The sequence below is a fragment of the Trichlorobacter thiogenes genome (assembly GCF_900167465.1).
GTDB classification, from domain to species: domain Bacteria; phylum Desulfobacterota; class Desulfuromonadia; order Geobacterales; family Pseudopelobacteraceae; genus Trichlorobacter; species Trichlorobacter thiogenes.
Map to the genome: position 1 here is coordinate 1 of NZ_FUWR01000011.1, position 57,671 is coordinate 57,671.

Annotated in this window: 52 protein-coding genes (1 of these 52 running past the window's edge); 25 read left to right on the forward strand and 27 right to left on the reverse strand. The window is 52.1% G+C overall.

Annotated elements, in window-relative coordinates:
• Positions 1-450: 450 nt before the first annotated feature.
• The 9 genes from fabG to B5D39_RS10315 all read left to right on the forward strand — a co-directional run bounded on the left by fabG (position 451) and on the right by B5D39_RS10315 (position 10,742).
• Entirely contained in the window at positions 451-1,197 is a 747-nt protein-coding gene (fabG, locus tag B5D39_RS10275; RefSeq protein ID WP_139366750.1) for a 3-oxoacyl-ACP reductase FabG, read from the forward strand.
• The gene (locus B5D39_RS10280; protein WP_078790383.1) at positions 1,194-2,423 is read left to right on the forward strand and encodes a beta-ketoacyl-[acyl-carrier-protein] synthase family protein; all 1,230 of its coding nucleotides are present in this window, start codon (positions 1,194-1,196) and stop codon (positions 2,421-2,423) included. The genes fabG and B5D39_RS10280 overlap by 4 nt, the downstream gene beginning before the upstream one ends.
• Complete coding sequence (locus B5D39_RS10285) at positions 2,423-3,469, forward strand: beta-ketoacyl synthase N-terminal-like domain-containing protein (RefSeq protein WP_078790384.1); 1,047 nt, start codon at positions 2,423-2,425, stop codon at positions 3,467-3,469. Before B5D39_RS10280 ends, B5D39_RS10285 begins: the two co-directional genes overlap by 1 nt.
• Positions 3,453-3,848, forward strand: coding sequence for a 3-hydroxyacyl-ACP dehydratase FabZ family protein (locus B5D39_RS10290; protein WP_244161386.1), 396 nt, complete (start codon positions 3,453-3,455; stop codon positions 3,846-3,848). Before B5D39_RS10285 ends, B5D39_RS10290 begins: the two co-directional genes overlap by 17 nt.
• A complete protein-coding gene (locus B5D39_RS10295) occupies positions 3,845-4,456 on the forward strand; it encodes a LolA family protein (protein ID WP_078790385.1) in 612 nt (203 codons plus the stop codon). Before B5D39_RS10290 ends, B5D39_RS10295 begins: the two co-directional genes overlap by 4 nt.
• A 2-nt stretch (positions 4,457-4,458) precedes the next feature.
• The gene (locus B5D39_RS10300) at positions 4,459-5,151 is read left to right on the forward strand and encodes a lipoprotein insertase outer membrane protein LolB (RefSeq protein ID WP_078790386.1); all 693 of its coding nucleotides are present in this window, start codon (positions 4,459-4,461) and stop codon (positions 5,149-5,151) included.
• Between the two features lie 3 nt (positions 5,152-5,154).
• Positions 5,155-7,674 carry an MMPL family transporter gene (locus B5D39_RS10305; RefSeq protein ID WP_078790387.1) on the forward strand — a complete coding sequence of 840 codons (2,520 nt, stop codon included), beginning with the start codon at positions 5,155-5,157 and terminating at the stop codon, positions 7,672-7,674.
• A gap of 3 nt (positions 7,675-7,677) precedes the next feature.
• Positions 7,678-7,944, forward strand: a complete 267-nt coding sequence (locus tag B5D39_RS10310) for a hypothetical protein (protein WP_078790388.1) — start codon at positions 7,678-7,680, stop codon at positions 7,942-7,944.
• 161 nt (positions 7,945-8,105) lie between these two features.
• On the forward strand, positions 8,106-10,742 hold the full coding sequence (locus tag B5D39_RS10315; protein ID WP_161947479.1) for an ATP-binding protein: 2,637 nt from the start codon (positions 8,106-8,108) through the stop codon (positions 10,740-10,742).
• A 74-nt stretch (positions 10,743-10,816) separates the two neighbouring features.
• Here the strand turns inward: B5D39_RS10315 and B5D39_RS10320 are convergent, their stop codons facing one another.
• The 20 genes from B5D39_RS10320 to B5D39_RS10415 form a co-directional block, all read right to left on the reverse strand.
• Positions 10,817-12,424 (reverse strand): CTP synthase, encoded by a 1,608-nt coding sequence (locus B5D39_RS10320; RefSeq protein WP_078790390.1) that lies wholly within the window; start codon positions 12,422-12,424, stop codon positions 10,817-10,819.
• Positions 12,425-12,462: 38 nt separating this feature from the next.
• Positions 12,463-13,221, reverse strand: coding sequence for a 3-deoxy-manno-octulosonate cytidylyltransferase (gene kdsB, locus B5D39_RS10325; RefSeq protein WP_078790391.1), 759 nt, complete (start codon positions 13,219-13,221; stop codon positions 12,463-12,465).
• Between the two features lie 117 nt (positions 13,222-13,338).
• The gene (locus tag B5D39_RS10330; RefSeq protein ID WP_279627309.1) at positions 13,339-14,592 is read right to left on the reverse strand and encodes an EAL and HDOD domain-containing protein; all 1,254 of its coding nucleotides are present in this window, start codon (positions 14,590-14,592) and stop codon (positions 13,339-13,341) included.
• Positions 14,593-14,622: 30 nt separating this feature from the next.
• Positions 14,623-15,687, reverse strand: coding sequence for a protein-glutamate methylesterase/protein-glutamine glutaminase (locus B5D39_RS10335; RefSeq protein WP_078790393.1), 1,065 nt, complete (start codon positions 15,685-15,687; stop codon positions 14,623-14,625).
• 4 nt (positions 15,688-15,691) lie between these two features.
• Positions 15,692-16,564 (reverse strand): CheR family methyltransferase, encoded by an 873-nt coding sequence (locus B5D39_RS10340; protein ID WP_078790394.1) that lies wholly within the window; start codon positions 16,562-16,564, stop codon positions 15,692-15,694.
• A gap of 5 nt (positions 16,565-16,569) precedes the next feature.
• The gene (locus tag B5D39_RS10345; protein WP_161947480.1) at positions 16,570-16,938 is read right to left on the reverse strand and encodes a response regulator; all 369 of its coding nucleotides are present in this window, start codon (positions 16,936-16,938) and stop codon (positions 16,570-16,572) included.
• A gap of 31 nt (positions 16,939-16,969) precedes the next feature.
• A complete protein-coding gene (locus B5D39_RS10350) occupies positions 16,970-19,441 on the reverse strand; it encodes a methyl-accepting chemotaxis protein (RefSeq protein ID WP_078790396.1) in 2,472 nt (823 codons plus the stop codon).
• Positions 19,442-19,462: 21 nt separating this feature from the next.
• On the reverse strand, positions 19,463-19,954 hold the full coding sequence (locus B5D39_RS10355) for a chemotaxis protein CheW (RefSeq protein WP_078790397.1): 492 nt from the start codon (positions 19,952-19,954) through the stop codon (positions 19,463-19,465).
• A gap of 131 nt (positions 19,955-20,085) precedes the next feature.
• Positions 20,086-22,821, reverse strand: a complete 2,736-nt coding sequence (locus B5D39_RS10360; protein WP_078790398.1) for a methyl-accepting chemotaxis protein — start codon at positions 22,819-22,821, stop codon at positions 20,086-20,088.
• 29 nt (positions 22,822-22,850) lie between these two features.
• The gene (locus tag B5D39_RS10365; protein ID WP_244161387.1) at positions 22,851-23,483 is read right to left on the reverse strand and encodes an MBL fold metallo-hydrolase; all 633 of its coding nucleotides are present in this window, start codon (positions 23,481-23,483) and stop codon (positions 22,851-22,853) included.
• Positions 23,455-24,063 (reverse strand): CheR family methyltransferase, encoded by a 609-nt coding sequence (locus tag B5D39_RS10370; protein WP_078790400.1) that lies wholly within the window; start codon positions 24,061-24,063, stop codon positions 23,455-23,457. The genes B5D39_RS10365 and B5D39_RS10370 overlap by 29 nt, the downstream gene beginning before the upstream one ends.
• Positions 24,063-26,198, reverse strand: a complete 2,136-nt coding sequence (locus B5D39_RS10375) for a chemotaxis protein CheA (RefSeq protein WP_078790483.1) — start codon at positions 26,196-26,198, stop codon at positions 24,063-24,065. Before B5D39_RS10375 ends, B5D39_RS10370 begins: the two co-directional genes overlap by 1 nt.
• 105 nt (positions 26,199-26,303) lie before the next feature.
• Positions 26,304-26,669 carry a response regulator gene (locus B5D39_RS10380; protein ID WP_078790401.1) on the reverse strand — a complete coding sequence of 122 codons (366 nt, stop codon included), beginning with the start codon at positions 26,667-26,669 and terminating at the stop codon, positions 26,304-26,306.
• Position 26,670: 1 nt separating this feature from the next.
• On the reverse strand, positions 26,671-27,030 hold the full coding sequence (locus B5D39_RS10385; protein WP_078790402.1) for an STAS domain-containing protein: 360 nt from the start codon (positions 27,028-27,030) through the stop codon (positions 26,671-26,673).
• Between the two features lie 15 nt (positions 27,031-27,045).
• The gene (locus B5D39_RS10390) at positions 27,046-28,839 is read right to left on the reverse strand and encodes a methyl-accepting chemotaxis protein (protein WP_078790403.1); all 1,794 of its coding nucleotides are present in this window, start codon (positions 28,837-28,839) and stop codon (positions 27,046-27,048) included.
• Positions 28,840-28,879: 40 nt separating this feature from the next.
• The gene (locus B5D39_RS10395; protein WP_078790404.1) at positions 28,880-29,278 is read right to left on the reverse strand and encodes a response regulator; all 399 of its coding nucleotides are present in this window, start codon (positions 29,276-29,278) and stop codon (positions 28,880-28,882) included.
• 12 nt (positions 29,279-29,290) lie between these two features.
• Positions 29,291-29,761 carry a cytochrome P460 family protein gene (locus tag B5D39_RS10400; protein ID WP_078790405.1) on the reverse strand — a complete coding sequence of 157 codons (471 nt, stop codon included), beginning with the start codon at positions 29,759-29,761 and terminating at the stop codon, positions 29,291-29,293.
• Positions 29,762-29,885: 124 nt separating this feature from the next.
• Positions 29,886-31,016, reverse strand: a complete 1,131-nt coding sequence (locus B5D39_RS10405; protein ID WP_078790406.1) for a sensor histidine kinase — start codon at positions 31,014-31,016, stop codon at positions 29,886-29,888.
• Positions 31,013-32,266: an ATP-binding response regulator gene (locus B5D39_RS10410; protein ID WP_078790407.1), complete on the reverse strand. Its 1,254-nt coding sequence runs from the start codon at positions 32,264-32,266 to the stop codon at positions 31,013-31,015. Before B5D39_RS10410 ends, B5D39_RS10405 begins: the two co-directional genes overlap by 4 nt.
• A gap of 201 nt (positions 32,267-32,467) precedes the next feature.
• The gene (locus tag B5D39_RS10415; RefSeq protein ID WP_244161388.1) at positions 32,468-34,180 is read right to left on the reverse strand and encodes a sigma-54 dependent transcriptional regulator; all 1,713 of its coding nucleotides are present in this window, start codon (positions 34,178-34,180) and stop codon (positions 32,468-32,470) included.
• 55 nt (positions 34,181-34,235) lie between these two features.
• Here B5D39_RS10415 and B5D39_RS10420 point away from each other — a divergent pair, with 55 nt between their 5' ends.
• From B5D39_RS10420 to B5D39_RS10445, 6 genes are read left to right on the forward strand one after another with little or no spacing between them, the layout of a single operon-like run.
• Positions 34,236-34,706, forward strand: coding sequence for a deoxycytidylate deaminase (locus tag B5D39_RS10420; RefSeq protein ID WP_078790409.1), 471 nt, complete (start codon positions 34,236-34,238; stop codon positions 34,704-34,706).
• Entirely contained in the window at positions 34,703-35,155 is a 453-nt protein-coding gene (nrdR, locus tag B5D39_RS10425) for a transcriptional regulator NrdR (RefSeq protein WP_078790410.1), read from the forward strand. Before B5D39_RS10420 ends, nrdR begins: the two co-directional genes overlap by 4 nt.
• Positions 35,156-35,163: 8 nt before the next feature.
• On the forward strand, positions 35,164-36,267 hold the full coding sequence (gene ribD / locus B5D39_RS10430) for a bifunctional diaminohydroxyphosphoribosylaminopyrimidine deaminase/5-amino-6-(5-phosphoribosylamino)uracil reductase RibD (RefSeq protein WP_078790411.1): 1,104 nt from the start codon (positions 35,164-35,166) through the stop codon (positions 36,265-36,267).
• Positions 36,252-36,893: a riboflavin synthase gene (locus B5D39_RS10435; protein WP_078790412.1), complete on the forward strand. Its 642-nt coding sequence runs from the start codon at positions 36,252-36,254 to the stop codon at positions 36,891-36,893. Before ribD ends, B5D39_RS10435 begins: the two co-directional genes overlap by 16 nt.
• A 17-nt stretch (positions 36,894-36,910) precedes the next feature.
• Complete coding sequence (locus tag B5D39_RS10440) at positions 36,911-38,116, forward strand: bifunctional 3,4-dihydroxy-2-butanone-4-phosphate synthase/GTP cyclohydrolase II (protein ID WP_078790413.1); 1,206 nt, start codon at positions 36,911-36,913, stop codon at positions 38,114-38,116.
• A complete protein-coding gene (locus B5D39_RS10445) occupies positions 38,116-38,643 on the forward strand; it encodes an epoxyqueuosine reductase QueH (RefSeq protein ID WP_078790414.1) in 528 nt (175 codons plus the stop codon). Before B5D39_RS10440 ends, B5D39_RS10445 begins: the two co-directional genes overlap by 1 nt.
• An 82-nt stretch (positions 38,644-38,725) precedes the next feature.
• On the opposite strand, the gene B5D39_RS10450 is transcribed toward B5D39_RS10445, so the two are convergent.
• Entirely contained in the window at positions 38,726-38,893 is a 168-nt protein-coding gene (locus B5D39_RS10450) for a DUF362 domain-containing protein (RefSeq protein WP_078790415.1), read from the reverse strand.
• Between the two features lie 256 nt (positions 38,894-39,149).
• Between B5D39_RS10450 and B5D39_RS10455 the strand changes: the two genes are divergently transcribed.
• The gene (locus B5D39_RS10455; RefSeq protein WP_078790416.1) at positions 39,150-40,415 is read left to right on the forward strand and encodes an acetate kinase; all 1,266 of its coding nucleotides are present in this window, start codon (positions 39,150-39,152) and stop codon (positions 40,413-40,415) included.
• Between the two features lie 53 nt (positions 40,416-40,468).
• Here the strand turns inward: B5D39_RS10455 and B5D39_RS10460 are convergent, their stop codons facing one another.
• The gene (locus tag B5D39_RS10460; RefSeq protein ID WP_078790417.1) at positions 40,469-41,266 is read right to left on the reverse strand and encodes a tetratricopeptide repeat protein; all 798 of its coding nucleotides are present in this window, start codon (positions 41,264-41,266) and stop codon (positions 40,469-40,471) included.
• A 131-nt stretch (positions 41,267-41,397) separates the two neighbouring features.
• Between B5D39_RS10460 and ptsP the strand changes: the two genes are divergently transcribed.
• Complete coding sequence (gene ptsP, locus B5D39_RS10465; RefSeq protein WP_078790418.1) at positions 41,398-43,743, forward strand: phosphoenolpyruvate--protein phosphotransferase; 2,346 nt, start codon at positions 41,398-41,400, stop codon at positions 43,741-43,743.
• Between the two features lie 101 nt (positions 43,744-43,844).
• Here the strand turns inward: ptsP and B5D39_RS10470 are convergent, their stop codons facing one another.
• Together B5D39_RS10470 and B5D39_RS10475 are read right to left on the reverse strand one after the other, a co-directional pair.
• Positions 43,845-44,639, reverse strand: coding sequence for a hypothetical protein (locus tag B5D39_RS10470; RefSeq protein WP_078790419.1), 795 nt, complete (start codon positions 44,637-44,639; stop codon positions 43,845-43,847).
• A 36-nt stretch (positions 44,640-44,675) separates the two neighbouring features.
• Entirely contained in the window at positions 44,676-45,641 is a 966-nt protein-coding gene (locus tag B5D39_RS10475) for a hypothetical protein (protein WP_078790420.1), read from the reverse strand.
• An 89-nt stretch (positions 45,642-45,730) separates the two neighbouring features.
• Between B5D39_RS10475 and B5D39_RS17035 the strand changes: the two genes are divergently transcribed.
• The 8 genes from B5D39_RS17035 to B5D39_RS10510 all read left to right on the forward strand — a co-directional run bounded on the left by B5D39_RS17035 (position 45,731) and on the right by B5D39_RS10510 (position 55,953).
• Complete coding sequence (locus B5D39_RS17035; RefSeq protein WP_161947481.1) at positions 45,731-45,973, forward strand: hypothetical protein; 243 nt, start codon at positions 45,731-45,733, stop codon at positions 45,971-45,973.
• The gene (locus B5D39_RS10480) at positions 45,963-48,269 is read left to right on the forward strand and encodes a DNA internalization-related competence protein ComEC/Rec2 (protein WP_244161389.1); all 2,307 of its coding nucleotides are present in this window, start codon (positions 45,963-45,965) and stop codon (positions 48,267-48,269) included. Before B5D39_RS17035 ends, B5D39_RS10480 begins: the two co-directional genes overlap by 11 nt.
• 63 nt (positions 48,270-48,332) lie before the next feature.
• The gene (locus tag B5D39_RS10485) at positions 48,333-49,742 is read left to right on the forward strand and encodes a GGDEF domain-containing response regulator (protein WP_244161390.1); all 1,410 of its coding nucleotides are present in this window, start codon (positions 48,333-48,335) and stop codon (positions 49,740-49,742) included.
• A gap of 10 nt (positions 49,743-49,752) precedes the next feature.
• On the forward strand, positions 49,753-51,003 hold the full coding sequence (hisS, locus tag B5D39_RS10490) for a histidine--tRNA ligase (protein WP_078790422.1): 1,251 nt from the start codon (positions 49,753-49,755) through the stop codon (positions 51,001-51,003).
• 5 nt (positions 51,004-51,008) lie between these two features.
• Positions 51,009-52,766: a c-type cytochrome gene (locus tag B5D39_RS10495; RefSeq protein ID WP_078790423.1), complete on the forward strand. Its 1,758-nt coding sequence runs from the start codon at positions 51,009-51,011 to the stop codon at positions 52,764-52,766.
• On the forward strand, positions 52,763-53,830 hold the full coding sequence (locus B5D39_RS10500) for a hypothetical protein (protein WP_078790424.1): 1,068 nt from the start codon (positions 52,763-52,765) through the stop codon (positions 53,828-53,830). Before B5D39_RS10495 ends, B5D39_RS10500 begins: the two co-directional genes overlap by 4 nt.
• Positions 53,831-53,973: 143 nt before the next feature.
• Positions 53,974-55,437, forward strand: coding sequence for a tetrathionate reductase family octaheme c-type cytochrome (locus B5D39_RS10505; protein ID WP_078790425.1), 1,464 nt, complete (start codon positions 53,974-53,976; stop codon positions 55,435-55,437).
• A 102-nt stretch (positions 55,438-55,539) separates the two neighbouring features.
• Entirely contained in the window at positions 55,540-55,953 is a 414-nt protein-coding gene (locus B5D39_RS10510; protein ID WP_078790426.1) for a YMGG-like glycine zipper-containing protein, read from the forward strand.
• Positions 55,954-55,967: 14 nt separating this feature from the next.
• Here B5D39_RS10510 and B5D39_RS10515 read toward each other — a convergent pair whose 3' ends face one another.
• The 3 genes in view from B5D39_RS10515 to B5D39_RS10525 are tightly spaced (at most 55 nt apart) and all read right to left on the reverse strand, a layout consistent with a single transcriptional unit that may run on beyond the window.
• The gene (locus B5D39_RS10515; protein ID WP_078790427.1) at positions 55,968-57,113 is read right to left on the reverse strand and encodes a PilZ-like domain-containing protein; all 1,146 of its coding nucleotides are present in this window, start codon (positions 57,111-57,113) and stop codon (positions 55,968-55,970) included.
• A gap of 16 nt (positions 57,114-57,129) precedes the next feature.
• Positions 57,130-57,330 carry a DUF1858 domain-containing protein gene (locus B5D39_RS10520; RefSeq protein ID WP_078790428.1) on the reverse strand — a complete coding sequence of 67 codons (201 nt, stop codon included), beginning with the start codon at positions 57,328-57,330 and terminating at the stop codon, positions 57,130-57,132.
• 55 nt (positions 57,331-57,385) lie between these two features.
• Positions 57,386-57,671 carry the 3' portion of a pyridoxal phosphate-dependent aminotransferase gene (locus tag B5D39_RS10525; protein ID WP_078790429.1) on the reverse strand. 914 nt of this gene lie beyond the right edge of the window, so only the last 286 of its 1,200 coding nucleotides appear in the window; the start codon falls outside the window, past its right edge — the gene reads right to left on this strand; it ends in the stop codon at positions 57,386-57,388.

Below are 57,671 nucleotides of genomic sequence, written 5' to 3' on the forward strand. Positions count from 1 at the left end.
AACCATCAGCATCATTGGTGAAACGTTTTACTTCTTCTGTTGGAATGACACCAACATCAAGAATAGCTTTAGAAACATCAATGCCGATAAACAGATTCTTTCCCATAGTCTTTCTCCTTTCCCGTTCTTGCAGAATGCGGGATCCAGATGGTCCCCAGTCAACTGTTCGGGCTATTGGGAGGAAGGGAATGACGCCTTACGCTCTGTGACGGGCTTGGTGTCCCAAAACACGATCAAGCTGTCATTCCCTGGCTACTTGAAAGAACATTAGATGCTACACGCTGAACATACAAGTTCACAGAGAACACAGAGAATTTCAAAAAAAAGTTTTTTGTGTGTCGCCCAAAGGGTAGCAGGTTGTTTGGTGTATCTGATTTTGTTTTTCTCTGAGAACTCTGTGTCCTCTGTGGCAACTGTTTTTCAGGTTTCTGATTGAGGTGTTTGTTCGCTATGGAACTGGAATTTAAGGATAAAGTTGTGGTGGTTACCGGCGGTACCCGTGGCATTGGCCGGGCAGTATCCCTGCGCTTTGCTGCTACAGGTGCCACGGTCTTTGCTGCCTACCTGAATAACGATGAAGCTGCAGATAAGCTGCGTCTGGATGCTGTAGATTTACCGGGCAGCATCACTACGATCAAGGCCGATGTCAGTACCAGCGCCGGGGCAACCGCCTTGATTGATGCGGCCACTGTAGCAGGCGGGTATCTGGATGTTCTGGTCAACAATGCCGGGATTATCCGCGATGGCTTTCTGGCCATGATGGCTGAGGATGACTGGGATGCGGTGCTGCGCACCAACCTGTCCCCCCTGTTTCACTGCAGCAAGTGGGGTATCCGCAAGATGCTGGCCCGCCGCAGCGGAGCCATCATCACTGTCTCCTCAATCTCCGGCATAGCCGGCGCTGCCGGGCAGACTAACTACGCCGCCTCTAAGGGTGCGGCCATCAGCTTTACCAAATCCCTTGCCCGTGAGCTGGGGCCGATGGGGATTCGGGTTAATGCCGTGGCAGCCGGGCTGATTGAGACCGATATGACCGCCGAGTTGAAGCAGGATCAGGTGGAGCGGATTGTGAAATCATCTGCACTGGGCCGGATCGGCCAACCGGAAGAGGTTGCCGAGGCAATTGCGTTTCTGGCCTCATCCAAAGCTGTCTACATCACCGGGCAGTGCCTGGTGGTTGATGGAGGCATTCTGTGAGCCCCAAGCGGATCGCCATCACCGGTCTGGGCACCATTAACGGTGCTGCCAAGACGATTCCTGCCTTTCAGGAGGCGATTCTGCAGGGCAAAAGCGGCATTGCACCCCTTGATCTGTTTGATGTGTCGCAGTTTCCAGCTCAAATCGGTTGCCAGGTCAAAGGATATAACCCTGCAGAGTATTTTACCCAACGTCAGACAACCCACCTCTCCCGTACTGATCAACTTGCCCTGATTGCTGCCCGCGAAGCTGTCACCATGAGCGCAATCACCGGCTGCTATGATCCCTACCAGATCGGTGTCTGTATTGGTGGCGGGGTTGGCGGCATGCTGCATGCTGAAGAGTGGCTGCAGGGTGAGTTGTCCAAGAAACCTGCCCGGCCCGGTCTGCTGCGGACTCTGCTGCCTGATAGCAGTACCACAGCCCTGGCCCATGCCTTTGGTTTTGCCGGCTATCAGGGCAGTATTACCACGGCCTGTTCCTCCTCCGGTACTGCCATTGGCTGGGCAGCGGACCTGATCCGCAGCGGTCGCCAGCAGGCCATGCTGTGCGGCGGGGCCGATGCGCTGGCCATGTTGACCTTTGCCGGTTTCAATGCCCTTAAGGTGGTTGATCCCAACCCCTGCGCCCCGTTTAGTGCCGGTCGTCAGGGTCTGTCTCTGGGAGAGGGGGCTGCCTTTCTGGTGTTAGAGGATGAACAGGCTGCCCGTGGTCGTGGAGCGCAGATCCTGGGCTATCTGTTGGGCTATGCCCTGGTGGGTGAGGCCCACCATATGACTGCGCCGGAGCCAGGCGGTGAATCCGCTGCCAGGGTCATGAACGCTGCCTTGTCTGCTGCTGGCGTTGAGCATGGTCAGGTCGGCTGGATCAATGCCCATGGCACCGGTACGCCGCTGAATGATGTGGGTGAATCCAATGCAGTCAAACTGCTCTTTGGCGAACGTGCTGGCAAGGTACCGCTGATCTCCACCAAGGCCATAACCGGCCACTGTCTGGGGGCTGCCGGTGCCATTGAGGCGGTGGCAACCGTGCTGGTCCTGAATGCCGGTATCATTCCGCAGACCCTGCATTTTAGAGGTGTTGACCCTGAGTGTGATCTTGATTACGGCCATGCTGGCAGCCGGGCCACTGATACCCGGATCGCCCTGTCCAACTCCTTTGCTTTTGGTGGCAATGTTACCTCAATTGTGCTGGGCTCTGCAGCTCTGCAGCAGGAGGTCTGCTGATGGATCGCTTTGAACCGGCCATTGCAATCACCGGCACTGCTGTCATATCTGCTGCAGGGATCGGTAGCAAACCTGCGCTTGAGGCGCTGAGCAGTGGCACCAGTTGTCTGAAGCCGATTCCTGATGATCTGGTTGCTGGTACAACCGGTCACTGCTGGGGCAGGGCTGATCAGTTCAAGGCAACCGACTTTATTCCGCCGCTCAAGGCTCGCAAGTTTGATCGTGCCAGTCAGTTTGCGGTTGCCGCTGTTGGTATGGCGTTGGCCGATGCCGGGATTGTCAAGGGTTCTTTCCAATCAGACCGGATCGGGATTGCCCTGGGTTCCGGCTTTGGTGGCATTGCCAATGCCTCTGAGTTTTTAAGCGGCTATTATCAGGCTGGTGTGCCAGGCCTGTCGCCGGTACTGTTTCCCAATACCGTTGCCAATGCTGCTGCCAGCAACGCCTCTATTGAATACGGTCTGCAAGGCCCCAACATCACCTTTATTCAACGTTTTTGCTCGGCAGAATCCGCCATCCTGGCAGCCTGCCGCTTTATAGAAGAAGGCCGGGCCGATATCATGCTGGCTGGCGGTGTGGATGAGCTGACCCCCCAGATGATTCGCGGCTTTGCTGTTACCGGGCAGTTGACCCGTTTTGCCTCTGGTTTTGGCGAGGGCTGCGGCATACTGGTGCTGGAACGGGCTGAACATGCCCGTGAACGCGGCGCTGCTATTGCTGCGCAGCTGACCGCAATCAGCACGGTTGGTTTTCTGCTGCCTGGTTCAGAACAACAGGGGATCAAGCACTTGCTGCAGGAACAAAAGCGTTGTGACCAACTGTTCTTCTCCGGTCCAGAACTAGCTGTTCAGCCATTGCTTGGCACGGTTGAGGCAACATCGATCCGCTATCCAAGCCGGATTATCGGTAGCTCTCTGGCCATGGGGGGTGCGGTGCTGGGGCTGTTGACCGCTTCATTGCAGCCTGGTGAGCAGGGGCTGCAGCTGGCTGCCTCGCCGGAAGGCCCCTACTATGCCATTTCAGTGATTGGTGGCGACCCTGCTTAATCCTGATCCCACCGCATATCTGCCCCACCGGTATCCCTTTATCATGCTGGATCGGGTGCTGGAACAACAACCGGGCAGCTTTGCCCGCGCCCGTTATCGGACAAGCGCCTCTCTGCAGGCCTATCCCCAGACCCTGCTGGTTGAGGCGGTTGCACAGCTTTCCGGGATTGCGGCAGCAGGGCAGCAGGGGGAGGGTGGTTTTCTGGCTGCTGTTGATCAGGCCCGTTTTGGTCGCGCTCCGCAGCTTGGCGAGACCCTGGAGGTTACGGCCCGGATCATCAAATCCTTTGGTCGTCTGCACTTGATTGAAGGTCAGGTACGGGTGGAGGATGAAGAACTGCTACATGTCACCCTGACGCTTGGGATTGGATCGTTATGAAATCGTTGCTATCGTTTTTGTTTGTTCTTCTGATACTGACCGCAGCCCTGCCGGTACAGGCCCGCAGCCTGACGCCGGTGGAGGGGTTGGAGGCGCTGCGCCGCTCGTTTAGCGGGATGCAGGACTTTACCGCTGACCTGACCCAGGAAAAACAGCTCTCAATCATGAAGAAGAAGCTGGTTATGCAGGGGCAGATCCGTTTCAAAAAGCCAGACCGTTTTTTTATGGAGCTGGTGCCACCCTACAGTAGCAAGGTGCTGCTGAAAGATACGGTGCTGCAACAGCGCCTGGGCACACAAGGTGAACTGCAGCGGATTGTGCTGCCGCCGGAGCAGGGGTTGTCCCGCTGGTTTGCCACATTGGCAAAGCCGGTTACTGCCGTGCCTGAGGGGATGGAGGTGCGGGCAGAGCAGAACAATAGCCAGACCAGCGTGACCATCAGACCGGCCAAAAATGGACAGCTGAAGGAGTTGACGGTTGTGCTGCATGATGATGGCACGGTGCGCAAGCTGGTGCTGGAGGAGCGGGGGGGGGATAAAACCACCATGACCTTTCGCAAGACCCGTAAAAATGTCGGCCTGACCGAGGCTGATTTCCGTCTGGAGTAGTCATGTTCCGTTTCTGCGTACTGATTATACTGTCTGCCCTGCTTTCGGCCTGTGCCACAAAACCTCTTTTTACCGACAATTCCCAGGTTGTACCGGGCAGGGTGGTTGAGACCCTGAGTTCCAGCGTGACCCTTTCCCTGCGTACCGGTGAAAAAAATATCTCCGGTCGTGGTTTCATGGTCTATCGTCGTCCGGATCAGATGCGTCTGATCCTGCTCTCTCCCTTTGGCACCACCGTCATGGAGGCGCAGTTAGCAGGTGAGCGTCTGACCCTGACCTATCCGGCTGATGGGGTTGCCTATCAGGGCCAGATCAAGGATCTTCCCCCTGCAACCGGTCAACGCGGTTTTGCCATGTTGCGCTGGGTGTTGGATTCTGAGCCGCCCATTGGTGCCCCTGCTTCCGGCGTGGTTGAGCAGCAGGCCAGCCAGGGAGGTCAGGAGCAGATCACCATCAAGAATGGTCTGGTGCTTGAAAAAAGCCTGAAATCCGGTGAGCAGGTCCGCTACCGCAACCATACCGTGCTGGCCGGTGTGCGGCTACCCCTTGAGCTGCAGATGGAGAGCGCCGAAGGTGACCGGATTCGCCTTGTACTGGAAGAGCCAGAGGTGAATACAGAACTTGAAGAACCGATGTTTAACGTACCGTTACAAGGTCTGCGGCTGTTTCCCCTGTCCCAGCTGAAGGCCCGCTGATCCATGAACCTGCCGGGTTTCAACGGCCTGCTTGATCAGGCCAACCGTCTGACTGTCCGTCACCTTGGCTGGATCGATCAGGTGACCTGCAGATCACCCCGTCTGGTTATCGCCTCATTGCTGCTGTTGGTGCTGGTATCCCTTGCCTCACTGTTTACGATCCATTTTGAGACTGATATCTTCCGTCTGTTTCCTGCAGATCGTCCTGCAATGCGTCTACTGCTTGATTCGCTGGAATGGTCCGGTGGTGCAAACGAGGCTTACTTTCTGCTGGAGGGAGAGCCTGCAGCCCTGCCTGCTGAGGCATCCCGCTTGGCAGAACGGTTGCGTAGCCTGCAGGTGGATGGTGCGCCAGCCTTCAAGCGGGTGGTCTACCGGATCTATGAAGAATCGGAAGCCCAGCGTTTTGCTGATCTGGTGGCGTTCAGCGCGGCCCATCCAGCAGCCTTTGTACCGCTTAAAGACAGCCCGGCTCTGCTGGAACGCTTCACCCCTCAGGCTGTTAATCAGGCGCTGGATCAACTGACCGCAGAACTGGCCGGTTCCATCGGCGCCAGTGGTGTAGGGTTCTCCCTTGCTGATCCATTGGGGCTGCGTACCTTGATCCTGCCCCGCCTCAAGGCAGGCAGCCAGGCCCTGGATATGGATCCGGCATCCCCCTATTTTCTGTCACGGGATGGCCGGGTGCTGATCATGATCGCCGAGCCGGTCAAGCCGGTGCAGGAAATGGCCTTTGCCCGCAAGCTGGTGGCAGGCATTAATCAGGCCCGCAGCAGGTCACAGGTCAAGATCTCCTGCGCCGGTGCCCATATCAGCGCCGTGATTGACGAAGCAGCCATGAAGTCCAATATCCTCTCCTGTATCCTTTCTTCGCTGGTGGTGGTGCTGGGGATCTTTTACGCGGTCTATCGCCGGATCTGGCCAACCTTGATGATCCCGGTTATCTTGGCCGTAGGGGTGCTGCTGGCACTGGGCACAGCAGGACTGTTTCTCAACAGCATTCATATTATCTCCTTCGCCTTCATGGCCTTGATCATCGGCCTGGGCACTGACTATTCAATCCATCTCTATGATCGTTTTCACACTGAACGGGTTGCCGGTGCCACAACTGATCAGGCCATCAGCCTGGCTGTGGTTGATACTGGTCAGGGGCTGTTTACCGCCACTATGACCACGGCACTGCCGTTTCTGGCCCTTGGCTGGGCAGAGGTGCGGGCCTTGTCAGAACTGGGGATTCTGGTGGGGCTAGGAGTGATCTTTTCCTTGTATGCCACCCTGTTTCTGATGCCGATTCTGTTGCGGAAAATCGATTCGCCTGATCGTCAGTACCGGCCCCTGCCTGGCCTGGGTTTAGGCAGGCTCTGGCGCGTGGCCGGTCAATGGCCACGGCCGTTGCTGTGGGGCTCTGGTCTGTTGGTACTGCTCTTCCTGCTGCTTAGTCTGCAGACCTCGTTTGATGGTGAGCTGAAGAACCTGCAGCCCCAGCATTCCGAGGCTTTTCATGCCCAGGAACTGGTGGAGCAGCACCTGAATCTGGCCCCTAAAAGTCTACTGGTGGCTTTGGATGGAGCAACCCAGGCTGCTGTGATGCAGCAGAATCTGGCTGTGGAGGCATTGGCAGCGCGCCTTGCAACAGAGGGCAGGTTGCAGGCCTGGTCCAGCCTGGGCCAGATCATGAACCGTCGGGAAGATCAACAGCAGCTTGTTACCCAATTGCAGGGTGCTCATGTGCAAGCTGATCAGATTGAGAAAAGTTTGAAAAACAAAGGGTTTAGTACGGCATCATTTGAGTTGTACCTGAATAAACTCAGGGCTGGTAGCCTGACCTCTGTACTGGATGAATCAGTGATTATTGCACAGCTGACAGCATCGCCCTTGCGGGGGGTAGTGGATCGCCACCTGGTGCATGACCGTACCGGCTGGCATGCCTTGACCTATCTCTATTTCAAAGCTGGCCAGCTTGATCAGGCCGGTTTTGTGCAGGAATTGCAAAAGGCTGTGCCCACCGCACGGGTCACCGGTACTGATCTGGTCAGTCAGGAACTGCTGGCAGCGGTACGCAGGAGCGCCGTTAATGGGATTGCTTTTGGAGGGATTCTGACGTTGCTGTTGCTGTTGTCGCACTTTAAGAGCGCTAGCGGGATTATCTCATCTCTGGGGCCGGTGCTGTTCGGTGCTGTGGCCATGCTGGGCACCATGGCGCTGGTGGGGATGAAGCTGAACTTCATGAACATCATGGTGCTGGTAACCATTATCGGCATGGGTAGTGACTATGGCCTGCATCTGCAGCACCGCTGCGCTGAAGGTTCACCGGATCAGCAGGAACAGAATTTTATCCAGGCAGCCCGTTCGGTGCTACTGTCTGCCCTGACCACGGTTGCCGGTTTTGGTTCTTTGGCCTTTACTGATTACGGTGCTATGTCATCCATCGGCTGGGCCACCAACTTCGGGATCGGTTTCACCGCTCTAGCAGCCCTGCTGCTGGTACCGGCAACAGTACGATTGGCTTGTTTAAGGAGGTAGATCATGTTACGTTTTTCAATGCTTTGTCATGTTGTGCTGCTTGTCTGTCTGGTGGTTCCGGTCCGGGCCAACCAGGTTGTTGAAGAGGTAAAACAATCCGGCCGTGAGACTAAGGAAGCATTCAAACAGGCAGGCAAGACCATCAAGCAGGACTCGAAAAAAGCTGGTAAGGAAACCAAAGAAGCCTTTAAAAAGGCTGGTAAAGATACCAAGGCAGGGTTTAAACAGGCCGGTACAGAGATTAAACAAGGGGCAAAAAAGGCAGGGTAAGAGATCCGCGACGCTGTTAAAAGATAGATCCTGATTAACACCAATCTCCAGAAAATCCCCCTCGCCCTTGAGGAAGAGGGTAGGGTGTGTGCGCTTTACCTTGTATTTGAGAAGAGAAAATTGCTCTGTCTGGTATAGGGCATACGATGATGGAGTTACTGATGAAGCAGTTTTTTGCATTGTCAATTCGTACACAACTGGTTTTGATCACACTGATCATTTCTCTGCCTGCCATTGTGGTTATCGTGCACTCAGGTGTGCATCAGCGTAATAATGTTGTTGATGATGCTTATCAGCTTACGCAGTTGGTTGCTGAACGGATCTCTTCTGAACAGAAAAACACGGCTGCAGCTGCCGAGCAATTGCTGGTGACTCTTGCTCAGATGCCGGAGGTGCAGCAGCAGAATAAGGCTAAAGTCCAACCCCTTTTGCATACGTTGAATGAACTTAATCCCCAGTACGCCAATATTTTGGTGACTGACCTGAGCGGTAAGACCTGGGCCGCTGTTTTTATGCCTCCTCCGCCTGCCATGCTTAATGACCGGCGCTACTTCAAGAATGCCATCTCCACCGGGCGTCTTTCGTCCGGCGAATATGTGGTTAGTAAAAGCATGGCCAACAAGCCGGTCTTTCATTTTGCCTATCCGTACCGTGATACAGCAGGCAAGCTCGCTGGCGTTATTGTGGTTGCTTTCAGGCTGGATAGCTATTCTTCGGTTCTTAAAAATAGCCCCTTGCCAGAAGGGACAAACTTTTTGCTGCTTGATCATGCCGGTGTGATTATGCATCGTGCCCTGCAACCGGAAAAAATCATAGGCAAAAAATACCCTGAAGACGCATTTAACAAGATGCTGGCAGGGCCGGATGAACACTCTTACAGGGGCGGATCCTCATTCGGTGATGACCGTTTTATCAGCTATCGTAAGCTTCGTCTCCAGGGTGAAGTTGATCCGTATATGTATGTGCGGGTTGGTGTGCCGGTGCAATCCACCCTAGCTGCAGCTGATCAGGCCATGCTAAAAAGCATTGCTCTTTTTGCCTCATTTCTATTTGGAGCATTTTTTCTTGCCTATCTGGTTGGTAAGCGGTCCATTGTTGATCGTATTATGTTGTTGCAAAATGCCTCACAACGTCTTGCAAAAGGCGATATGCAGGTTTCAATAGCCAGTGCTGTTTCCGGAGGAGAGTTGGGGGGACTGGCCCAAAGTTTTGATGTCATGGCCCGGCAGCTTATGGAGCGTGAACAGGTTATCCGAGAGAGTGAGGTCCGTTTACGGAGTATCACTGATTCTGCCCAGGATGCCATTATTATGATGAACTCCTGCGGGGCGATCTCTTTCTGGAATCCTGCAGCTGAGACGATCCTTGGTTATCAGGCAGAGGAAGCATTAGGAAAAGACCTGCACCAGCTGTTGGTCCCCTTGCGCTTTCATCAGGCGTTCCAAGTGGCTTTTTCGGTTTTTGCGCAGACCGGTCGCGGGCATGCTGTTGGTAAAACCCTTGAGCTGTCTGCGATCCATAAGGATGGTCATGAACTGTCTGTTTCGCTTTCGTTGTCTGCCGTTTTTCTGGATGGGGCCTGGCATGCTGTCGGTATTCTTAGGGATATTACAACGCTTAAACAGTATCAGGATGAGCTGTTGGAAGCGCGTCATTCTGCTGAAGCAGCCAGCCGGGCTAAAAGTGAATTTCTGGCCAATATGAGCCATGAAATCCGTACGCCGATGAACGGTGTGATCGGTATGGCACAGTTGCTTCGTTATACACAGCCTACCCAGGAGCAGGAAGAGTATCTGGATAACCTGGAGCTTTCCTGCAAAAACCTGCTTGAACTGATTAACGATATTCTTGATCTCTCAAAGATTGAGTCAGGCAGGCTGGAGCTGGAATCTGCTGCCTTTTCCCTGCAACGCTGTATCCATGAGGTGTTGGCCAATCAGGCTGCCCGAATTGAGCAGAAAGGCCTGCAGCTTGTTGCTGATCTTGATGAGCAGCTGCCGGAGCTTGTACTGGGTGACTCTCTGCGGTTTAAGCAGATCCTGCTTAATCTGTTGGGGAATGCCATCAAATTTACGGAAGCAGGCAGTATAACCGTTACAGGGATGGTTGTTTCAAAAACAGAGCCTAGCTGCGTCTTTAGGCTTATGGTGCGTGATACTGGCATCGGTATGACTGCTGAAGCCCTGGAAAGAATATTCAACTCCTTTGAGCAGGCTGACAGCTCAACCACCCGCATCTACGGCGGTAGTGGTCTTGGGCTTTCCATCTGTAGACGTCTTACCGATTTAATGGGAGGACGTATCTGGGCTGAGTCAATTTACGGCAAGGGGTCAACTTTTTTTGTGGAGTTGCCTTTTGTTATTCAGCCCTATACTGGCGAAGAGAGTCTGACGCCTGCTTGTCAGGTTTTACCGGGTGCCATGCGATCGTTAAAGGTTCTGCTTGCTGAAGATAACAAGATGAATGCCGATACCATCATCGCCATGCTCAGGCGGATGGGCCATGACGTTAATGTCGCATCCAATGGACGTGAAGCCCTGGAAAAATGGCATGCTTCTGCTGTTCACTGTGTGTTGATGGATATTCAGATGCCGGTTATGGATGGGCATCTGGCGGCAGCAACCATGCGGGAGCAGGAACAAAAAATGGGGGGGCATACACCGATTATTGCCATGACTGCCCATGCGATACATGGTGATCGCGAGCGGTTTTTGGCTGAAGGGTTTGATGGCTATGTCTCAAAACCGGTGGATATGCAGGTTTTAGCTGAAGAACTGCAGAGAGTGACTTCGATCTGATCAGTTGATGGGATAGGAATAGAAAGAAAAGGACAGGCCGTATGAGCCTGTCCTTTTCTTTTTGAGGGGTGTTTCTAGCGCTTGTTACGATGCACCAGTGAGGCGCCGATAAACGCCCTGAAAAGCGGATGGGGTACCAGCGGTTTTGATTTGAATTCCGGGTGGAACTGACAGGCCAGGAACCAGGGATGATCCGGCAGTTCAATGATCTCAACCAGGTCTTTCTGCTGGTTGATGCCTGAAAGCACCAGCCCTTTAGTGGTCATCATCTCGCGGAAACTGTTGTTAAATTCATAGCGGTGGCGGTGCCGTTCAGATATGTCGGTTTCATTGTAGGCATCAAAGGCCTTGGTCCCTTTGGTGACCGTACAAGGGCAAGCCCCTAAGCGCATGGTGCCACCCTTTTTGTTGACGGTCTTTTGTTCTTCCATCAGGTGGATAACCGGCTCTTTGCAGTCATTCTTAAATTCTGTGGAGTTCGCCTTTTTCAGACCACAGACATTACGGGCAAATTCAATTGCCGCCATCTGCATCCCCAGACAGATGCCAAAGAACGGGATCTGTTTGCTGCGGGCATATTCAATGGCCAGAACCTTGCCTTCTGTGCCACGCTCACCAAAGCCACCAGGCACCAGCACGCCATCCACATCATCCAGCCAGCCTTCTACACCGCTTTCTTCAATTTTCTCTGCATCCACATACTTGAGGTAGACACGACAGTCATTGGCAATGCCGCCGTGGGTCAGCGCCTCTGCCAGGGATTTATAGGATTCGGTCAGGTTGACATACTTACCCACAATGGCAATCCGTACTTCGCCATGGCTTGGGTGGCGCAGGGTTTCAACCACATCCTGCCAGGGGGTCAGATCAGGCTGTTTGGTCCAGATATTCAGCTTTTCAACCACCTGCTCATCCAGCCGCTCTTTGTTCAGCGCCAGGGGTACGGCATAGATATGTTCAGAGTCTACAGACGGAATCACGCAACTTTCTTCAACGTTACAGAACAGGGAGATCTTCTTCTTCATATCCTGGGGCAGTTCACGATCACAGCGGCAGAGCAGGATATCCGGCTGGATACCGATCTTGCGCAGCTCCATGACCGAGTGTTGGGTCGGTTTCGTCTTCATCTCACCGGCAGTGCGGATGTACGGCACCAGGGTCACATGCACATACAGGGTGTTACCTGCTCCACGATCAAAACGGAACTGACGGATCGCTTCAAGGAACGGCAGCGATTCAATATCGCCCACGGTGCCGCCCACTTCAACAATGGCCACATCAGCACCTTTGGCGTTTTCAACTATCTTGCTCTTGATCTCGTCGGTGATATGGGGGATGACCTGCACGGTGCCACCCAGGTAGTCACCACGGCGTTCCTTTTCGATAACAGAAAAATAAACCTGACCGGTGGTGAAGTTACTTTTCTTGGAAAGCCGGGCAGAGGTGTAGCGTTCGTAGTGTCCCAGGTCAAGGTCGGTCTCTGCGCCGTCATCGGTCACAAACACCTCGCCATGCTGGAAGGGAGACATGGTGCCGGGGTCAACGTTGATGTAAGGGTCCAGCTTCTGCATGGTAACCCGCAGGCCCCGTGATTCAAGCAACGCCCCGAGGGATGCAGCTGCCAGACCTTTACCGATGGATGATACAACGCCACCGGTGATAAAGATAAACTTGGTTTTCATGGAAAGAGACTCCTGATCTTTTGCTCGTGCAGTCATGGTTATCCTTGTTTTATCCGTTCTTTAGCCTTGTTCAGGTCTTCAGGGGTATCAACTCCCAGTGATTCAAATTCAGTTTCCACAACTTTGATCCTGACACCGTTTTCCAAGGCCCGTAGCTGCTCCAGTTTTTCTGAAAGTTCAAGAAAGGTCTGGGGCATGGCAGCATATTCAAGCAGAAAATCACGTTGAAAAACGTACAGTCCTACATGCTTGAAGCAGAGCAGGCGGCCTGATGCAAAGGCTTCGTCCTTCAGATCCTGCCATTTATCCCGGAAAAAGGGGAGGGGAGAGCGGGAGAAGTAGAGTGCATAGCCATTGTTGTCAGTTACCACCTTGACGACGTTGGGAGAGAGAAAGTCATGCAGACACTTAACGCGACTTTTGAGTGTGCCCATCTTCAAGTCTGGGTTGTTCAAAAACGGTTCTATGGCCTGATCGATCATGGCAGGCTCGATCAAAGGTTCATCGCCCTGCACGTTGACAATGATATCAGCCTCAAGCCCGTGGGCCACCTCTGCCAGACGATCGGTACCGGTTTCGTGGGCTGTGGAGGTCATAATCGCCTCGCCACCGATCTGGTTGATGACGTCGGCAATCCTGCGGTCATCGGTGGCAACAATTGCCCGCGAGACCAGTGAGGATTTTAATGTCTGCTCGTAGACATGCTGGATCATCGGCTTTCCGGCCAGGTCGGCCAGGGCCTTGCCGGGGAAACGGGTTGATCCGTAACGGGCGGGAATGATGGCAACAATATGCATGGTCATACTTCCAGGGGAAAAGGGTTAAGGGGCAGCGGCAAAAAACAGAAAATGTATGCTGTAGCTCCTAAAAAGCAAAGATGGAAAATACTCTCAAGCAGCAGGACTGTCAAGATCTCAGGAGGAGCGGCGTTGTCCCTGTACAATACTGTTACGCCAGTTAAAGGCATCCAGTTGGGCTGCAAGCAGTTGATCAAGACTGATGGATAAGGAGTCAAGCAGCTTCTGTACGGTTACAAAGTCAGTTTTTTCAAGTTTTTCAGCCAATTCCAGTAATTGTCCCAGCTGACCTTCCCGTCGTAACAAGGCATCTGCCATATCTTCTGACAGGTTCAGGCTCTCCACAACATGTTCCATGGGGGTTTCGTAGAGGGCATCCAGCAGGGAGAGGATGCCGGTCAGGAAGGCGGTTTCAACCAGGTCGCTGGTACGGCTCTGGCCGGTGCGCTGCATCATCAGCAGTTCCATCAACCGCCCCCGCACGGCAGCCATTTCAAGCAAAGGGGAGTTCAGGCCGCGATCATCTTTACCGGCAAACAGGGCCAGTTGTACCCAGCGTCGCAGGTGGTTGATCCCCAGAATCATGATGGCGTGGCGGATGTTTTTGATCTTTTCCCGCAGGCCGATCATAACGGAATTAACCAGCTTCAACAGGTTAAAGGTCAGGCTGGGATTTTCCCGAAAGGTGTCCTCAACCTCATCAATATCCCAGTCCTCATTTAACTGCTGCAGCAGCTTCATCATGGCGATACCGGAAGGGTCAATCCGTTTTTGGCCGATAATGACCGGGCGTTCAAAGAAGTAGCCCTGAAACAGCTCAAAGCCGTATTCCAGGCACTGATTAAATACCTCTACGGTTTCGACCCGTTCTGCCAGCAATTGTACCGGGTATTTACGCAGATTTGCCGCAATGGCAGGCAGTTCAAGCGGATTGGTGGCCATGATATCCACCTTGATAATATCCACCATTTTGTAAAAGGCAGAATGTTCAGGCGCATAAACGTGGTCATCCAAGGCAATCTTGAAGCCCATTGACTTTAATTCACTGCAGCGAAGACGGACGTTGTCATCAAGATCAATATTTTCAAGTATTTCAAGGACAGATTGCTCGATTGGCAGTAGCTCAAGCATTTCTGAATGCAGCACACCGGCGGTAATGTTCAGAAATCCAAACTTGTCCCCCAATACATCCTGCAGACCAAAGTCTGACAGGGCACTGGAGATGACTGATGCCGATGCTTGGGCCTGACTTTCAAACTGGGCAGTTGTATGGTGGCTGGCTGCCCGAAACAGTAGTTCATAGCCAAAGATCTGCTGTTTCACATCCAGGATCGGTTGGCGGCCGATAAAAAATTTGAGTTCAGGTTCCATGGCCATACCGTATACCATAAAAACAGGTGATTACAGACACAATTTCAGGGTTTCAGCTGCAATTTTTTCAAGCGGCATTATTTTATCAACACCGCCTTTTTTGATGGCTTCATTGGGCATGCCAAAGACTACGCAGGTGGCCTCGTCCTGGGCAATGGTCTTCGCACCGGCATCGTGCATCTCCTTCATGCCGTGGGCACCGTCGTCTCCCATCCCGGTCAGGATCACCCCCACCGCATTCTTTCCTGCATAACGGGCAGCTGAACGGAACAGTACATCCACGGAAGGGCGGTGGCGGGAAACCAGCGGGCCGTCTTTGACCTCAACATAGTAACGGGCTCCGCTTCGCTTGAGCAGGGTATGTTTGTTGCCCGGTGCTATCAGCACATGGCCGCGCACCACCGAATCATTGTTTTCCGCCTCTTTTACCGTCACCTTGCAGATGCTGTTCAGGCGCTTGGCAAAGGCTGCGGTAAAGTTTTCCGGCATATGCTGGACAATCACGATACCGGGGGTGTCTTCCGGCAGCATCTGCAGGAAGACGGAAAGCGCCTCGGTCCCCCCGGTGGAAGCGCCAACCGCTACGATCTTTTCTGTGGTCATAATCATGGCATTGGCATTTGGTGCCTCCATGATGACGTCGGCGGTGTATTTGGGGCTTACCTCGCGGATGGCTCGCTGTGGCTTGATCCGGGCTGCTGCTGCCGCCTTGATGCTGTCACAGATACGGATGCGGGATTCTTCAATAAATTGTTTGGTACCCATTTTGGGCTTGGTGATGATATCCACAGCCCCGTATTCCAGGGCCTTCAGAGCGGTTTCACTGCCACTTTCTGCCAGGCTGGAACACATCACCACCGGAATCGGGTGCTGGGACATTAGTTTCTGCAGAAAGGTGATGCCATCCATGCGTGGCATCTCCACATCAAGGGTAATCACATCCGGTACCTGTTCTGAAATCTTCTGGACCGCCACAATCGGGTCCTGGGCCATGCCAATCACTTCTATCCCAGGATCACTGGACAGGATTTCTGACAAGGCCTGGCGCACCAGTGCAGAGTCGTCAACAATCAGAACTTTTATCTTGTTAGACATGGTTTTAGTCCTTGCGGTAGACGGTATTGGCAACCTGGGTAAAAGGTACGTCCAGGCCGTTCAGGGTTTCTGAGTGGCCGATAAACAGATAGCCTCCAGTTACCAGCTGACGGTGGAATTTTTTCATCAGTGCCGCCTGGGTTGGTTTGTCAAAATAGATCACCACATTCCGGCAGAAAATTGCATCCTGGTGTTCCTGAATGCCGAACTTCTCATCCATGAAGTTTACCCGCTTAAAGCTGACGTTGCTGCGTAGTTCCGGTGCAATCCTGACCAGTCCTTTGCTGCGGTCTTTACTACGCAACAGGTATTTCTTTTTCATGGAGAGCGGAATGGTATCGGTTCTGTCTTCACCATAGATCGCTGAAGAGGCCTTCTGAATCACCTGGGTACAGATATCCGAGGCCAAAATTGAGAACTTGAAGCCCTGGTTGGCAGCGGCATAATCGCTTAATACCATTGCCATGGTGTAGGGCTCTTCACCGGTTGAGCAACCGGCAGACCAGATGCGAAAGGGGTTCAAGGGGCTGTCGCCAGCTCCCCTGATCTGCCGCATGGTGGGGATCGTCTCCCGCACCAGAAAATCAAAATGCTGCGGTTCACGGAAAAAATCGGTCTTGTTAGTGGTGACCACATCAATCAGGTGGATGATTTCCTGATCACGGCCTGCTGGAGAAAAAATAAAGTCAGAATATTCCTGAAAACTGTGCATACCCAGCGCTTTCAGGCGTTTTTGCAGCCGGGCCTCCAGCATGGTCTTCTTGGCAGGGGGCATCTTGATCCCCACCTCGTCGTAGATCAAGGCGCTGAACTGCTCAAACTCCTTGTTCCGCATGCTGCAGAGTTGTGATGTTGCAGGACCGCTGTCGTTGTTCATCAGGTTTACTCCAGGGACAGCAGTTTTTTTACCGTTGCAAGCAGATCTTCCTGCTTGACCGGTTTCAAGAGCCAGCCACTGGCACCGGCAGTCCGGGCCTGTTCCAGCAGATGTTTCTGTGAATCAGTACTCATTACCAACAGCGGCGTGGTGGAAAACGGTGCTAATTGACGCACTTCCCGGACAATGGTAATGCCATCCTTGCCCGGCATGTTGACATCGGTAATGATCAGGTCCGGCTGCAGCTCTTTGATTCGATCAAGGGCGGTCATCGGGTCTGAAACCGTTTCAACCCGGTAGCCACCATGCTGCAGCGTGAACTTTGCGCTGAGCAGCTGGGGCTTTGAATCATCTATCAGCAGGATCGTTTTCACGCTGTCTGTCTCCTGTGAGTAGCGCAGTTCATCATGCTGGATGGTAGGCTAAGGCCCGTTGCCGCGTGCTGTTCAGGCTGAAGAATGCGATGGTGCTCTTCAGCTGCTCTGCCTGTCCAGCCAGCTCTTCGGTGGTGGAGGCCATCTCTTCAGCTGCCGAGGCGTTCTGCTGGATAACCTGATCAAGCTGCTGAATGGCGCGGTTGATCTGATCTGCTCCGGCATCCTGCTCTTTACTGGAAGCTGATATCTCCTGCACCAGCTCGGCCGTACGCTGGATATCCGGCAGAATGGCGGTCAGCATCTGGCCGGCAGCTTCGGCCACCTGGACACTGCGACCTGACAGTTCGCTGATCTCACCGGCTGCGGTCTGGCTACGCTCAGCCAGTTTACGGACTTCAGAGGCAACCACGGCAAAGCCTTTGCCATGCTCACCGGCCCGGGCTGCCTCAATGGCGGCGTTCAGGGCCAGCAGGTTGGTCTGCCGTGCGATCTCTTCAATAATGCTGATCTTGGTGGCGATCTCTTTCATGGCTGCCACGGTTTCGTTAACCGCCTTGCCGCCTTCACGGGCATCGGTGGCTGATTTGTTGGAGATCTTCTCGGTCTGGGATGCGTTGTCGGCATTCTGCTTGATGCTGGAGGACATCTCCTCCATGGATGAGGAGATCTCTTCTGCGCTGGCTGCCTGTTTAGTTGCCCCTTGTGACAGGGTCTGAGCCGTAGCGGAAAGCTGCTGACCACCGGTGGCAACACCATCGGCTGCTGCCTGCACTTCCCGTACAATCTCCTTCAACTTGTCCACCATATTAGCTAGAGATTCCATCAGCTCATCTTTGTCGCTACGCTTTCGTAGCTCTACCATCAGGTTTCCCTGGGCTACCTGTTTGGCATTGGCAGTGATGGAGTGAAGCGCCTCAATCAGGACATTCAGATTGGTTTTGATGTCATTAAAATCACCATTGTAGTTGTCGGTGATGAGTTTGGGCATATCACCCTTGGAGATGCGGTCAACATATTCGGCAGCTACATTCAGGGGGCCGATAACGGCGTCAAGGGTTTCATTCACTCCAGCTACAATCTTTTGAAAATCACCGTGATGTTTGGATACATCAGCGCGGGTGGCCAGCTTGCCGGCAATGGCAGCGTCGGAAAGTCGATTGGCATCCGCCACCAGGGCATTAACAGCACCAATACAGAGGTTCAGATTGTTTTTTATCTCATTGAAATCGCCGTTGTAGTTGTCGGTGATGCGGGGTGGAATATCTCCTTTGGCGATGCGGTTGAGATGATCTGCAGCAACTTGTAACGGACCGATCACCGCATCCAGGGTCGTATTTACTCCGGCAACAATGGTGTGGAAATCGCCTTGATGTTTAGAGGCATCGGCCCGAGTTGATAGTTTACCCTCTACAGCTGCCTTGGCAAGCATATTGGCATCGGCTACCAGATGGGTGATTGCGTCGATGCAACCGTTCAGGTTGTTCTTAATGTCGTTAAAGTCACCATTATAGCTGTCTGTAATATGGGGTGGGATGTCTCCTTTAGAGATTCGGTCTACATAGTTGGCGGCTACATTCAACGGACCTATTACGGCGTCCAGAGTGCCGTTAACACCGGCGACAATGGCATGGAAGTCCCCCTTATGTCTGGTGGCATCAGCGCGGGTGGCTAGTTTACCGGCAATGGCAGCTTCAGACAATAGGTTGGCATCGGTCACCAGTGCCTTGATTGCTGTTACCATACCTGCCATGGAGGCGATGATGCTACCGTCAGGTGCCTTTTGTGTATCCAGGGCAGCCGAGAGGTTTCCCTGCGAGATCTGATTGGCGATTTCACTGATTCTAACCGGATCATCCCCAAGATAACGCCCAAAAAAACGGCGTAGACTAAGTGACATCAGGATGGCACAGATAATGATTAGGGCCAGGGCCGCAACTCCCAGTTTGATGGTGAGGCCGATGAAAGGGGCAAAAAACTCGCTCTGTTTGATACCAACGTACAGCACGCCAATGGTTTTTCCCGCGTTATCCCTAATCGGTTCATAAGCAGTGTAATAGGTGGTGTCAAGAATCTTGGTTTTACCGTGAAACGCTTTGTTGTCTTTGAAAATAGCATCACGTGCCTTGCCCTGAAGGGTGGTGCCGATGGCCCGTTTGCCCTCTTTGGTCAGTACATTAGTGGAGACTCGGGTGTCTCCCATAAAAATGGTGGCAGTACCGCCGGTCAGTTGTTTGACCTTATCAGGAATTTCAAAATTGTTATTGATCTGATAGGAACCGATCAGCAGCTTGTTATCTACAACAGAAAACGTGGTCCCTTTTTGCCCTAACAGCTCCTGCAGGGTCGCCATCCTGCTTTCCTGGTTGGCAATAGCCAGTTTCTCAATCTGTACAAAGACAGAGTACATAGTCAGGGTTGTCAATGCACCGATAATACAGATAACAACCAGATTATTGATGATCAGAAGCCTGGTATTGGTTTTCAGTGACCGCCAGAACATGCCGCCTCCATCCTTGCGTAGTTACTCCGTTGTTCCGCTGGTTTGCAGGGCAGCCATTTCCTGCTCTGAAAAGACCTTGTCAATATCCAGAATCATCACAAAATGTTCTTCATGCTTGCCCATCCCCTTGATGAACTCGGTATTCAGGCGGGTGCCGATATGGGGGGCCGGTTCAATCTGTTCCGGCTCCATCTCAACCACCTCCTGCACTGAATCAGCCAGGGCGCCCAGGATGGTGGTGTCACCCTCCAGAGTCACTTCAACCACAATAATACAGGTGTTGATGGTTTGATCCGTGGCAGACATGCCAAATTTAAGCCGCATGTCAATCACCGGTACTACACTGCCCCGCAGATTGATTACCCCCCGCATGAATTCCGGGGTCTGGGGTACCTTGGTGATGGTGGTGTATTCAAGTATCTCTCTGACCTTGGCCACATCAAGGGCAAAGATCTCATCTGCCAGCTTGAAGGTCAGGTACTGGACCGTTTCAGTTATGGTTGAAACAGACATATGTTTCCTCCGTCTCTCTATAGAGTCAAAACCTTACCACCCCTAACCCCTCCTGAAACAGGAGGGGAACTTAAACAAAGGGAAGAAAGCCCCCTCCTTATTTTCAAGGAGGGGGGTGGGGGTGGTTGCCGTTAGAATTTCTCAAACTCGTCATCTAAGTGGTCTTTACCCTTGCCGCCCAGATCAATATGCACGCCACCGCTCTTGGCTTGTCTTGGTGGTGCGGCATGGGCTACCTGGGGACGGCTTGGTGGAGCCGCATGGTGTGCTGCCGGGCGGTGGGGCAGGGCACGCTGGGTGCCATGGCTATCAATACTGAAGAAGGCGATGGTGCTCTTCAGCTGTTCTGCCTGCCCAGCCAGCTCTTCGGTCGTTGATGCCATCTCTTCAGCTGCAGAGGCGTTCTGCTGAATAACCTGATCAAGCTGTTGGATGGCGCGGTTGATCTGATCGGCTCCGGCATCCTGCTCTTTACTTGATGCAGAGATCTCCTGCACCAGTTCGGCCGTGCGCTGGATATCCGGCAGAATGGCGGTCAGCATCTGGCCGGCAGCCTCGGCTACCTGAACGCTGCGGCCGGACAGTTCGCTGATCTCGCCAGCTGCGGTCTGGCTACGCTCAGCCAGCTTACGGACTTCAGAGGCAACCACGGCAAAGCCTTTGCCATGCTCACCGGCTCTGGCTGCTTCAATAGCGGCATTCAGAGCCAGAAGGTTGGTCTGGCGGGCAATCTCTTCAATGATGCTGATCTTGGTGGCGATCTCTTTCATGGCAGCCACGGTTTCGTTAACCGCTTTGCCTCCTTCACGGGCATCGGTGGCTGATTTGTTGGAGATCTTCTCGGTCTGGCTGGCGTTGTCGGCGTTCTGCTTGATGCTGGAGGACATCTCTTCCATGGATGAGGAGATCTCTTCTGCGCTGGCAGCCTGTTCGGTTGCGCCTTGAGACAGGGTCTGGGCAGTGGCAGAAAGCTGCTGACCACCAGTGGCAACGCCATCGGCTGCTGCCTGCACTTCCCGTACAATCTCCTTCAGTTTGTCCACCATGTTAGCCAGGGAGTCCATCAGGTCGTCCTGATCAGAACGTTTCTTCAGTTCAACCATCAGGTTACCCTGACCAACCTGCTTGGCATTGGCGGTGATGGAGTTAAGTGCCTCAATGTTCTGCTTAATGGCAGCGTTGATCTGTTCAAAGTTCTGGGCAATGGTCTGGGTGTCTTCATCACTTGAACCGACAACCGTATTGACACTCAGGTCGCCGATAGCCATTTTTTCCAGGTTTTTAAGCAGCTTGCCAACTTCTGTATCCTGGAATTTGGCCTGCTTGTCAGCCACACGGGCAGCTTTTTTAACGGCGGTCTGGTCGGTAACCACCTCAAAGGCGGCAATGATGTTACCGTTATCATCCTTGATCGGTACGCCGGTGTAGTCGATATCCAGATTAAGTGAACCAGGATGGGCATCGGTGGCGCTGTTAGCAGTCTGACCAGCGGTCATGGCACGCTGGCAGGCGCACTTGTCGGTCTTACAATCTGAGGTGCGGAAGTGGTCGTAACACTTGGTGCCAGCAACCTGTTGTTGGGTTCTGCCACCAACCTCAGCCCCCAGCTTGTTCATGTAGAGTACGTTAAAGTCACGGTCGATCAGCATGGCCGGTGCTGGCATAACATCCAGCAAGGCAACCAGACGGGCAATGGTGTTGTTCACGCCATCCACAATCTTGCGGAAGTCGCCCATATGTTTAGATGCATCAGCACGGGTGTTGACGCGGCCTTCCATGGCAGCCTTGGCCAGCAGGTTGGCATCAGCCACCAGAGCATCAACGGCATCAATACAGCCGTTCAGGTTGTTTTTGATCTCGTTGAAGTCGCCGTTGTAGTTGTCGGTAATCTTGGGCGGGATATCACCTTTGGAGATCCGGTCAACGTACTCGGCCGCCACGTTCAGGGGGCCGATTACGGCATCCAGGGTTTCGTTCACCCCAACCACGATCTTCTGGAAGTCACCCTGGTGCTTGGAGGCATCAGCGCGGGTGGCCAGCTTGCCGGCTATGGCTGCGTCAGAAAGCATGTTGGCGTCTTTAATCAGTGCCTGAATCGCTTCTGCCATCTTGTTCATGGATGTCTGCAGGACACCGGTTTCATCTTTAGAGGTCGTATCAAGGTGGACATCGGTGTTACCGGCCGCAATCTTGTTGGCTGCATCAACGCAGGCGTTGACCGGTGCAGTAATTGAGCGGGTAATTAAGAGGCCCAGGGCAATGCCTAGAAGTAGAGCGCCAACCCCTACAGAAAGTAAAGTTATGTCGGCTTTGTGAGCAAGTTTGTCAGCATCATCAGAGGCTTTTTCTGCTGATTTTTCCTGATGCTTGATCATGTTGTCAACTGCAGCAAAATAGGCGTTCTGGGACTTGCGGAAGTCATTTAACAGATAATTAGCTGCCTCATCCCATTTGCCTTTGTCATACATACTAAAGAGAGGTTTTCTGGCCTCAATGTAGTGGTTGCGCGCTGCCTTCAGTTCCCCAAATAGTTTTTTACCCTGTTCACTCTTTACTGTCTTTTCAAGTTCTTCAAAACTCTTGAGGACCGCATCAGCAGCAACTTTCATACGATCTTCTTCCTGCTTGCGAATGGCGCTGTCCTTAGCAAGAGCAATATTTCGGAGCGCCCGAGCAGCAACGTTAATCTGCTCTTTTACGTTAAAGAGGAGTTGTACCTTTGGAAACTTGTCCTGGGCTAAGTCGGTGACGGCATGGTCAATCTTTCCAATAGCAAAGTAGCCGACGGCAACATTGATAACCAGTAGCAGTAGCACTACACCGAATCCGAATGCCAGACGTGGTCCAATCTTCATGTTCTTCAGCATAACCTGTACCTCCTTCTTGTGTGTGCAACTTAAATAACTTCGCTTTGTCTCACGTTCTGTAGGGTGGTCAAAATTGTTGAGCGTACATCGCTTTCAAATGGTTCATCATGTCCTGGGTAGATCAGTTCAATCTCCCGTTGGGCCAGTTTTAGCAGGGTCTGGACATAGTCCTTGGTGTACTTGCCGCCAGTGGTACGGATTCGTAGCTGGGTATCACCTGAAAAGAGCAACCTCTGAGACTGGCAGTAAAACGCCACTGAATCGGATGAGTGCCCAGGTGTGTGGATCACCTCCAGGTAATCATCACCTGCCTTAAAGAGCTGCCCTTCCTTGAGCAGGCTGTCAACGCCGGGGCCATCCACCCAGCCGTAGACCTTGGCTCCATATTTCTGTTTGAAAAGATCGGCAGATGCTGCGTGATCAAAGTGGTTATGGGTCAGCAAAACCTGTTCAACCGGTACCTTGCCGCAGCCGGTGTAAATCCTGTCGATCTCTGCCAGGATATATTCGTCAGTCCCCGGATCGATCAGGGTGTTGACATCGGTAAGCTGGTTCCACTCGCCCAGGATCAGGTATGATCGGCAGGTATAGTTTTTCGGGTTTCTGGCCAGCTGGATTACCCGCATGGTGCTGCTACCCCACCTTCCTGAACAGTTGCGCATCAGGGGCCACCTGCTCAAACAGATGGCTTATCTCACCTGGTATCTTCTGGGTGTTTTCAGTGGCAAAATACCCGCCGGGTGCCAAAGAACGGTGGTACATCTTTAAAACTTCAATCCGTTGCTCATAGGAAAAATGCAGCAGCACATTTTTGCAGACGATTAAGGAGTAGTCTGATCCGACCGGTTGTAGTTTCAGCAGGTCATTGTATTTAAAGAAGACCCGGTTGCGGATCCGGTCAATGACCTTGTGATAGCCCGGTTTAGCTGCAACTTTTTCAAAGTACTTGTCAAAGATCTCAGGCGGAATCCGTTGTAACTCTTCTGATTTGTATTCTGCTGCCGTAACAATATCGCCAAAATTATTTTCACTGTCGTAGTCGGTGGCATCCAGGTAGAGGGTATTAAATCCCATCTCTCCCATCCGTTCTGCAAACAGGATTGCCAGGGTGTATGGCTCCTGTCCCAGGGCACAACCGGCATCCCAAACCTTGATTCGTAATCTGCCCAAGGCCAGTTTCAGGGTGTGTTCAACCGCATATTCAAGGACCGGTAAATCTCGGAAAAAGAAGGTAAAGGCCATTAGCCAAACTGTTCCTGTTCTATCAAAGCAACTGACTGTACCAGCAAGGCGGGATCAAGAATCAGAGCCACCGTGCCGTCTCCCAGGATGGTGGCACCGGAGATGCCCCGTACATCGCGGTAGAGCTTGCCCAGGGTCTTGATCACGGTCTGGTGTTCACCCACCACATCATCCACCACAAAACCGATCCGCTTGCCATTAACCGAAAGTATGACGATCTGTTCGATATCCGGCTGATTGGTGGTGATCTCAAATTCATCCCGCAGGTTGATGTAGGGGGTCAGTTCGCCCCGCACATGGGCCAGGTGGCGGCCATGGGCGGCCTGTACATCGGTGCGGGTCAGTTCGATACATTCTTCCACCATGGTCAGCGGCAGTACAAAGTAGCTCTGGTCGATCCTGACCAGCAGTGTTTCAATAATGGCCAAGGTCAGGGGAATCCGCAGGGTGATCAGGGAGCCTTTGCCGGGGGTGCTGTTAATGTCTATGGTGCCCCGTAGTGCTTCGATAGCTTTTTTTACGACATCCATGCCAACACCGCGTCCAGAGACGCTGGTTACCTTTTTGGCCGTGGAAAAGCCGGGTGCAAAGATCAGGTTGTAGATCTCTTTATCGGTCATTTCGGTTGTGGTGGTTATCAAGCCCCGTTCAACCGCTTTGGCCCGGATCGCTTCCTTGTCAAGTCCGGCGCCGTCATCACGGATGGTTACCAGTACGCTGTCCCCGGAGTGTTCTGCAGCCAGATGCACAATCCCTTTGGTGGGTTTGCCGGCTGCCTTGCGGATCTCGGGCATTTCAACACCATGATCAATGCTGTTGCGGATCAGGTGGACCAGCGGATCGTTCAGCTTTTCAATGACGGTCTTGTCCAGCTCGGTCTCTGCGCCGGTTGTCTCCAGATCAATCTCTTTACCCAGCTCTGCTGAAAGATCTCTGACCAGTCGTTTAAATTTGCTGAAGGTGGAGCCGATCGGCAGCATCCGCATGTTAAGGGTGGTGTCCCGCAGTTCAGAGATCAGCCGTTCCACTTCTTCTGCCACGGCACTGATTTCGTTGTCGTGACGGTTACCGGCAATCTGGGTCAGGTGGGCCTGTACCGTAACCAGTTCTCCCACCAGATTCACCAGATGATCCAGCCGTTCTGCTGGAACCCGGATTGAAAGGGCGGCTTCGGCAGCAGCCGGTGCAGCGGTGGTCCGTTCCTGGCGGGCCTGTTTGACCTGTTGCTGTTCAATCAGGGCGGATTGAACCTTGGAGGCAGGCACCAGACCCTGTTCCACCAGAATTTCGCCAAACCGCTTCTGCATGGAGAGGATTTTCTGCATCTCAACCGGAGAAAGGTCACCCCGTTCAACCAGAATATCCCCCAGTTTTTTGTAGCCAGAGTCCGCGTCCGGGGCATTAGCATCATCAATCAGGTCAATCTTCAGGTCGCAGTCATCTTCCACAAAGATAAAGACATCCTTGATCGCTTCTATGCCACGGGTTGTGGTGAGAATGATATCCCAGTAAAAATAGCAGTGTTCAGGGATCATCTGCTCAAGTGAGGGGATGGCATCCAGGTGGGCCATCACTTCACAGGAGCCAAGGTCACGCAGTTCGTTCAGCAGGCTGATCGGGTTGGTGCCGCTTAGCATGATTTCCGGCTGCGGTTTGAAACGGATGCGGTAGGTGCGGCTGGTGTCAGCTTCAGCTGACGGGGCAGGTGCAGGGGCAGCTGCAACAGGTTCCACCTTCAGTTTGGTTGCCTGGGGTAGTAGCTGTTGCAGGCCGTCAATAATCCGCTGGCCATTGGCCTCATCTGCCGGAGGACCACCTGCCGAGGCCTCCAGCATGGTGGTGATCTGATCCCGGGCCTGCAGGGTAAGGTCCAGCAGGCAACGGGTGACCTGCATTTTACCGTTTCTAACCTGATCAAAGACCGTTTCAACCTCATGGGTAAAACGGGCAATGTCATCAAAGCCGAACATGGCGCCAGAGCCTTTAATGGTGTGCATGGCGCGGAAGACCCGGTTGATCAGGTCATTGTCCTGGGGATTGTCCTCCAGTTCAAGCAGGGAGGTTTCCAGTTCGGCCAGCAGCTCTGAGGCTTCTTCGCGGTAGGTGGCTATATGTTGTTCTTGTGGACTGGACATGAACCCTCCGAAACGGTCTTTTTCAACCCTGGCTTCATCAGGCTTCGTCATGCCTTGCCTGTTAAACCCAGAGCTGAAAAATCCTCGTTTCCAGATCTTTAATGGTTAACCCAATACCTTTTTCACAACCGCAATTAACTGCTCCGGCTTGAACGGTTTGACAATCCAGCCGGTGGCACCGGCTGCCTTACCTTCTGCCTTACGGGATTCCTGAGATTCAGTGGTCAACATGACGATCGGGATGAATTTGTTAAGGGCGCCGCCACGAACCCCTTTGATCAAACCGATACCATCCAGGTTAGGCATGTTCAGGTCAGTGATCAGCATATCCACTTTTTGGGTGCCCAGCTTGGTTAAGGCATCCTTGCCATCCACCGCCTCAACCACGTCATAGCCGGCCTGCTTGAGGGTGAAACTTACCATTTGTCGTACACTTGCCGAATCGTCGGCGGTCATAATCAGTTTTGCCATGTCAGTTTATTCCTCCACACCAGATACAGGGTAAATCGGCGTTGTGCTTGCAGGTGCTTTGCCGCTGCAGCCCAACGGTGTCGATAGCTTTTTTAACCTCAGGGGCCATACAGCCCGAAAAATTGAAATGTTTTTGTGCGTCAAGCGCTGTGCGGCAGGCTGAGCAGATCAGCTGCATGCCGACGAGATCGATTTCGTCAACGGCAGAGAGATCAAGCTGGATGTTGGCAGCCTGACTGCTCTGCTCAAGCAACAGACTGTGCAGTGCAGGAGCGGTGTCAATGGCCAGTCTGCCTGCAGCGCTGATCTTCAGGGTGCTGCCGTCGCTACTGGTACTGTGGGTTAGGGTCAGATCAGACATGTCGTCTCTCCGGTCTTAAAATAAGTCAACATTATCACCGTATTCCGACTCGCTGCCGGCGCTGGTCTGCTGCTTCTGTAATGAGAGTTGAACCCCATGCCGTGCTGCCAGCATTTCATGGATCATCCGTTCACTTTCCATGGTGTAGCGCTGCTCCATATGCCGCAGGTTGTCTCTAAACTCGCTTGAGGCCGGCACCAGAGATCGAGCTTCGGCGTAGACCTGTTCAAGGGCCTGTATCACCTGCTCGGTCTGTTGTTGTATCTCTTCATGGACATGGATGCTTGAGGTGGTCTGGTTTATTTCATCAGAGAGTGACTCAGCCGTACGTGCCAGTGTTGAAAGTTGTTGCTGCAGGGAGTGGTTGATGCCGGAAAGTGATGTGATGATCTGACGGGCTTCCTGCTCCATTTCGCTGACTGGTTGTGAACCATCCTCAACTTCAAGAAAGCTCTGGTCGGCAATACTGGCGGTAATTGCATTGATGGCCTGCAGGGTGTTGGAGACCGCTTCAGTCTGAATAACCGCGTCAAGGGAGAGACGTTTGATCGCTTCAGCCAGTACCCCCAGCGCTGCTCCTTGAGGGCCGGTGTGGGCAGCCTTGATCTGGGCATTCAGGGCGATCAGGTCTATTTCTGAGCCAACTGCTTCAATGTCGCTCACAAACCCGCCTATTTCAGCCATGGTGCTGGTCACCTTATGCATGGCTGCAGCCAGCTCCTGATCAGCCCGATCACAGTTTTGCAGAATCAGTGTGACCCGGTGCATCTCTTTTTCCATGGTGTCCAGCAACGATGTCTCGGTTGAGTCAGAACTGCCCATCAGTGCCTGTTGTAGTTCCTGGCTGATCTGGGTCTGTTTGGCGCCAATGTCACGCAGGCTGTCCAGAATAGTGTTGGTGGCCTTTGTCAGTTGGTCTGTCGCATGTCTGGTCTGAGCGGTCTGAAGTTCGCAGATATCACCAATTTCAGCCACCAGTGCAGGGCAGGTATCTTCGTTCGGGGTGGCTTTGTCACAGGTGTGTTGCTGCAGTTTTTCAAGCGCTTCAATCACATGTTCAATCTGCTGACGGGTGATGTCGTGGAACTGCATGGAGGCAACCACGGCACCGATATCCGATGAAATCTGTTCGGAGATAACAGCAACCTGATTACCGGTGGCAGAGCAGGTGGCATTCAGATTAGCCAGGGTTTCAAGGTTGTTGCCAACCGCAGCAAGGATCTTTTGTGCATCAGCATACTGGTGCTCTTCAGTGCTGCGTACCATCTGGAGATTACCGTTGATCAGCTGGGCAAGAGACTGACGTTGGGCCATGATGCCGGCTGATTTTTCGCTGACGGTCTGGGACAGTTTTTCAACATCCATGGCCAGGGTGGTAAAGCCAGCGCCCAGTTCGCCCAGCCTGGCGGATTCAATTTTGGTGGAGATGGAGAGCATCCGCAGCGCCTTGTCCATCTTCTGAAATCCTTCCAGGGGGCGCACAACGTTTTCAAGCTGAACCATGATCTGTTCCAGGGTGCTGCAGCTTTGGTTGCCCTGGGTGTTGACCTGATCCAGGTAGCTGTTCATCTGGGCAAACAGGTTGCGTAGCCGCTCTGTCAGTTGGTTGCTTTCGGCACCTGCAACCAGTTCTACCAGGTTGTTGGAAACAGAGGATATTCCTGATGATCTGAAGGCAAAGTCCTGCAGTTTTCCACCAAGCTCCAGAAACTGATCTTCCGTGCAGCCTGAAAGTTGTCGCAAAACCTCCATGGTGGGGGTCAGGCAGCTGTTCCATTGTGCAACCTGGTTACAGAGATGGGGAGTCATGGGTTGGATTCCTTTCAAAGCCCTGCTCAAAACTTGCGTGCTACTGGAGTAGCCCCAGGGCGCGAAGCTCCCTGAGCAGTTTCTGTTTGCTGATCGGCTTGACCAGGTAGGCGGTGGCGCCGTCCTGATAAAACGAGTCAAAGACCGTCTTTGGGTCATCCAGGGCAGTGGTCATAACAACTTTGACCTCCAGGTTTGGCGGCACTTCCAGCTCTTTTTCAAGTTGCCGGATCAGTCGCAGCGCCTCTCGCCCGTCCATTTTGGGCATCATGATATCCATGCAGATCAGGTCATAGGGTGACTTGGCATCATGGGCCAATCTGAAGGCGGTTACCGCTTCTTCACCATCAACGGCGATCTCACAATCAAAGTAAGCACCCAGCAGTTCCCTGAGAATCCGGCGGGAGATGAAGTCATCTTCAACAATCAGACATTTCACGGTGGGACTCCTTTACTTGAAGTCTGCAATACCAGAGAAGACGTAATCCCTTCCGGCAACTTCCTTCTGGTGGCATTCAAAACAGTTTTTAACCGGATCAAGGCGACTGGGTTTGCCATCTGCCGTATAACCGGCATACAGCCAGCCCCCTGTGTTCTTCTGGGACTTGTCCTTTTTCATCAGCACCACCATGTTTTTGGGGCCGTCAACGGCGCTGTTGTCCCCTTTGATGTTGAAATGCTCAACCACAATCCGGCTGCCTTCAGGGAACTTGTTGCCTGCCTGGTAGCCCTTGATCGCCTTGGGGTCGGCATAGATGTAGTGGATGCCGTAAAAAAGTGATTTTTTGTCTGCCACTACTTTGCGGGCACTTTTCTTCCAGCTCTGATATTTGGGTAGTGGTGGTGTGCTGATTGCTGCAGCAGCACAGCAGACAAAAAACAGCACAAACAGCCCGGTATTGATCAGTGTGAGACGCTTCATTTGATTCTGTTCTCCTTTGTAACGGTTAATGAAATAGCCTTTGTGGCTGAATGAAGTATACCACCTGTCTTTTGAATGTCACGTCAGGCAGCATATTTTTTATACTCTGTTCCAGGACCCTGATTTACTGGTTTTCCTGCGGGATTACCGGTGTGTCATTGGCCGGCAGATAGATGGAAAAAGTGGTGCCGTTTCCAGGTAGGCTGTCAACACTAATGGTGCCGCAGTGCTGTTTGACAATGCCATACACCATGGAAAGGCCCAGTCCGCTTCCCTTGCCGATCTCTTTCGTGGTGAAAAACGGATCAAAGATTTTAGGAATAAGCTCTTTAGGGATACCACACCCGGTGTCTGATACGGTCAGATGAATGTAGATGCCTGGCGATAGTTCAAGTGCTGATGCTGCTTTGCTGTCGAGTACGACATGTGCCGTGGCAATGGTCAGCTGGCCGCCGTCGGGCATGGCATCACGGGCATTGATGGCCAGATTCATCAGCATCTGTTCAATCATGCTACGGTCAACGCTGGCATGGACGGTGTGCTGATCGCAGATGAAATTGAGTGTGATGTTATCGCCGATTATCCGTCTGAGGAACTTTTCAAAACTGGAAACCAGGGTACAGAGTTCTGCTTTTGAAGGGGTTGACTCCTGTTTGCGGCTGAAGGTGAGCAGGCTCTGGGTCAGGCTGGTGGCCCTTTTGGCTGCATCAACAATCATCTGCAGACTTTCATGGTTGGGGTCTTCCGGTGCCGACTGCATCAGCAGCATAGTGCTGTAGCCCCTGATGACGGTCAGGATATTGTTAAAATCATGGGCCACCCCTCCAGCCAGTATGCCGATCGCCTCCAGCTTCTGTGAATGTCGTAAGCGCTCCTCAGCCTTTTTAATCCGCAACATGACTTTGATATGGGCCACCAGCTCATGGCTGGAAATAGGTTTTTGCAGAAAGGCATCTGCCCCCAGATCAAGGGCCCTGACCCGGTCTTTTGATTCTACATCTGCGGCAGTGATAACAATAACCGGGATATAGGCGGTAGCCGGGTTTTGTTTCAGGTGCCGGATGGTTTCGTAACCATCCATGTCAGGCATCTGCAGGTCAAGCAGGATGGTATCCGGGAACCAGGTGCGTGCCAGATCAAGTCCTTCTTTACCTGAACTGGCCGTTTCCAGCCGGGCATCCGGCAGATGTTTTTCAAGAGTGCCTTTCATAACCAGCAGATTGACGTTTGAGTCATCAATAGCGAGAATTTTCATGGCGCAGGTACCGTTGCATGCTTAAAGGGCAGGCTGCAGGTGAAGCTGCTGCCCTGTTCCGGGCTGCTTTCCAATGTTAAGCTGCCCCCGAGTTTGTCACAGATAGTACGGACTATGGCCAGACCAATGCCGCTGCCCTCACTGCGACGGGTCAGGTAATGTTCAAGCTGGGTGAACGGTTGAAAGATGACTTCCTGGCAGGCAATTGGAATGCCTTTGCCGTTGTCGCTTACCTGTACAAAGACCGGTGTTTTCTGCTGCCCGGTCCCGTCCGGTTCAGCCCAGAGGCGGCAGCTGACCGTGCCACCTCTGTTGGTGAATTTAAAAGCATTGTCCAGCAGGCATCCGGCAATGATATGCAGTGCATCCCACGGGCCTTGCAGGGGTAGTGAGGCATGCTGGTTGCTACTGGTTTTAAACTGAATGCCTGCGTTATTGGCCATGGTCTGATAGCGGCTTTCAAGTGATTCCAATGCCATGCAGGGGGTGTTAATGACGTTTCCTGTAGAATGTTTTGCAGAGCGAGCCTCTGCAAGGGTCAGAAGATTGTTGACCAGGGTTGCCATCCGTTGAGCCGACGTTTTAAGCAGTGTCAGGTACTCTGATTGATTGACCGGTGTTTTCTGGTCCTCCATCAGTTGAATGACACCCATGATGCCATTTAAGGGGGTACGGAATTCATGGCTGATCAGGCTTAAAAATTCACGTTTTAATTCGGCAACTTCACTGGCTTTATGTTGGGCTTCCTGCAGTGCTTCCAGCTGTTCGCAGAGTTGTTTGGTCTGTTTTGCCACCTGTTCTTCAAGGCGAGTACGGTATTGCTGTTCCAGGCGCTGAGTCATCAGGAAGGCCAGTGCCTTGGAGATGCACCAGTTGAGCTGGTCAAAATCTATCGGTTTAAAGAGCAGGTCAAAGGCGTGCTGTTTCAATCCTTCAACCACCAGATCAAAATCAGTGTAGCCGGTCATGAGGAGCGCTGGCAGTGCAGGCAGGAGCTGGTGAACCGCTTCCAGCAGGCGGATACCGTTCATATCCGGCATACGGATGTCGGTAAACAGCAGATCAATTCCAAGGCCTTGTTGTTCGACGATTGCCAGGGCTTCATGGCCACCAGGGGCGCAGATCACCTGATACCCCTGTGCCTCCAGAAACGTTTGCAGCATCTTCAGCACCATCGGCTCGTCATCAACCAACAAAATGTTGGCTTTTATGGATGGTGGGAGGTTGTCAGTGGTGGTTGATGCTTCCATGGGTGTCTTTCTGGCACAACCGGGAGTCTGTTGCCTATTGTTTTGTAAATGCACTATATGTGCCAGCGGTAGGGGTCTTTTTTGTAGGTGTATAACTGGCTGTAAATATACGATTGCTTGTTTTTTGAAGGTGGCCTTTAGTTTTTAAACTGTGTCATTTGATGTGTCATGACACAGTTGTGACACGTCGGTTGTGTGTCACTAATCTGCTTGCTGTTCAAGCCAGCGGTAGAAGGTACGTCGGCTGACTCCCAGCAATTTTGCCGCTTCAGTGCGGTTACCTCCAGTACGATGCAGTGCTTCCTTAATGGTCAGATCTGGGTGAGGATGGGGTAAGGTGCCGGTTTCCGGGGTTGACCTGGCGATGCTGAAAAACTCAGCTGGCAGGTCATCAGAGGTGATGATTGAGCTTTGGCTGAGGATACAGGCGTGTTCAATCAGGTGCTCCAGTTCACGTACATTGCCTGGCCAGGAGTGGCTGCGGAAGGCAGACAGCACATCTTCGGAAAGGCTGCTGCAGGTGCGGTTGAACTTGTGCGAAAATTTGTGTAGGAAATGCTCCACCAGCAGGGGAAGGTCTTCCAACCGGTTTCGCAGGGGAGGTACATCAAGGCGCACCACATTCAGGCGATAGTAGAGGTCCTGCCGAAATTCACCCCGTCGTACCTTTTCCTGCAGGTTGCGGTGGGTGGCGGCAATAACCCGTACATCGATCTTGATCGGTGTTGTGTCACCGACCCGTTCAATCTCCCGCTCCTGCAGTACCCGCAGTAGCCGGATCTGCAGGGCAGGGGAGATGTCTCCGATTTCATCCAGAAAGATGGTGCCGCCATGGGCCTTTTGAAAACGGCCCATCTTGTCTTTAATGGCGCCGGTAAAGGCGCCACGGACATGGCCGAACAGCTCGCTTTCCAGCAGTCCTTCCGGTAGCGCCGAGCAGTTGAGCTTGATAAACGGCTTCTGTTTTCTGGCACCGCATTCATGGAGCGCCTGGGCCACCAATTCTTTGCCGGTACCGCTTTCGCCACAGATCAGGACGGTGCTGGTGACATCTGCCAACGCCTCGATTCTGGTGAAAAGTTGCTGCATAACCGGTGCGCGACCGATAATGGTATGAAAGTGACTGCGCTGCTGAAGCTGGCGCTCCAGGGCATCCAGTTCGGTTTCATCACGTATAACCGCTACGGCGCCGGTGCGGTGTCCGTCTTCGCTGGTGGTTGGGGTGGCGATAACACTGACGATCCGGGTACGACTGCCATTGCCACGGCATTCGATCCGTTTCAGTTCCTGGCGCTGTCCGGTGCGGACGGTTTCGGCCAGGGCCATGCGGCAGCTTCCGTTGCAGCCCGTACTTAGCTGATCAATGGCTTGACCAAGCTGATCAGCGCTGTAGCCGCACTGCAGGGCTGCATCGTTCAGGTGCTGGAGCTGAAGGTGTTGATCCACCATGATGATGGCGTCACTGATGCTGCGGTTGATCGCCTCCAGATTGGCGCGGAACTGCTCCCGTTCAAGCTGCAGCCTGCGGTTTTCAATGGCGTGGCGGGTAATACTGCTGATCTGCAGGCTGTCAAACGGTTTGCAGAGATAATCAAAGGCGCCGTAACGGATCGATTCAGTTGCGGTGGCGACATCCGGGTAGCCGGTCATCATGATCACGCGACTGGTGGGGGAGAGCGTTGTGGCTGTCTTGAGTAGTGCCAGACCACCTTGATTTTTATCCAGCATGATATCGATGAAGATGACATCGTAGGACTGTTGCCCGATCAAGGTAAGTGCGTCATGGCAGCTGTGGGCTACGTCTGTCTGGTGTCCATCACTGCCAAGGACCATGCTGATCAGGCGGGTGATCTGAATTTCGTCATCTACAATCAGTATCCTGGCCTGCATGGTTCCCCCGTTATTGACCTGCATACAAGTATGGTTTATAGGATAACGTGGTAAAAAGATTTTGCAAGCAGGAGCTGCTATGGCCCGTCCTACCTGGGACCAATATTTTATTGATATCACCCTTTTGGTGGCAACCCGCTCAACCTGTCTGCGGCGTCAGGTGGGGGCCTTACTGGTTAAGGATCGTAATATCCTGGCCACCGGTTATAACGGAACACCGTCCGGTATCCGCCACTGTGAGGAGACCGGCTGTCTGCGGGAACGGCTGAAGGTGCCCTCTGGTGAACGCCATGAGCTGTGCCGTGGGTTACATGCCGAGCAGAACGCCATTATTCAGGCCGCCCGGCATGGGGTGAATATTGATGGTTCCACCCTGTACTGCACCACCATGCCCTGTATTATCTGTACCAAGATGCTGATTAATGCCGGTATCAAGCGGATAGTCTATGCAGAAGGGTATGCTGACGAGCTTGCCCGTGAAATGGTGGAAGAAAGCGGGATTGAGGTGGTTCATTTTGAACGTGGCACAACCGGAGGAGGAACCCCATGAAGTGTCCGTTCTGCGGCCATCCTGACAGTAAAGTCGTTGATTCCCGGCCTGACAAAGGTGGGGCGGTTATCCGTCGCCGTAGAGAGTGCGAAGAGTGCGCCAAGCGGTTTACCACCTATGAACGGGTGGAGGAGATGCTGCCGCTGGTTTGCAAGAAGGATGGGCGGCGGGAACATTTTGATCGGATGAAGGTGATCTCCGGTATCAAGAAGGCCTGTGAAAAACGTCCGGTTTCTGTTGAGGATATCGAGCGGATGACGGACCGGCTGGAAACCCGGTTACAGGAGTGCGGTGAGCGTGAAGTGCCAGCATCGCGGATCGGCGAGTGGATCATGAATGAACTGCATGCCGTTGATCAGGTGGCCTATGTCCGGTTTGCCTCAGTCTATCGCTCCTTTAAAGATATCAACGAATTTATGGTTGAGCTGCAGGACCTGCTGAAGAAGTAGGGGGCGTGATGTCAAAAACAGACCTTGCATACATGAAGCGGGCACTCTCCCTTGCCCGTAAAGGGTTGGGCAGGACTGCCCCTAATCCCGCAGTAGGCTGCGTGATTGTGCGTGATGGCATTATAGTGGGGGAGGGATGGCATAAAAAGGCCGGTACCCCCCATGCCGAGGTGCATGCTCTGGCCATGGCCGGTACAGCAGCCAAAGGGGCTGATGTCTATGTGACCCTGGAACCCTGTTGTCATCACGGTAAGACCCCGCCCTGTTGTGACGCACTGATTGCGGCTGGCGTACGGCGGGTGGTGGCTGGCATGGTCGATCCTTTTCTGCAGGTGGCTGGCAAGGGGTTGCAGAAGCTCCGCCAGGCTGGTATCCGGGTTGAGGTTGGGCTGTTGGAAGAACAGTGTCAGGCCTTGAATAAAGGCTTTATCAAGGCAGTTACCACCGGGATGCCGTACCTGATGTACAAGTCAGCCATGACGCTGGATGGCAATATCGCCACCGTAACCGGGCATTCCCGCTGGGTTACCGGTGAAGAGTCCCGCCGTTTTGTGCATCGTCTGCGGTCCCACTGTGATGCGGTTATGGTGGGGGTAGATACGGTGATTGTCGATAATCCGCAACTGACAGTCCGCCATGTCAAGGGCCGTGATCCGTTGCGGGTGATTGTGGATACCCGTCTGCGTACCCCTGAAAGTGTGCATGTGTTGAATGGCCCCGATGCCAGCAAAACCATTATAGCCACCTGTGAGACTAATCCTGAATTCCATCAGCGGTACCTGCTGCAGGGGGCTGACATACTGGTCTGTCGTGAATATGATGGCAGGGTTGAAATGACAGACCTGCTGCACAAGCTGGCTGTCAGGGGGGTGCAGAGCATCCTGGTGGAGGGTGGCAGCCGCCTGGCTGGTGATCTGCTGCAACATAAGTTGATTGATGAATGTATCTTTTTCTATGCACCAAAGGTGGTGGGGAACGGTTTTGCCCCTTTTGCCATACAAGGGATCAGTACCATGGATCAGGCTATTCAGCTGGAAGTACAACGGGTTGGCATGTCCGGCCCTGATGTGGTGGTATATGCCAGACCGGTGGGTGTATGTTTACCGGCCTGATCGAGTGTACCGGGCGTGTGGTCGCCTTGCGCCGTGGAGCTGAGCGTGCCGTGCTTGAGGTTGCAGCTCCGTTGCCAGCAGATGAGATCCGTATCGGTGATTCAATTGCCGTGAATGGAGCCTGTCTGACGGTGATTGCCACGCAGGGTGATCGCTTCAGTTTTGATGTCTCACCTGAAACCGTAACGCGGACCACCTTTGCGGCCTCTCAAACAGGGAGTCCGGTTAACCTTGAACGGGCATTGCGGCTTGGTGGGCGTCTGGATGGACATCTGGTTACCGGGCATATTGATTGCGTCGGGCGGCTGGAAACTCGTGTTAGTCAGGGCAATGCGGTTGTTTTGGGATTCAGTCTGCCCCAAGAACAGGCCCGGATGCTGGTGGAAAAAGGATCAGTGGCTATTGATGGTATCAGTCTGACGGTGAATAGCGTTACTGACAGCGGTTTTACAGTCTCAATTATTCCTCATACCCTTGAAAAGACCACCCTGGCAGGTGTAGGGCCTGGCAAAGAGGTGAATATTGAGACAGATGTTATTGGCAAATATGTGGCGCGTCTGGTTGGTCCCCACGCAGGCAGTGGTGGCCTGACTATGGAAAAATTACTGCAGAACGGTTTTATCTGAGAGAGGAAGACGTAGCAATGGGTGTATGTACAATTGAAGAGGCGATAGAGGATATCCGTCAGGGCAAGATGGTGATTCTGGTGGATGATGAGGACAGGGAAAACGAAGGTGATTTGACCATGGCAGCTGAAATGGCAACCCCTGAGGCGATTAACTTCATGGCCAAGTATGGTCGTGGTTTGATCTGCCTGACCTTGACCCCTGAAAAATGTGATGCCCTTGGATTAAAGCCGATGGTGCGGGATAATACCTCACCCTTTGAGACCGCTTTTACGGTTTCAATCGAGGCCAAGCGTGGCGTGACCACCGGTATTTCTGCTGCTGATCGCTCCCATACGGTTTTAACCGCAGTGGCCCCCAATGCGTCGGCAGCTGATCTGGTTAGCCCTGGTCATATCTTTCCGCTGCGGGCCAAGCCGGGTGGGGTGCTGGTGCGTACCGGGCAGACCGAAGGATCGGTTGATCTTGCCCGTCTTGCCGGTCTGACTCCTGCAGGGGTGATTTGTGAGATCATGAATGATGATGGCAGCATGTCACGCATGCCGGAACTGCGGACCTTTGCCAAGGAACATAATCTGAAAATCTGTACCGTTGCTGATCTGGTTGCCTACCGCCTGAAACATGAGCAGCTGGTACGTCCCGTTGCCGATGCCAAGCTGCCATCCCGTTATGGTGGTGACTGGCGGGTGGTGGCCTTTGAAAACGACGTGGACAAGCTGGACCATATCGCGTTGGTTAAAGGCGATCTCTCAGGCGACGAGTCGGTGCTGGTGCGGGTACATTCGGAATGCCTGACCGGCGATGTGATGGGCTCCCAGCGTTGTGATTGTGGCGATCAACTGCACAAGGCGATGGAGGCGATTGATAAGGAAGGCCGTGGTGTGATTCTGTACATGCGCCAGGAAGGGCGGGGGATCGGTCTGATCAACAAGCTGAAGGCCTACGAGCTGCAGGATCAAGGGATGGATACCGTTGAAGCCAATCAGCAGCTTGGTTTTAAGGCTGATATGCGTGATTACGGGGTTGGCGCCCAGATTCTGTTGGCCTTGGGACTTCGTAAAATTCGCCTTTTGACCAACAATCCTCGTAAGTTGGTTGGTCTGCAGGGGTATGGTCTTGAAATTGTGGACCGGGTGCAGATAGAGGCCAGTCCCACCTGTTCAAACAAAGGCTACCTGAGAACCAAGCGGGATAAACTGGGCCACCTGTTGGAAAAGGTCTGATGCGTGTCCTGTTGCATACCTGTTGTGGTCCCTGTGCCCTCTACCCCCTTATGACACTGCGTAGCGAGGGGATAGAGGTGACTGGTTTTTTTTATAATCACAATATCCATCCCTATCAGGAGTTTGCCAAGCGACGTGATGCAGCACAACAGATGGCTGATCAAGAGAATATGCCTCTGATTATACGGGATGAGTACCGCTTGGAGGAGTTTCTCGCCAATGTGGCTGCAGAGCCGGATACACGCTGCGGCTACTGTTATGCCTCACGTCTGGATGCTGTCGCAGCAGCTGCAAAGGAAGACGGTTTTGACGCCTTTACCTCATCGCTTTTTTACAGCCGCTATCAGAACCATGAGTTGATGCGAAAGAAGGCGGAAGAGGCAGCAGAAAAGCAGGGCATACTGTTTTTGTATCGGGATTTCAGGCCAGGCTGGCAGGAAGGTATTCGGCGATCAAAAGAGTCAGGGCTGTATCGTCAGCAGTATTGTGGCTGTATTTACAGTGAAAAGGAACGCTACTGTCGCTAAAGTAAGTCGAGATAGAGTATCGAAATAGAAAAGGCCCGGATTGCTCCGGGCCTTTTCTATTTCATCTGGTGCCTCAGGGCAATTAGGCGTGAATTGCGCTGACAGGGCAGGTGTCTACGCAGGCGCCGCAGTCGATGCAGGTGTCAGCATCGATAACGCGCTTGCCGCTCTGCTCGCTAATTGCGTTTACAGGACAGGAATCTTCACATGCTGCGCAGTTGGTGCAATCATCAGTAATAGTGTGTGCCACGGTACCACCTCCAGAAATTTGTTGTAAATTGGTTGGCCTTTCTACAAAGGCGTGAACGTGTTACCACAGCACCGCTAAAATGTCCAGAAAAACTGTATACGTGATTTCGTGGAACCGTTTCATAAATTGGTTGAATTTTTATGGGGCAGCATGATATATCAAATGCAGTTTTATTATTGTGTAAATGGTTTAATCTGACTAATGATTTTTTATTTAAAATAATGTCTTGATCTCTGTTTGTTTGGGAGGAAATTGTATGATTATTATGGCGTTAAACTGCGGTAGTTCATCAGTCAAATACCAGTTGTTTGACTGGGAAAAAAAGGTGGTTGTTGCCAAGGGAATGGTTGAGCGGGTCATTATTGGTGATTCGTATATCGTGCATGAAGTCCCTGGAAGGGAGAACTTCAAGCTTGAGCAGGATTGCCCTGATCACAAGGCCGCCATTGATCTGGTGATCAGAGTGGTGACTGATCGTGAACATGGCGTATTGCAGAGCGTAGCCGAGATCTCTGCTGTTGGTCACCGGGTCGTGCATGGTGGAGAAAAATTTACCTGCTCGGTACGAATTGATGATGATGTACTGAACGCGGTGAAGGATGTACAACATCTGGCACCGCTCCACAATCCGCCCAACATTGAGGGTATTGAGGCAGCCCGTTTGCTGATGCCAACTATTCCCCATGTGGCGATTTTTGATACCGCTTTCCATCAGACCATGCCGGAGCAGGCTTTCCTGTATCCGGTACCCTATGACTGGTATGAAAACCACGGTGTTCGCCGCTACGGTTTCCACGGCACTTCACACCTGTATGTCTCAAAGCGTGCCGCTGTGCTGCTTGGCAAGCCTGCTGATCAATGCAATATCATTACCATGCATATTGGTAATGGTGTTTCCCACTGCGCTATAAAAAATGGTATTTCGGTTGATACCAGCATGGGGCTTACTCCACTTGAGGGAGCAGTGATGGGCACCCGTAGTGGTGACATCGATCCAGCCATTCCGGCCTTTATGATGCAGAAGGAGAACCTTTCTGCGAAGGAAATTGACAGCGTTCTGAACAAGAAGAGTGGCATTCTTGGTATTACCGGCCGCTATACTGACCGCCGTGATGTGATTGAGCATGCTGCCAAGGGAGATCATCGCTGTCAACTGGCCCTGGATATTGAGGCGTATCGCCTGAAGAAATATATCGGTGGCTATATGGCTGCCATCGGCAAGCTGGATGCCGTGATCTTTACCGCAGGCGTGGGGGAGATGGGGGCAGCGATCCGTGAAAAGGCGATTGAAGGGCTTGAGCATATCGGCATCTGTCTTGATCGTGAGCGTAATGCCGGCGCCATGACCCGTAAACGTGAGACCCTGATTACAACTGATGATTCTCCGGTTAAGGTCTATGTTATTCCCACTGATGAAGAGCTGGTCTTTACTGAGGATGTGGTGGCAATTCTGGATGGTACCTACACCGACCATATGCAGTTTGAGTATTCCTTTGCAAAGTCAGACTTTGTAAGGAAATAACCTGAAGCAATTGAAGGGTGAGAAATTTTTTCTCACCCTTCACTCGTTGCCATCTACTCTTTCAATTCTTCCTGTAACCCTTCCACCACCGCTTTTACTTCAGCCAGCATATCTGCTGCCTGGGGAGATGTCTCATATTTCAGGTAGAGCCGGTAATACTTGAGGGCATCGGTCATGCGCTCCTGATCCATGCAGATACCGCCCAGGGTCAGGTAGGCCATACTGAAATCCGGTGCCAGTTTAACTGCCGTTTTACAGTTTTGCTCTGCAAGCTCGTACTCTTCAAGGTCGTAGTAGAGTTCTCCAAGGTTATGGTAGGCAGCCGGATCCATCGGATCAAGCTCAATCCCTTTTTGATAGGCGTCGATGGCAGCAGCATGATCACCGCTACCGTAGTACAGGTCCCCCAGCGCATTCCAGGCAAAGATATTTTCAGGCTCTTTTTCAATAGCTGACTTAAAGGCAGACATGGCTTCGTCGGTCTGATCAAGGGCATTATGGACAAGGCCAATGCTGACCAGGGCATCAGCATCATCAGGGTCTGCAAGGAGGACTGCCCGGTACTGGCCAAGTGCCTCCTGATGTTGGCCTGCCTCAAACAACAGGTCTCCCAGAGTTGTCAGGGCATCAGGATTGGCCGGTGTGTAATCGAGACCGGTGCGGTAGGCGCTGATAGCTCCATCAAGCTGTCCCAGTTCAGCCAGCGCGTCTCCTCGATAAAAGTAGGCATCTGCATCATCCTTTGTATGCTTGATGTAGCTATCCAAAAGCAGAAGCGCCGTGTCAGCATCACCAGCATCCAAAAAGTCAATTGCCTTGGTCAGTTCTTCATGCAGCTTCTCTGTGGCCATGTTTCCTCCTAGCTGGGGCTGATTCTTCATATACTACATAAAACCTGATTTCAGTAAAATTTAAGCAGGGCTCTTGCAAAGAGACAACTTTGCCTTATACTGTAAACGATATTTTATCTGAAGGATAGTGCATGCAGCGTGAACAGGGACAACAATCACTTGGACTCCGTACACTGGAGGACATCAGCAGCATCATTCTGCATTCACATGATTTGCAGGAGACGCTTGATAATATTGTGACTATTGTAGCCAAACGGATGGCGAGCGAGGTCTGCTCAATCTATCTGCTTGAAGATGATGGTGAAACATTGGTGCTGAAGGCCACTAAGGGGCTCTCAAAAAGTGCAGTCGGCACCGTTTCAATGAAGACATCGGAAGGTCTTTCCGGTCTAGTGGTGCAGACCAGAGACATGGTTACCACTGATAACGCCCCGGCCCATCCCCGCTACAAATATTTTAAACATTCAAAAGAAGAACGCTATCTGTCGTTTCTTGGTCTACCGCTTTTTGAACGCAAGACCCCGATTGGGGTGATTGTCGTACAGACCGTTGCGGCCCGCAGTTTTACCCTGGATGAGATCAGCATCCTCAGAACCATTACCTTTCAGATTAGCAGCATTGTCCTTAATGCCAAGCTGCTTGATTCCATCCAGACCAAGGAGCAGGAACGAGCCTATTACGAACAGGAACTGGCTCGTCTTAAAACCCATCGTCCCGGTGATGGAAGCCGTGATCAACTGGAGACAAAGGCTAAGTCATGTTCACTGGGAGGCACTGCGGTTTCTCCTGGCTTCAGTCATGGCAAGGTCTATATTCTTGATCGTTTCAGCGACAAGGTGATCAAGGTTGCCAAGGTCGGATCTGTTGCGGACGAACTGCATAAGTTCAGGATAGCCCTGGAAAAAGTCACGATCCAGACCATCTATATGGAAAAGCGGGTCAGTGAACTGTTGTCAGAAGATGATGCCTCCATCTTTCATACCCACCTGATGATACTTGAAGATCGTGGTTTCCTTAACAAAGTTAATGATCTGATTGAGCAGGGGAGTGGTGCCACACGGGCGGTACATGAGGTGGTGCAGGGCTATATCGAAGTATTTTCGGCAATGGAAGACCCCTATCTTCGGGAACGTTCCGCAGATATGGAGGATATTGGTCGTCGGATTATAGATGTGTTGGAAGGGAATGAGCATAACGGCGTAAAGCTGAAGGAAAAGCGGGTGATCGTGGCGGAGGATATCTTCCCCTCTGATATGGCCATGCTTGATCATGACAAAATTCTGGGTATTGCAACAGAAAAGGGGAATATCTACTCACATGCCGCCATTATGGCTAAATCCCTGGGCATACCTGCAGTGGTTGGCGTAAAGGGGCTTTTGCACGCAGCCAATGTTAAAGATCAGGTGATTGTGGATGGCACTTCCGGGCATATCTACCTGAACCCGGAGAAGCAGGTCCGGGATGAGTATCTGAGGCTTGAAAAAGAGTATACCACTCGTTTAAAAGAGTTGGAGCCGCTGCGTGACCTGCCTGCAGTAACCAGTGATGGCACACGAATCCAGTTGCGGGCCAATATCGGTCTTTTATCGGATGTCAGAACTGCAACGGCTAATGGCGCTGAAGGAGTTGGTCTCTATCGGACAGAATTCCCTTATATGGCCCGCACCTCCTTTCCTAACCGTCAGGAACAGGCGCTGCTATATCGCAAGATACTGGAAGGGTTTCCGGGGCAACCGGTTAATATCCGTACCCTGGATATCGGTGGTGATAAAGGACTGCCTTATTTTAGCTATCCCCATGAGGATAACCCGTTTCTTGGTTGGCGATCGATCCGGGTTTCTCTGGATGAAGAGGCTATTTTTCGTGAGCAGCTGGCAGGCATCCTTTTGGCGGCTCCGGCTGGTCAGGCCACCATTATGTTTCCGTTGATCAGTTGCCTTGATGAGGTGCGCAGGATCAGGGCTATTCTTGATTCAGTGGTTGAGGAGTTATGCCAGCAGGGACACGACGTCTGTGGCGGATTGCCGTTGGGAATTATGGTAGAGGTGCCGGCAGCGGTGCAGATTATCGATCGCCTGGCTGCAGAGGTGGACTACTTAAGTATCGGTACCAACGACCTGATCCAGTACATGCTTGCAGCAGACCGTAATAATATTAAAGTGAAGCAGTACTATGAACCGTACCATCCGGCAGTACTGCACGCCATCAAACGGGTAGCTGATGTTGGGCACAAAATGGGCAAAAAAGTTTCTGTATGTGGAGAAATGGCTGCTGATCCACTGAATGCCCTGTTGTTGGTGGGTATGGGAGTACGTGAGTTCAGTCTGTCAGCTCCCAGTATACCGTTGGTTAAGCAGGCGATCCGTACACATTCATTGCGGTTATGTCAGGCCATGGCCCGCAAGGTACTGTCCTTTGGTACTGCCTGCGATATTAAGCGGTATCTTTCAAAACGGCGTAAGGAGCTGTTTGAATAGTTGTTTTTGAGAAAGAGGTTTGTTGAGAGAAACCAAACAAAAGAGGGGAGACCAGACCGGTCTCCCCTCTTTTGTTGATATACTCTACTGTTTTCTACCGCTTATCTCAAGAGCTTGAACAGGTAGGCAAAGGTGCCAGCAACAGAGAAGCTTGTCAGGAAGTTGAAGGTTTTAAAGAGTGACTTGGCAATATCCACCTTGCCCTGGTGCAGGGCTATGTCGGTGGAAATGCCATCAAACTCAATGATATCAAGCCAAGGTTTGTCCCATTGATACATCATCAAGTAAAGACCAGCACCTTTCCAGATCAGGGCAAAGATAAAAACAACACCAAAAGAGAGGATGCCGTTGGCTATTGGTGAGTCTTTCATCTCTTTGTAAATCTTGAAGATGGTGTAAATATTGATGATGCAGAGATAGAACCAGACCGTGTTGTTCATCATCCGGTAGTTACGCAGCACATACAGAGATGGTTTCGGGTTCAGACTGACCACCAGAATGGTGAATGCCAGGATTGCCGCAGTGCCAATATAAATGGTCTTTTTTGACCCTGTGATCTCGAGCGTTCTGGTAAACACGAAATATTCCTGGATACCGTGGCTGATAACCAGAATGGCAACCGTACCGATCATGTAGTGCACCGCAATCATGACCGTAAAGGTTTCATGCCAGGGGTTCAGTTGGTAGGACTGACTCCAGAAAAGTAGGAAGAAACCGATTGAGATACTGGTCCAGATCCGGGAGTTGTTAAGGCTGAAATAGAAGCTGAATGCCGCAGCCACAAACCAGAAGAAAACCAACAACAGGCTGGTGTAGTCAATTACTACAGCATTGTAGACCTTTGGTAAAAAGGGGAATATTGATGTTAAAGCCTGAAAAAAACCTGTCAAATCCATAACGCCTCCTCTAAATCTGCGCTGGGCGGAATTAAGTTAAAGTTGTGCAGCCTGGGCAGAGATAGCTTCTTTCATCTCTTTGATTTTGTTGGAACTTGCCAACAATTTTGATCCTTTTTCTATGGCAGCAAGGAATTCCTGGAGTTTGTCAGGGTCCTTCAGTGATGCTACGCTGCCGATATTCATCAGCTCCTTTTCAGCCAGGGTACGACCTAGCTTGCCAACAAACCGGTTTGCAAGATCAAAAATTGCAGCTTCAATTTCATCAGCAGAAAGTGTGGAGGCTGCCGCAGCAGGTGCTGGGGCAGTGGGCTCTGAAGGTGCTGCAACTGCCGTTGGGGCAGGAGTCGCAAAGGGGTTGCCGGATGATGCCTCCCAGAGTGCGCGGATATCTATCAGACCTGCTAGATCAAGTACAAAGCCATCTGTATCAGCCAGTACACGCAGATCAACACGGGCGCCGGGCAGGCCGGCTATCTGCTGCACTTCTCCTGCAGAGGTTTCTATGCCGGTTGAGGCATCGTGGAAGAATCCCACCGTTGCGCCGTTACGATAAAAAATTAGCCCGGCTCTTTCCGGGGTGTAAATTTTAAGCGTAGCGGTCATTTGTTCGGTTTTGATCCGATCAAGCAGGGCCTTGAAATCAATCAGCTTGATTTCCTGACTGTCAATGGTTGCCGGTCCACCAACAAGCGCCATCACCGCCAGGGTAATGTCTTTAGATAGTGCATACACGCTGAAGGTGCCGCTTGAGGCAAGCAACATTAATTCAACCAGCGACTGCAGAGCTGCCTGATCTTTGATCTCATTGCCATCACGATGCACAATGGCGGTTACCAACTTTCCCTCATCATACACCAGGGCGCAGTCAGCCGCAGGAAAGTCAAAAATCGCGCAACCGGTCAGTTTGCCATTTTTAAGTTTTTCCAGTGCGTCAGGTAGTTGTAACTTTGAGATAGGGACATTCTCGGCCAGGGGGTTTCCTTTTGGCAGCAGAAACATAATGGAGATCCCTCAAAAGTGGAGTGGCAGAGATGAAATCCCTGCGGTAAGCCTTAGGTGCCTTGTTTACTGTGTTGTATGAGTAAACAATGTTTCGTATTGTAGCTAATGAAACACGTCTGTCAAGCTCTGTACCACAAAAATATTTGTTTTTCTTGACAAGATACCGCTTCCGTATTTTTGTGACTCGCTATGTGCGCAAAACGACTGCTTCTCATATCGCTGGTTTTTCTGGTTTTGGGGTGCCTGTCAGAGTATCTGCTTGGGGTTCCGTTTTCCTATATTATTCCATTGATTTTAGTTGGTTGTCTTGTTTGCTCGGTGCCTTTTAAAAGCCAGGTCCTGTTCGGTTGGCTACTGGCATTATTCTGGATGAGTTGGGGAATGGCAGCTCTGGCACCACACCTGGATAAAAATTTGGCTGGTCAAGGTATTGCTGCATTTGATGGCAAACAGGTTGTTGTTGAGGGAATCCTGCAGGGCCGTCCCCTTATGAAGGCTGAAGGACAGCGGTTTGAACTGCAGGTTGAGCAGGTATATTCCAATGGTACTACGTTTGCTGTTGATGGTGTTCTGCTCGTAACTATTGCCAAAGGACAGGGCCCCTGGCTGAGTGGTGATAGAATCCGCTGTCCGGCTAAAGTGCATCTGCCTCGCCTGCTTGGACTGCCGGGGGAGTTTGATTATCGCCGCTATCTTGCACTGCGCGGAGTCCAGGCAACGGCTTGGGTGCATGAAGCTGATAGCATTGTGCTGATGCGTGGTGCTGCTGTGACGTCGTGGCATCGCTGGATTGACGCACTTGCGCTGCGCAGTCAGGAATTTATCAGAAAAAATGTTCCTGACCCTGATCAGCGCGGAATTGTGTTGGCTTTGGCAACCGGTGGTCAACAAGAGGTCTCTCCTGCCATAACTACCGCCTATAGCCGGGCTGGTGTGTCCCATATTCTTTCTGTCTCAGGATTCCATGTTGGTGTTGTAGTTGCGGTGTGGGTCCTCTGTTTGCGATGGCTGATGCTGCGTTGGGAGTGGCTGGCATTGCGCATTGATGTCCGGCGTACGGCGTTGCTCTCAGCACTGCCGCTTATGCTGCTGTACCTTGTCTTTACCGGTGGCGCACCTGCCACAGCCCGTTCTGTGCTGATGTTGTCAGCTGTGGTGCTGGCCATTTGGAGTGAGCGGGAGATTGACAGTCTGGATGCGCTGCAACTAGCAGCTTTTTGCTTGCTGGTGGCAGATCCGGGTGTCCTGTTTGATCTCTCGTTTCAGCTTTCATTCCTGGCGCTTTGGGGGCTGCTGGTGCTGACTCCGTTACTTGTTGCACCGTTTGATCGCTTTATAGTACGGGGCTGGCAGCGGACACTGCTGCTACTCTGTGCTGCCTCGATAGCCACCGTACTTTCCACCATGGCACCGGTGCTGGACTCATTCCATCAGGTCTCGTTCAGTGGAATTCTGGCGAATCTGGTGATCGTGCCACTTTTAGGGTATGGCGCTACGGTTTTGGCTACTGCAGCTCTTCCGCTGCAGTTCTGGCTACCGTCTGTTGCGGCGTTTTTACTGAAGGTGTCTGGCTGGCTGGTACTGGTCAGTAATGGCTTTATTTTCTGGATATCCCGCTTGCCTGTACTGCACAGCTTCAATGTCGGCCCTGTTGATCTGTTGGCTACTGTTGTCCTGCTTGGCCTGCTCAGCTTTATCCGGTCTGGTCGCAGCAAAGCTGTTGCCGTAAGCCTGTTGGTAATCGGGCTGATGCTGGTACATCTATGGCCCGATGCAGCACCGGATGGGAACATGAGGATTGCCTTCCTGGGCGTGGGGCAGGGGGATGCGACCTTGATCAAGCTTGCAGACGGTCGCACTCTGCTGGTGGATGGTGGCGGCTATCTGCTGGATTCCAATAAGGATTTTGGTGAACGGTATCTGGTGCCGGCGTTACATCGTCTTAAGGTTAAGCAGATTGATCTGATGGTCTTGACCCATCCCCATCCTGATCACCTTGGAGGACTACCTGCGGTTGCCGAGCAGTTTCGGGTGAGGGAGTTCTGGCAGGGGGAGTCGGTTGGCTCAAACGACAACTATCAGCGCCTTATCGGGGCGCTTAATAATCAGCATACAACCCTGCGGATAGTGAAAAAAGGAGATCGTGTCCAATTTGGGAAGGAGCTGGTGCTGTCAGTTGTTGCCCCACAGGCAGTGGCAGGGGGTGAGGGGGGGGACAATGATGATTCTTTGGTGCTACACCTTCAACAATCCTCTTTCAGTACGCTTTTGATGGGCGACGCCGGTTTTCCTGTGGAAGATATGCTGCTCCGTGATGGTGTTGGTGAGATTACTCTGCTTAAGGTAGGGCACCATGGCAGCCGATACGCAAGTAGTGAACAATTTCTTGCCAGGGTCAAGCCACGGGTTGCGGTGATATCAGTCGGGGCAGGCAATACGTTTGGTCTGCCAACAGAAGAAACCATCAATCGGATCAAACAGCAGGGGACAGAGTTGTATCGAACTGATCAGCAGGGGACCATCCAGGTTGAAACCAATGGCATTGGATTTACCGTAGCGCCGCTTAAGACCGAACCTGCTCTGCTTGCTACAGTGCGACATTTTGTTTGTAACATTTTGTTTTGACAGCCAGCAATTTGCTGTGATAATACCAGTATCATTATCACTCTAGGCAAGGTTCAACTCCTGATGACTGAAACCAGACAGATGAATGAAATACTGATCGTTGAAGACGATCGCTTTTTCCGCGAGTTGTATGCCGACCTGCTGCGCCAGGCTGGATACGGCGTGGAAACAGCCTGTTCTGGTGAGGAGGCGCTGGATCTGTTGCTGGATGCCCGCTTCGGTCTGGTGGTGACAGACCTTGCCATGCCTGGAATTTCCGGGCTGGAACTGTTGGTAAAGATCAAGTCACAAGACCCTTCCATTGACGTTATTCTGGTGACCGCCAACGCAAACCTTGAATCAGCCCTCTTCTCCCTTAAACATGGTGCCCGTGATTTTCTGCTGAAACCGATCAGTTCAGATGAACTGTTGCATACCGTGCGACTCTGTATGGAACAACGTCGCCTGCTGGATGAAAATGTTGAGCTACGTAACACGTTGGGGCTTTTGCAGACAAGTCAGGCACTTTCAAGTTGCCTGGATCTTGAAGGGGTCTGTCATCTTGCTGTGGATGCCCTTGCCCGTGAGGTCGGGGTGGGGCGTGGTGTTGGCCTGGTACAGCTGAATGGAGAGTTTATTGTCAATGAACTGAAAGGGGTTGATGCAGCCACAGGCGCACTGGTGCATAAGCTGCTGGCCTCTTCCTTTCGCAAACGTTCATCCCGCAAGGGGCAGCCGGTGCGGTTGCTCCTGCCAACGGGATATGATGAGCTTGAGCAGGCTGATTTAAGGGAAGCGGTCCTCTTTCCCCTTATTATTAGAAACAGCTGCCATGGTATGGTGATTTTGCTGAATGACCCAGGGCAGATTATCCCTTCGCTCAAGAGCGAGCGTAACATCAATTTTCTTGAAGAGCACGGCGCCCGAGCGCTTGATAATGCCCTGCGTTTCACCTCCACCAGAGATATGCTCTACATTGATGAGCTGTCTGGTCTGTTTAATTATCGCTACCTGAAGGTTGCGTTGGAGCGTGAAATTAAACGGGCTGATCGCTACTCTACCCAACTGTCGGTGGTGTTTCTTGATCTGGATAATTTCAAAGGGGTCAATGACACCTATGGTCATCTGGTGGGCAGTAATCTGCTTAAAGAACTGGGAGCCTTACTGAAAAAATCGGTTCGTGAAGTCGATGTCCTGATCCGTTATGGTGGTGACGAGTACACCATTATTCTGGTGGAAACCGGCCCTGATGCTGCACGACAGGTGGGTGAACGTATCAGGAAGATGATTGAAAAACATTGCTTCCTTGCCAGAGAAGGCTACCAGATTCATGTGACTGCCAGCCTGGGATTTGCCTGTTATCCTGAAGATACCACTGGGATTGGAGAACTGCTGGCCATGGCAGACAAGGCCATGTATGCCGGTAAGGCTGCCGGTAAAAACTGTATTTATCGTGTTGTCAGCCCTCTTGCTGGCGGCACGTTACAACAATAAGGGAGTACTAATGAGCATTACCGCTATCAAGGGATTTAACGATCTTCTGCCTTCGGAATCCGAGCTTTGGCAATTTATTGAACAGACCGCCCGGCAAGTCTTTGCACGCTATGGTTTTAATGAAATACGGGTGCCGATAGTTGAGAAAACAGAACTGTTCTGTCGTTCTATTGGTGATACCACCGATATCGTTGAAAAAGAGATGTACACCTTTACCGATAAAGGGGGCAGCAGCCTGACCCTGCGTCCTGAAGGGACCGCCAGTGTGATGCGGGCCTTGATAGAAAATAAACTGTACGCGCTGGACAGCATCAACAAGCTTTATTACATGGGGCCTATGTTTCGCCATGAACGCCCCCAGAAAGGGCGTTATCGTCAATTCCATCAGATTGGTGCCGAGGTCACCGGCGCTGCAGATCCGCTGATTGATGCCCAGGTGCTGTTAATGGTCAGTCGCCTGTTCAAAGAACTCGGGCTGACAGAACCCAGTCTGCAAATTAACTCGCTTGGTTGTCCGGTCTGTCGCCCTGCCTATCGTGAGGCATTGGTGGCTTTTCTGGAAGAACGTCAGGACGCACTCTGTGAGGATTGTCGCCGTCGTCAGACCACCAATCCCCTGCGGGCGCTGGACTGCAAGGTGCCGGGCTGTGTTGAGGCAACCCAGGGGGCTCCCGCCATGGTGGAGCATCTTTGTGCTGAGTGTGATCAACATTTCAGTGCAGTGCAAAACTATCTGACTGCTGCTGAGGTCCCTTTCAGCCTGAACCCCCGTATGGTCAGAGGTCTGGATTACTATACCCGTACCACCTTTGAATTGGTGACCGGCCTGCTGGGTTCCCAATCTGCTGTGGCTGCTGGTGGTCGTTATGATGGCCTGGTGGAGCAACTAGGTGGCCCGGCTGTGCCTGGTATCGGTTTTGCCCTTGGCGTAGAGCGGGTTGCTTTGCTTCTGGGGGACCGTAATTTTGACCGAATGCCGGATCTGTTCATTGCTGTGATGGGGGATGCTGCGCGGACCGCTGGCTTCCGTCTGATGGCTGCCTTGCAGGATCAGGGTTTCTGGGTGGAAACAGATTGTGAAGGCAAAAGCCTGAAGAGCCAGATGCGTCGGGCAGACAAACTTAAGGCCCGTTACAGCATTGTGCTTGGTGATACGGAACTGGCAGCAGGCAGCGGGGCATTAAAGCGGATGGCGGATGGTAGTCAACAGACGGTTGCGCTGATTGCCGAAGGTATAGCAGGAGCTATTACAGGAGGTTAGCTGCGATGAACTACCCGGTCTGGTTTGTTCCGACGTTTGGTGGTGGCCTGCTGATCGCCCTGGTGGCGATCATTCACGTTTTTGTTTCCCACTTTGCCGTGGGTGGCGGACTCTATCTGGTTATGGCCGAGCGCAAGGCCATCAAAGAACAGAGTCAGGCAATCATGGCGTTTGTCAAAAAGCATACGAAGTTTTTTATGCTTTTAACCATGGTCTTTGGGGGCCTGACCGGTGTTGCCATCTGGTTTGTCATCTCCCTGATTCATCCGGCTGCCACCTCGCTCCTGATCCATACCTTTGTATTCGGCTGGGCAGCGGAATGGGTCTTCTTTCTGGTGGAGATCGTTGCGCTGTTTGTCTACTTCTACACCTTTGGCAAAATGGATGACCGCACCCATCAGACGGTTGGCTGGATCTATTTCGGTGCGGCCTGGATGAGTCTGTTCCTGATTAACGGCATCATTGACTTCATGCTTACCCCTGGCAGCTGGATCAGCAACAGTGATTTCTGGTCCGGTTTTTTTAATCCTACCTTTTGGCCATCCCTGTTTTTCCGCAGTTTCATGAGCTTTATGCTGGCAGGTTGCTACGGTTTTCTGACAGCGACTTTTCTGGAGGATGAGGCCACCCGGCACCGAATGATCCGTTATTCCGGCACCTGGGCGCTGGTGTCGTTGATTCTCTCCCTTCCGGCAGGCTGGTGGTATCTGTCGGTACTGCCGTCACCTGCTGCCAAACTGGTATCCGGGGCTTCTCCCACCATTAAGCGGGCTGTTATGACCGGTGGCTTTTCCCTGGCAGTTCTGGCAGGTGTGTTGATTGCGTTAATCCTGCTCAATCCCAAGGCTCGTGTTCGCTGTCTGATTGTGGCGGTGATGCTGTCAGCCATGGGCTATATGGGGGCCTTTGAGTGGACCCGTGAGGCTGCGCGGCGCCCTTATGTCATCAACCAGGTGATGTACTCCAACGGTATCCTGAAGAAGGATCTGGAACGGATCAATCAGGAAGGGTTCCTGAAGAACGCCAAGTGGGTGCAGAATAAAGAGGTGACCGAGACCAACCAGCTTGAGGCGGGACGAGAGCTGTTCCTACATCAATGTTTTGCCTGTCATAGCCTGAGTGGATTTAATAACGATATTGTCAGTCGCACCAAAAATATGAGCTTTGGGGCCATGCGCAAGTATCTGACTACCATCCACGAAAAACGCTACTTCATGCCACCCTTTGTGGGGACAGATAGTGAGTTGAAGGCACTGGCAGCCTACCTGACTGGCGGTCTGCACAAGAAACCGCTGACCGATGATGCCGGTGCAACAGGTGATCGCGGCAAGGTATTGTATGAAGAGAACTGTGCAGCCTGCCATAGCTCCGACAGTATCAAGCCAAAGCTGAAAGGCTGGGATCTGGCCAAAGTACGCGCTTCGCTGGACAAACTACCGGCCTTGAATCCGGCTATGCCTGATTATACGGCTCCGGCGGCAGTCAAGGATGCTATGGCCGGCTACCTGTTCGGGCTGAACAATCCCGTTGCTGCTGCACCGGCAAAGGCTAAGGGAGCAACCCTGTTTGATGACAACTGCGCTGCCTGCCACAGTATGGATCAGATCAAGCCCAAGATGAACGGCTGGTCTCGGGACAAGATCAGGGCTGCGCTTGATAAACTTTCAGCCCTGAACCCGGCCATGCCGGATTATACCGGTACAGCGGCAGAGAAGGATGCAATGGCTGACTATATGGCTGATCAGGTAGGAGGTGCCAAATGAATCCAGCTACCCTGATTCCGATTGCTGACACCTTGACCGCGCCCAACGGTTGGTTCCAGTTTTTTCTGATGTTGACCTTTCCCCTGCATCTGTTTGCCATGAATGCCATGCTGGGGGCCGGGCTGGTGGCCTTCATCAGCCACCTCTATCCGGGACGGGCATATCGTGAGCTTTCCCATGAATTGGCCAAGGCGTTGCCGTTTCTGGTGGCCTTTACTGTCAACCTGGGGGTGGCGCCACTTCTGTTCGTCAATGTGATCTACGGCCATCTGCTGTACTCAAGTACGGTACTGATGGGTCTCTACTGGCTGGCGGTCATCCCGTTGCTGATCATCGCTTACTACCTGGCGTATATCTATGATTTCAGTTTCAAGCAGCTGGGTAATCTGGCCATGTTTGTGCTGCTGGCAGTGCTGGTTCTGCTACTGACAGTCGGCTTTATTTTCTCAAACAATATGAGCATGATGATCTCTCCGGTAAGTTGGAGCCGTTGGTTTACCACTCCTGGAGGTACCCTGCTTAATTTGGCTGACCCAACCCTGCTACCTCGCTACCTACACATCATCACCGGGTCGCTTGCTGTGGGGGGGCTGTTCAGTGCACTGTATGCATCAACGCTGCTCAAATCTGATCCAGAAGTATCAGAAGCAGGCAAAAAACTGGGTATGCAGCTCTTCTCATGGTTGACCCTGCTGCAATTTGGTGTAGGAACCTGGTTTCTGCTGACACTGCCACAAAAGACTATGAGCCGTTTTATGGGTGGTAGTCCCGTTGCCACGCTCTTGCTGGTAGTCGGTGTATTGCTAGCTGTGGCAACCCTGATAACCGGTTTTAAACGGCTGGTTCTGCCTACTGTCTGTCTGACCTTACCGTTGGTCTATGTCATGTCATTTATGCGCGATGTTGTTCGCGGCAATTTTTTGGCCCCTTATTTCAACCCGTCCACCGTCCCGGTACAGGTACAATGGTCGCCTTTAATCTTTTTTCTGGTGACCTTGATGCTGGGTCTGGTGTTGGTTGTCTGGATGCTTTCCAAATTACAAATTTTTAAAAAAGTCAGTTAAAACGGACTTTAATGGTCTTTTGTGACTGTATACAGGTTGTTGACATCAAGATATGAATATGTTCTTATACAGCGTTTTTAATATGCCATGCTCGGCAACAGGTGCTGGGCTCACTATACGCAGGACAACGAAAGGGGAAGGGTATGAAGGGTTTTAAAGGAATGGTGGCTCTGTTGACCGCCGCTCTGGTTCTGGTTTCTTTCCAGGCCTTTGCCGGTCCAGATCACACCGAGTTTGTCAAAGGGCCATTTAAAAAGGGTCAGGACGTAACCAAGGTATGTCTGGAGTGTCACGAGAAGCAGGCTGCAGACGTGATGAAGACCGCTCACTGGAAGTGGGAAGGCACACCAAACCATGTCAAAGGTATGGAGAAGAGTGGTAAAACTTTTGGCAAAAAGAACATGATCAATAACTTCTGTACTACCGTATTCCCTGGTCCTGATGGTATTGCCCATGAATCCTGCAGCAAGTGCCACGCCGGTTACGGCTGGACCCGCAGCAAGTTTGATTTTAATGACAAGACCCGTGTAGACTGTCTGGTCTGTCATGCCCAGAAGGGTAACTATGCCCGTGGTGCTGTTGGTGCGGATGTAGATACCAAGGCCATGGAAAAAGGTTCCATGAACCTTGAACTGGCAGCCCAAAGCGTTGCCAAGCCTAGCCTGAAAAACTGCGGTGTTTGTCACTTCTACGGCGGCGGCGGCGATGCGGTTAAGGTGCCTGGTCTGGATTCAACCCTTGAAGGCGCTTCTAAAGAGCAGGATGTCCATATGGCAACCAAGGCAAAAGGCGGCGCTGGCCTGATGTGTCAGGATTGCCACAAAACCAAGGATCACGCCATTGCCGGTCGTTCCAGCCAGATGGCTCACTATGAAGCCAAGGTTGAGTGTACTGACTGCCATACCGGTGCCAAGGCACCTCACCAGAAGTCAAAGAACAAGGCTATCCTGGACAAGCATACCGCTTCTGTTGCTTGCCAGACCTGCCATATTCCTACCATCTCTCGTGGCCAAGCAACCAAGACCATGTGGAACTGGTCTGATGTAGGCAAGAACATCAAGGCTGAAGAAGAGTTTGATAAAGAAACCTTTGCCAAGCACAAAGGTACCTTCAAGTGGAACATGAATTATGTTCCGACCTATGCCTGGTACAACGGTCAGATTGAGCGTTACATGCTGGGTGACAAGATCAAGGATGCTTCCAAACCGGTTAACATCACCAAGCCTGCTGGTGATATCAATGACAAGAAAGCCAAGATCTATCCTTACAAGTTCTATACCGGTACCCAGCCGATGGATAGCAAGTTCAAGTACCTGAACACCTTCCAGCAGTACAAGGAACTGTGGGTGAACTTTGACTGGGAAAAGGCTCTGGTAAACGGTGCAAAGAGTCCTGAAGGCCTGCCTTACAGCGGCAAGTACCAATTTGTTAAAACCCAGTCCTGGCTGAGTGCAGGCCACGAAGTTGCTCCTAAAGAGCAGGCTCTGCAGTGTGGCGAGTGCCACATGGGCGCAAAGCGGATGGATTGGGCTGCTCTGGGTTACAAAGGCGACCCGATGCAGGTTGGTGGCCGTACAGCTGAAAAGGCTGGTAAAAAGAAGAAGTAATTGCTTTTTACTGAGTTGAAAGAGAGGCCGTCCGATATTGTCGGGCGGCCTTTTTTTATGGTAAAATCACTCCACCAAGCGATAGCTGTACGGGAGGGAATAATGGGTATTAGACTGTTTTTCGTTATGGTTATACTGATGCTAAGCACCGGCTGTGCTGCAAAAAGACCGGTACTCTATCCTAATGAATTCCACCGCTCAACAGGTTCAGAAAAAGCACAACAGGAGATTGATGACTGTTTAAAACGTGCTGAAGAGGCCAACGCTCAAGGTCGGCTTGCAGACGAGGTTGCACTTAAGACCGGAAAATCTGCCTTGGTTGGTGGTGCAACCGGAGCGGTTATTGGTGCCATTAGTGGTTCTGCCCTGCGGGGGGGGGTAATCGGTGCAGCAGCTGGGGGAACGGTGGCTTTGGTGAGCAGTGCCATGAAAGGACCAGAGGATTCACCGGTGTATCGAAGATTTGTTGAAATATGTCTGCATGAAAAGGGGTATCAGGTGCTTGGATGGCAATAAATGGTCGAAATTAGTTACTGGCCTTGTGATGGATTTCTGCCAATTTTTTTAAGATAATCGCTGTATCCTTTGTCAAAAATAAGCTCTATCTCGTTTTTTGGGCGATTTTCATCATAGTTTTTGAAGTAAATAGTCAAGCTTATCAGAGCAAAGATAACAATGGTAATGACAAGGCCCGTTTTTAATATCTGCTTTAGTCGTTGTTCGGGAGTCGCTTCTGTTTTCTCCGAGTTTGGACCGCTACGAAAGAGGTACTGCTCACGCATCAGCCTGATCCGCTTCAGTTGAACGTTTGAGATGTAGCTGACAATGGCATCACGGTCCCGTTCTTCAACAAACTTGAACTTAAGGCCGGTATTGTAGCTGGTACGGCTAAACTGTTTGCTGGCAGCATAGTTTTCATTGGCGAAAGCCACCACACAAACGGCATCGATCACCTGTGGTTCTGGTTCACAGGGAAGGTAAATTTCAATCGGTACCAGCGTGTCGTTTTCAAATTTGTGGTGCAGGAGCATCCGTATGCCGCCGCCACTAATGTTTGCTGCCAGCGGGATAACATCATCCCAGGAATGGTCGCTGGTGTCATTAATGGCCTGATCTGGCTGATCCAGCCCCTCGCCCGTGTCATCCCATAATCCTTCTTCACCAAATTCTTCAGAGGGTAGTTCTTCTGTGTCAGGGGCCTGGCGTAGACGCTCCCATGGTTTTTTCTCCTGCTGTTTCCTTTCTTTTTCTGCTGTTATCCGTGCCTCCCGTTTTTCTTTCCAGGCCACCTTAAGCCTGACTTCGCTCTGCTCTGTGCTGATAAAGTATTTAATCGGTAGGAAGGCATCAATCCGGTAAAACTCACGCAGCTCAGATGAAACGATCTCACCGATCAGGCGCAGCAACACTTCGCGGTGATATCCTTCAGTAACAATGATGGCACGGCAGGAATATCCTTCGATTTCATTGCCGGCACGGATATCCAGAATAGTTCCAACTTTAAGTTTAACGCCTGCCGGGAGTGTGTCGCGGGAAAGCTGCAGTGAAATCAGATCTTCATCAATAGTGTGGATGATGGCCCAGTCGTGAAACGTGTCGCCACCAGGTACCGGAATGCCAACATTGACCTTCAACCCGACAGGAAAATGCTCAAGGTATTGATCAAAATCACTCATGGGGGCTCCGGCTGTGTCAGGTAGGGGAGGTCAGGCTGCTGTTCAGTTCGTTCAGGAGCATCTCGATGTCGAGCTTGTGGTGTCCGGCCCCATGTTCAAGGGTTTCCAGATCAGCTATCTGACATTCGTAACACTCAAGTCCATGACGGGCAAAGACCTGCACGGTTACGGGATGCTGTCTGATGATATCGCCGATAATCATATCTTTGGTGATCATAGCCGACCTCATGTCTTGGATAAAAAAGGGGACGCCGAAGCGTCCCCAGGAAGGACTATTTCAGATTCTTGATCGCTTCTTCGATTCGATCCATGCCTTTTTTAATGTTCTCCATACTGATGGCATAGGAGAGACGGGCATAGCGATCATCACCAAAGGCAATACCAGGAACCAACGCTACCTTTGCGTCTTCCAACAGGTAGGCTGCAAAATCTGAAGAGGTTTCGATCTTTTTGCCTGCCGGAGTTGACTTGCCATAGACCCCTGAGAAGTTAGGGAAGACATAGAAGGCGCCGTTGGACTTGAAGCAGGAAACACCTGGCATGGCATTCAAACGCTCA

What these genes read in the sequence shown, in the direction of transcription:
- B5D39_RS10510 (WP_078790426.1), top strand. Translation starts at nt 55,540, where the DNA reads ATGGGTATTAGACTGTTTTTCGTTATGGTTATACTGATGCTAAGCACC.
- fabG (WP_139366750.1), top strand. Translation starts at nt 451, where the DNA reads ATGGAACTGGAATTTAAGGATAAAGTTGTGGTGGTTACCGGCGGTACC.
- B5D39_RS10400 (WP_078790405.1), bottom strand. Translation starts at nt 29,761, where the DNA reads ATGAAGCGTCTCACACTGATCAATACCGGGCTGTTTGTGCTGTTTTTT.
- ribD (WP_078790411.1), top strand. Translation starts at nt 35,164, where the DNA reads ATGTCAAAAACAGACCTTGCATACATGAAGCGGGCACTCTCCCTTGCC.
- B5D39_RS10440 (WP_078790413.1), top strand. Translation starts at nt 36,911, where the DNA reads ATGGGTGTATGTACAATTGAAGAGGCGATAGAGGATATCCGTCAGGGC.
- B5D39_RS10470 (WP_078790419.1), bottom strand. Translation starts at nt 44,639, where the DNA reads ATGGATTTGACAGGTTTTTTTCAGGCTTTAACATCAATATTCCCCTTT.
- B5D39_RS10300 (WP_078790386.1), top strand. Translation starts at nt 4,459, where the DNA reads ATGTTCCGTTTCTGCGTACTGATTATACTGTCTGCCCTGCTTTCGGCC.
- B5D39_RS10460 (WP_078790417.1), bottom strand. Translation starts at nt 41,266, where the DNA reads ATGGCCACAGAGAAGCTGCATGAAGAACTGACCAAGGCAATTGACTTT.
- B5D39_RS10380 (WP_078790401.1), bottom strand. Translation starts at nt 26,669, where the DNA reads ATGGCAAAACTGATTATGACCGCCGACGATTCGGCAAGTGTACGACAA.
- B5D39_RS10420 (WP_078790409.1), top strand. Translation starts at nt 34,236, where the DNA reads ATGGCCCGTCCTACCTGGGACCAATATTTTATTGATATCACCCTTTTG.
- nrdR (WP_078790410.1), top strand. Translation starts at nt 34,703, where the DNA reads ATGAAGTGTCCGTTCTGCGGCCATCCTGACAGTAAAGTCGTTGATTCC.
- B5D39_RS10500 (WP_078790424.1), top strand. Translation starts at nt 52,763, where the DNA reads ATGAATCCAGCTACCCTGATTCCGATTGCTGACACCTTGACCGCGCCC.
- B5D39_RS10475 (WP_078790420.1), bottom strand. Translation starts at nt 45,641, where the DNA reads ATGTTTCTGCTGCCAAAAGGAAACCCCCTGGCCGAGAATGTCCCTATC.
- B5D39_RS10365 (WP_244161387.1), bottom strand. Translation starts at nt 23,483, where the DNA reads ATGCGCAACTGTTCAGGAAGGTGGGGTAGCAGCACCATGCGGGTAATC.
- B5D39_RS10340 (WP_078790394.1), bottom strand. Translation starts at nt 16,564, where the DNA reads ATGAACAACGACAGCGGTCCTGCAACATCACAACTCTGCAGCATGCGG.
- B5D39_RS10355 (WP_078790397.1), bottom strand. Translation starts at nt 19,954, where the DNA reads ATGTCTGTTTCAACCATAACTGAAACGGTCCAGTACCTGACCTTCAAG.
- B5D39_RS10520 (WP_078790428.1), bottom strand. Translation starts at nt 57,330, where the DNA reads ATGATCACCAAAGATATGATTATCGGCGATATCATCAGACAGCATCCC.
- B5D39_RS10360 (WP_078790398.1), bottom strand. Translation starts at nt 22,821, where the DNA reads ATGCTGAAGAACATGAAGATTGGACCACGTCTGGCATTCGGATTCGGT.
- B5D39_RS10385 (WP_078790402.1), bottom strand. Translation starts at nt 27,030, where the DNA reads ATGTCTGATCTGACCCTAACCCACAGTACCAGTAGCGACGGCAGCACC.
- B5D39_RS10495 (WP_078790423.1), top strand. Translation starts at nt 51,009, where the DNA reads ATGAACTACCCGGTCTGGTTTGTTCCGACGTTTGGTGGTGGCCTGCTG.
- B5D39_RS10405 (WP_078790406.1), bottom strand. Translation starts at nt 31,016, where the DNA reads ATGAAAATTCTCGCTATTGATGACTCAAACGTCAATCTGCTGGTTATG.
- B5D39_RS10330 (WP_279627309.1), bottom strand. Translation starts at nt 14,592, where the DNA reads ATGGAACCTGAACTCAAATTTTTTATCGGCCGCCAACCGATCCTGGAT.
- B5D39_RS10390 (WP_078790403.1), bottom strand. Translation starts at nt 28,839, where the DNA reads ATGACTCCCCATCTCTGTAACCAGGTTGCACAATGGAACAGCTGCCTG.
- B5D39_RS10375 (WP_078790483.1), bottom strand. Translation starts at nt 26,198, where the DNA reads ATGTCCAGTCCACAAGAACAACATATAGCCACCTACCGCGAAGAAGCC.
- B5D39_RS10310 (WP_078790388.1), top strand. Translation starts at nt 7,678, where the DNA reads ATGTTACGTTTTTCAATGCTTTGTCATGTTGTGCTGCTTGTCTGTCTG.
- B5D39_RS10370 (WP_078790400.1), bottom strand. Translation starts at nt 24,063, where the DNA reads ATGGCCTTTACCTTCTTTTTCCGAGATTTACCGGTCCTTGAATATGCG.
- B5D39_RS10445 (WP_078790414.1), top strand. Translation starts at nt 38,116, where the DNA reads ATGCGTGTCCTGTTGCATACCTGTTGTGGTCCCTGTGCCCTCTACCCC.
- B5D39_RS10315 (WP_161947479.1), top strand. Translation starts at nt 8,106, where the DNA reads ATGAAGCAGTTTTTTGCATTGTCAATTCGTACACAACTGGTTTTGATC.
- B5D39_RS10410 (WP_078790407.1), bottom strand. Translation starts at nt 32,266, where the DNA reads ATGGAAGCATCAACCACCACTGACAACCTCCCACCATCCATAAAAGCC.
- B5D39_RS10485 (WP_244161390.1), top strand. Translation starts at nt 48,333, where the DNA reads ATGACTGAAACCAGACAGATGAATGAAATACTGATCGTTGAAGACGAT.
- B5D39_RS10515 (WP_078790427.1), bottom strand. Translation starts at nt 57,113, where the DNA reads ATGAGTGATTTTGATCAATACCTTGAGCATTTTCCTGTCGGGTTGAAG.
- B5D39_RS10435 (WP_078790412.1), top strand. Translation starts at nt 36,252, where the DNA reads ATGTTTACCGGCCTGATCGAGTGTACCGGGCGTGTGGTCGCCTTGCGC.
- B5D39_RS10305 (WP_078790387.1), top strand. Translation starts at nt 5,155, where the DNA reads ATGAACCTGCCGGGTTTCAACGGCCTGCTTGATCAGGCCAACCGTCTG.
- B5D39_RS17035 (WP_161947481.1), top strand. Translation starts at nt 45,731, where the DNA reads ATGTTTCGTATTGTAGCTAATGAAACACGTCTGTCAAGCTCTGTACCA.
- B5D39_RS10505 (WP_078790425.1), top strand. Translation starts at nt 53,974, where the DNA reads ATGAAGGGTTTTAAAGGAATGGTGGCTCTGTTGACCGCCGCTCTGGTT.
- B5D39_RS10455 (WP_078790416.1), top strand. Translation starts at nt 39,150, where the DNA reads ATGATTATTATGGCGTTAAACTGCGGTAGTTCATCAGTCAAATACCAG.
- B5D39_RS10415 (WP_244161388.1), bottom strand. Translation starts at nt 34,180, where the DNA reads ATGCAGGTCAATAACGGGGGAACCATGCAGGCCAGGATACTGATTGTA.
- B5D39_RS10335 (WP_078790393.1), bottom strand. Translation starts at nt 15,687, where the DNA reads ATGTCTAACAAGATAAAAGTTCTGATTGTTGACGACTCTGCACTGGTG.
- kdsB (WP_078790391.1), bottom strand. Translation starts at nt 13,221, where the DNA reads ATGCATATTGTTGCCATCATTCCCGCCCGTTACGGATCAACCCGTTTC.
- B5D39_RS10285 (WP_078790384.1), top strand. Translation starts at nt 2,423, where the DNA reads ATGGATCGCTTTGAACCGGCCATTGCAATCACCGGCACTGCTGTCATA.
- ptsP (WP_078790418.1), top strand. Translation starts at nt 41,398, where the DNA reads ATGCAGCGTGAACAGGGACAACAATCACTTGGACTCCGTACACTGGAG.
- hisS (WP_078790422.1), top strand. Translation starts at nt 49,753, where the DNA reads ATGAGCATTACCGCTATCAAGGGATTTAACGATCTTCTGCCTTCGGAA.
- B5D39_RS10320 (WP_078790390.1), bottom strand. Translation starts at nt 12,424, where the DNA reads ATGAAAACCAAGTTTATCTTTATCACCGGTGGCGTTGTATCATCCATC.
- B5D39_RS10295 (WP_078790385.1), top strand. Translation starts at nt 3,845, where the DNA reads ATGAAATCGTTGCTATCGTTTTTGTTTGTTCTTCTGATACTGACCGCA.
- B5D39_RS10350 (WP_078790396.1), bottom strand. Translation starts at nt 19,441, where the DNA reads ATGTTCTGGCGGTCACTGAAAACCAATACCAGGCTTCTGATCATCAAT.